Origin of the sequence: Streptomyces sp. NPDC057565 (assembly GCF_042801455.1) — a bacterium.
Taxonomy (GTDB): domain Bacteria; phylum Actinomycetota; class Actinomycetes; order Streptomycetales; family Streptomycetaceae; genus Streptomyces; species Streptomyces yanii.
In genome coordinates, this window is record NZ_JBHVFU010000061.1 from 1 (window position 1) to 46161 (window position 46161).

At 69.4% G+C, this 46161-nt stretch carries 45 protein-coding genes and 1 riboswitch; of the genes, 16 read left to right on the forward strand and 29 right to left on the reverse strand.

Annotation, left to right across the window (positions count from 1 at the left end):
* Positions 1-467: 467 nt before the first annotated feature.
* The 4 genes from ACFU8W_RS43645 to ACFU8W_RS43660 all read right to left on the reverse strand — a co-directional run bounded on the left by ACFU8W_RS43645 (position 468) and on the right by ACFU8W_RS43660 (position 5200).
* Positions 468-2009 (reverse strand): glycoside hydrolase family 3 protein, encoded by a 1542-nt coding sequence (locus tag ACFU8W_RS43645; protein WP_384050224.1) that lies wholly within the window; start codon positions 2007-2009, stop codon positions 468-470.
* 9 nt (positions 2010-2018) lie between these two features.
* Positions 2019-2849, reverse strand: a complete 831-nt coding sequence (locus tag ACFU8W_RS43650) for a carbohydrate ABC transporter permease (protein ID WP_384050227.1) — start codon at positions 2847-2849, stop codon at positions 2019-2021.
* Positions 2846-3832, reverse strand: coding sequence for a carbohydrate ABC transporter permease (locus tag ACFU8W_RS43655; protein ID WP_384050230.1), 987 nt, complete (start codon positions 3830-3832; stop codon positions 2846-2848). The genes ACFU8W_RS43650 and ACFU8W_RS43655 overlap by 4 nt, the downstream gene beginning before the upstream one ends.
* 84 nt (positions 3833-3916) lie before the next feature.
* Positions 3917-5200: an extracellular solute-binding protein gene (locus ACFU8W_RS43660; protein ID WP_384050233.1), complete on the reverse strand. Its 1284-nt coding sequence runs from the start codon at positions 5198-5200 to the stop codon at positions 3917-3919.
* 305 nt (positions 5201-5505) lie between these two features.
* On the opposite strand from ACFU8W_RS43660, the gene ACFU8W_RS43665 reads away from it, so the two are divergent.
* From ACFU8W_RS43665 to ACFU8W_RS43690, 6 genes are all read left to right on the forward strand, one after another.
* Positions 5506-6270 carry a GntR family transcriptional regulator gene (locus ACFU8W_RS43665; protein WP_327249409.1) on the forward strand — a complete coding sequence of 255 codons (765 nt, stop codon included), beginning with the start codon at positions 5506-5508 and terminating at the stop codon, positions 6268-6270.
* A gap of 201 nt (positions 6271-6471) precedes the next feature.
* Positions 6472-6726, forward strand: a complete 255-nt coding sequence (locus tag ACFU8W_RS43670) for a DUF3311 domain-containing protein (protein WP_384050236.1) — start codon at positions 6472-6474, stop codon at positions 6724-6726.
* On the forward strand, positions 6723-8378 hold the full coding sequence (mctP, locus tag ACFU8W_RS43675) for a monocarboxylate uptake permease MctP (protein WP_384050239.1): 1656 nt from the start codon (positions 6723-6725) through the stop codon (positions 8376-8378). The genes ACFU8W_RS43670 and mctP overlap by 4 nt, the downstream gene beginning before the upstream one ends.
* 122 nt (positions 8379-8500) lie before the next feature.
* The gene (locus ACFU8W_RS43680) at positions 8501-9001 is read left to right on the forward strand and encodes a GNAT family N-acetyltransferase (protein WP_384050242.1); all 501 of its coding nucleotides are present in this window, start codon (positions 8501-8503) and stop codon (positions 8999-9001) included.
* 39 nt (positions 9002-9040) lie between these two features.
* Positions 9041-9179, forward strand: a riboswitch (cobalamin riboswitch).
* Positions 9180-9322: 143 nt separating this feature from the next.
* Positions 9323-11719, forward strand: a complete 2397-nt coding sequence (locus tag ACFU8W_RS43685) for a ribonucleoside-diphosphate reductase subunit alpha (protein WP_384050245.1) — start codon at positions 9323-9325, stop codon at positions 11717-11719.
* Positions 11719-12732, forward strand: a complete 1014-nt coding sequence (locus tag ACFU8W_RS43690; RefSeq protein ID WP_327244430.1) for a ribonucleotide-diphosphate reductase subunit beta — start codon at positions 11719-11721, stop codon at positions 12730-12732. The genes ACFU8W_RS43685 and ACFU8W_RS43690 overlap by 1 nt, the downstream gene beginning before the upstream one ends.
* A gap of 230 nt (positions 12733-12962) precedes the next feature.
* Here the strand turns inward: ACFU8W_RS43690 and ACFU8W_RS43695 are convergent, their stop codons facing one another.
* Entirely contained in the window at positions 12963-13175 is a 213-nt protein-coding gene (locus ACFU8W_RS43695) for a hypothetical protein (protein ID WP_384050248.1), read from the reverse strand.
* Between the two features lie 81 nt (positions 13176-13256).
* Here ACFU8W_RS43695 and ACFU8W_RS43700 point away from each other — a divergent pair, with 81 nt between their 5' ends.
* Together ACFU8W_RS43700 and ACFU8W_RS43705 are read left to right on the forward strand one after the other, a co-directional pair.
* Complete coding sequence (locus ACFU8W_RS43700; RefSeq protein WP_384050251.1) at positions 13257-14231, forward strand: GlxA family transcriptional regulator; 975 nt, start codon at positions 13257-13259, stop codon at positions 14229-14231.
* Positions 14232-14329: 98 nt separating this feature from the next.
* On the forward strand, positions 14330-16243 hold the full coding sequence (locus ACFU8W_RS43705) for a family 20 glycosylhydrolase (RefSeq protein ID WP_384050329.1): 1914 nt from the start codon (positions 14330-14332) through the stop codon (positions 16241-16243).
* Between the two features lie 134 nt (positions 16244-16377).
* Here the strand turns inward: ACFU8W_RS43705 and ACFU8W_RS43710 are convergent, their stop codons facing one another.
* From ACFU8W_RS43710 to ACFU8W_RS43750, 9 genes are all read right to left on the reverse strand, one after another.
* Positions 16378-17115 (reverse strand): D-Ala-D-Ala carboxypeptidase family metallohydrolase, encoded by a 738-nt coding sequence (locus ACFU8W_RS43710; protein WP_384050254.1) that lies wholly within the window; start codon positions 17113-17115, stop codon positions 16378-16380.
* A gap of 161 nt (positions 17116-17276) precedes the next feature.
* A complete protein-coding gene (gene def / locus ACFU8W_RS43715) occupies positions 17277-17915 on the reverse strand; it encodes a peptide deformylase (protein WP_345510432.1) in 639 nt (212 codons plus the stop codon).
* Between the two features lie 123 nt (positions 17916-18038).
* A complete protein-coding gene (locus tag ACFU8W_RS43720; RefSeq protein ID WP_037689618.1) occupies positions 18039-19031 on the reverse strand; it encodes a tetratricopeptide repeat domain-containing protein in 993 nt (330 codons plus the stop codon).
* Between the two features lie 91 nt (positions 19032-19122).
* Positions 19123-20394, reverse strand: a complete 1272-nt coding sequence (locus ACFU8W_RS43725; RefSeq protein ID WP_384050258.1) for an HD-GYP domain-containing protein — start codon at positions 20392-20394, stop codon at positions 19123-19125.
* A complete protein-coding gene (locus tag ACFU8W_RS43730; RefSeq protein WP_384050261.1) occupies positions 20391-21869 on the reverse strand; it encodes an HD-GYP domain-containing protein in 1479 nt (492 codons plus the stop codon). The genes ACFU8W_RS43725 and ACFU8W_RS43730 overlap by 4 nt, the downstream gene beginning before the upstream one ends.
* Positions 21870-22068: 199 nt before the next feature.
* On the reverse strand, positions 22069-22380 hold the full coding sequence (rsrA, locus tag ACFU8W_RS43735; protein WP_327244436.1) for a mycothiol system anti-sigma-R factor: 312 nt from the start codon (positions 22378-22380) through the stop codon (positions 22069-22071).
* The gene (locus tag ACFU8W_RS43740) at positions 22377-23033 is read right to left on the reverse strand and encodes a sigma-70 family RNA polymerase sigma factor (protein WP_266990480.1); all 657 of its coding nucleotides are present in this window, start codon (positions 23031-23033) and stop codon (positions 22377-22379) included. Before ACFU8W_RS43740 ends, rsrA begins: the two co-directional genes overlap by 4 nt.
* A gap of 324 nt (positions 23034-23357) precedes the next feature.
* Positions 23358-24008: an alpha/beta family hydrolase gene (locus ACFU8W_RS43745; protein ID WP_384050265.1), complete on the reverse strand. Its 651-nt coding sequence runs from the start codon at positions 24006-24008 to the stop codon at positions 23358-23360.
* Positions 24009-24026: 18 nt separating this feature from the next.
* The gene (locus ACFU8W_RS43750; RefSeq protein WP_345510437.1) at positions 24027-24842 is read right to left on the reverse strand and encodes an SOS response-associated peptidase; all 816 of its coding nucleotides are present in this window, start codon (positions 24840-24842) and stop codon (positions 24027-24029) included.
* A gap of 52 nt (positions 24843-24894) precedes the next feature.
* Between ACFU8W_RS43750 and ACFU8W_RS43755 the strand changes: the two genes are divergently transcribed.
* The 4 genes from ACFU8W_RS43755 to ACFU8W_RS43770 all read left to right on the forward strand — a co-directional run bounded on the left by ACFU8W_RS43755 (position 24895) and on the right by ACFU8W_RS43770 (position 28462).
* Positions 24895-25608, forward strand: coding sequence for a M50 family metallopeptidase (locus ACFU8W_RS43755; RefSeq protein ID WP_384050268.1), 714 nt, complete (start codon positions 24895-24897; stop codon positions 25606-25608).
* A gap of 103 nt (positions 25609-25711) precedes the next feature.
* A complete protein-coding gene (gene aroA / locus ACFU8W_RS43760) occupies positions 25712-27028 on the forward strand; it encodes a 3-phosphoshikimate 1-carboxyvinyltransferase (RefSeq protein WP_384050271.1) in 1317 nt (438 codons plus the stop codon).
* A 3-nt stretch (positions 27029-27031) separates the two neighbouring features.
* Positions 27032-28048, forward strand: a complete 1017-nt coding sequence (gene rsgA, locus ACFU8W_RS43765; RefSeq protein ID WP_345510441.1) for a ribosome small subunit-dependent GTPase A — start codon at positions 27032-27034, stop codon at positions 28046-28048.
* 90 nt (positions 28049-28138) lie between these two features.
* Positions 28139-28462 carry a multidrug efflux SMR transporter gene (locus ACFU8W_RS43770; protein WP_345510443.1) on the forward strand — a complete coding sequence of 108 codons (324 nt, stop codon included), beginning with the start codon at positions 28139-28141 and terminating at the stop codon, positions 28460-28462.
* An 89-nt stretch (positions 28463-28551) separates the two neighbouring features.
* Here the strand turns inward: ACFU8W_RS43770 and ACFU8W_RS43775 are convergent, their stop codons facing one another.
* Entirely contained in the window at positions 28552-29160 is a 609-nt protein-coding gene (locus ACFU8W_RS43775; RefSeq protein ID WP_384050275.1) for a TetR/AcrR family transcriptional regulator, read from the reverse strand.
* Between the two features lie 122 nt (positions 29161-29282).
* Between ACFU8W_RS43775 and hisN the strand changes: the two genes are divergently transcribed.
* A complete protein-coding gene (hisN, locus tag ACFU8W_RS43780; protein WP_384050278.1) occupies positions 29283-30083 on the forward strand; it encodes a histidinol-phosphatase in 801 nt (266 codons plus the stop codon).
* 135 nt (positions 30084-30218) lie between these two features.
* Here hisN and ACFU8W_RS43785 read toward each other — a convergent pair whose 3' ends face one another.
* The 3 genes from ACFU8W_RS43785 to ACFU8W_RS43795 form a co-directional block, all read right to left on the reverse strand.
* A complete protein-coding gene (locus ACFU8W_RS43785; protein WP_384050281.1) occupies positions 30219-30878 on the reverse strand; it encodes a tyrosine-type recombinase/integrase in 660 nt (219 codons plus the stop codon).
* Positions 30879-30984: 106 nt separating this feature from the next.
* On the reverse strand, positions 30985-31548 hold the full coding sequence (locus ACFU8W_RS43790; RefSeq protein WP_384050284.1) for a TetR/AcrR family transcriptional regulator: 564 nt from the start codon (positions 31546-31548) through the stop codon (positions 30985-30987).
* A gap of 725 nt (positions 31549-32273) precedes the next feature.
* Complete coding sequence (locus ACFU8W_RS43795) at positions 32274-32420, reverse strand: hypothetical protein (protein WP_384050287.1); 147 nt, start codon at positions 32418-32420, stop codon at positions 32274-32276.
* Between the two features lie 149 nt (positions 32421-32569).
* Here ACFU8W_RS43795 and ACFU8W_RS43800 point away from each other — a divergent pair, with 149 nt between their 5' ends.
* Together ACFU8W_RS43800 and ACFU8W_RS43805 are read left to right on the forward strand one after the other, a co-directional pair.
* Complete coding sequence (locus ACFU8W_RS43800) at positions 32570-33796, forward strand: FAD-dependent monooxygenase (RefSeq protein ID WP_384050290.1); 1227 nt, start codon at positions 32570-32572, stop codon at positions 33794-33796.
* A gap of 76 nt (positions 33797-33872) precedes the next feature.
* A protein-coding gene (locus ACFU8W_RS43805) for an IS5 family transposase (RefSeq protein ID WP_384050293.1) occupies positions 33873-34680 on the forward strand; the annotation gives its coding sequence in 2 pieces (ribosomal slippage) (positions 33873-34225 and positions 34224-34680; 810 coding nt in all).
* 241 nt (positions 34681-34921) lie between these two features.
* Here ACFU8W_RS43805 and ACFU8W_RS43810 read toward each other — a convergent pair.
* From ACFU8W_RS43810 to ACFU8W_RS43835, 6 genes are all read right to left on the reverse strand, one after another.
* Positions 34922-36157 (reverse strand): tyrosine-type recombinase/integrase, encoded by a 1236-nt coding sequence (locus ACFU8W_RS43810; RefSeq protein WP_384050296.1) that lies wholly within the window; start codon positions 36155-36157, stop codon positions 34922-34924.
* A 74-nt stretch (positions 36158-36231) separates the two neighbouring features.
* Positions 36232-36471, reverse strand: coding sequence for a helix-turn-helix domain-containing protein (locus ACFU8W_RS43815; protein ID WP_384050299.1), 240 nt, complete (start codon positions 36469-36471; stop codon positions 36232-36234).
* 459 nt (positions 36472-36930) lie between these two features.
* Positions 36931-38406: an ATP-binding protein gene (locus ACFU8W_RS43820; RefSeq protein WP_384050332.1), complete on the reverse strand. Its 1476-nt coding sequence runs from the start codon at positions 38404-38406 to the stop codon at positions 36931-36933.
* Between the two features lie 2 nt (positions 38407-38408).
* Positions 38409-39248 carry a bifunctional DNA primase/polymerase gene (locus ACFU8W_RS43825; protein ID WP_384050303.1) on the reverse strand — a complete coding sequence of 280 codons (840 nt, stop codon included), beginning with the start codon at positions 39246-39248 and terminating at the stop codon, positions 38409-38411.
* Positions 39245-39985 (reverse strand): DNA methylase, encoded by a 741-nt coding sequence (locus ACFU8W_RS43830; protein ID WP_384050306.1) that lies wholly within the window; start codon positions 39983-39985, stop codon positions 39245-39247. Before ACFU8W_RS43830 ends, ACFU8W_RS43825 begins: the two co-directional genes overlap by 4 nt.
* A gap of 119 nt (positions 39986-40104) precedes the next feature.
* Positions 40105-40305, reverse strand: a complete 201-nt coding sequence (locus ACFU8W_RS43835) for a hypothetical protein (RefSeq protein ID WP_384050309.1) — start codon at positions 40303-40305, stop codon at positions 40105-40107.
* A 227-nt stretch (positions 40306-40532) separates the two neighbouring features.
* On the opposite strand from ACFU8W_RS43835, the gene ACFU8W_RS43840 reads away from it, so the two are divergent.
* Positions 40533-41249 (forward strand): Type 1 glutamine amidotransferase-like domain-containing protein, encoded by a 717-nt coding sequence (locus ACFU8W_RS43840; RefSeq protein ID WP_384050312.1) that lies wholly within the window; start codon positions 40533-40535, stop codon positions 41247-41249.
* A gap of 16 nt (positions 41250-41265) precedes the next feature.
* On the opposite strand, the gene ACFU8W_RS43845 is transcribed toward ACFU8W_RS43840, so the two are convergent.
* From ACFU8W_RS43845 to ACFU8W_RS43865, 5 genes are all read right to left on the reverse strand, one after another.
* Positions 41266-41736, reverse strand: coding sequence for a hypothetical protein (locus tag ACFU8W_RS43845; protein ID WP_384050315.1), 471 nt, complete (start codon positions 41734-41736; stop codon positions 41266-41268).
* Between the two features lie 205 nt (positions 41737-41941).
* Positions 41942-44035 carry a hypothetical protein gene (locus tag ACFU8W_RS43850; protein WP_384050317.1) on the reverse strand — a complete coding sequence of 698 codons (2094 nt, stop codon included), beginning with the start codon at positions 44033-44035 and terminating at the stop codon, positions 41942-41944.
* Positions 44023-45558, reverse strand: a complete 1536-nt coding sequence (locus ACFU8W_RS43855) for a hypothetical protein (RefSeq protein WP_384050320.1) — start codon at positions 45556-45558, stop codon at positions 44023-44025. The genes ACFU8W_RS43850 and ACFU8W_RS43855 overlap by 13 nt, the downstream gene beginning before the upstream one ends.
* The gene (locus ACFU8W_RS43860) at positions 45555-45893 is read right to left on the reverse strand and encodes an RRQRL motif-containing zinc-binding protein (RefSeq protein WP_384050323.1); all 339 of its coding nucleotides are present in this window, start codon (positions 45891-45893) and stop codon (positions 45555-45557) included. The genes ACFU8W_RS43855 and ACFU8W_RS43860 overlap by 4 nt, the downstream gene beginning before the upstream one ends.
* Complete coding sequence (locus ACFU8W_RS43865) at positions 45893-46066, reverse strand: hypothetical protein (protein WP_384050326.1); 174 nt, start codon at positions 46064-46066, stop codon at positions 45893-45895. The genes ACFU8W_RS43860 and ACFU8W_RS43865 overlap by 1 nt, the downstream gene beginning before the upstream one ends.
* Between the last annotated feature and the right edge of the window lie 95 nt (positions 46067-46161).

The window sequence follows — 46161 nt, forward strand, 5'->3', positions numbered from 1 at the left end:
TCCTCATCCGCCAGAACCACCTCGACCGTCGGCCGACCCATACGCGCCATGAACCCAGCCTACTTCTGCAATGAAATAAAGACTCAAGACACTAGGGCGTGTGTCGGAAGTCCCGCCGTCCGCCCGAAGGGCGGGCCCGGCGGCGTCCGGTGCGTGCGATCGCAAGGCGGAGGGTCGTCCTCGAACTGGACGTACTCGGGCGAGCCCGACAACGCAGCGAGCGTGCGTGCCGGGCGTCGCCGGGCAGGCGGGACTTCCGACACACGCCCTAGTGCCGTGACCGGCCATGTCCGCCCGCGGGCCCGCGGAGATCGGCCGGACAGGGTCTGAGAGGAGCTCGAAAGGGCCGGGACACCGCGTGGGGTGTCCCGGCCCTTTCGTGTGCCGGTTGCGCGACCGACGGGCGCGTCTTCCTCGATCGCCGGACCGGGGGCGGAACCCCTGACGGGGTACGGACCGTTCCCGTGTCAGGCTCCGAACGGGCCGGCTGATCCCGTGACGGCCTCTGCTGCTGCCTGGCCGCAGACTCGGGCTGCGCCGTGGGTGGCCACGTACAGCGCGCCTCTCGGGGACTCCTGGGGAACGCCCATTTCGACGACCACGGTGTCGGGGCGCTCCGCGATCAGGGCGTCCACGGCGTCCGTCATCCACGGGTGACGGTGGGCGTCGCGGACGACCGCGACGATGCGGCGGTCCCCCGCGGCGTCCAGGACCGCTGTCACCGGGGCCTCGGTCTCGCTGTTGTAGGTGTCGGTGTCGGTGCCGGGCAGGATCCGGGCCAGTTCGGCCGCGATGCCCCACGGGGTCTCGTCGCCGACCGCAATGTTCGCGACCGGGGTGAACGCGGCGACGTACGCCGGCTCGGTCAGTGGTTCGGCCGCGCCGGACACCTGCACCGCACGACGGGCGGCCACGAGGCCGATGTCGGAAGCGATACCGGTGCCGGGCGCGGTCCCCTCCTGCGTTGCCGCGCCCGACTCCGGGACAGCCCCCCTCGCCCGCCGCGTCCAGGACGCGAGGGCACGTACCCGTGCCGCCGCGTCGGCCAGCCGCTCCTCGGGCAGTTCGCCGGTCCGCACCGCCGCGACCAGCGCGTCACGCAGCCGCAGCACGGTGTCCTCGTCGTCCAGCCCGCCGCCGACACAGATCGCGTCGGCGCCCGCGGCGATCGCGAGGACGGAACCGCGCTCGATCCCGTACGTCGAGGAAATGGCCTGCATCTCCATGCCGTCGGTGACGATCAGCCCGTCGTAACCCAGTTCCTCGCGCAGCAGACCGGTGAGGATCCGTGGGCTCAACGTCGCCGGGCGGTCGGGGTCGAGCGCGGGAAGCAGAATATGCGCGCTCATCACCGATTTGGAACCCGCCGCGATCGCCGCCCGGAAAGGCACCAGCTCACGGGCGTGCAGGGTGTCGAGGTCCACATCGATGCGGGGCAGCGCGTGGTGCGAGTCGACCGCGGTGTCGCCGTGCCCCGGGAAGTGCTTGGTGCAGGCGGCGACCCCGGCGGCCTGGAGCCCCTCGACGTACGCGGCGGTGTGCCGGGCGACGAGGTGCGGGTCGGCTCCGAAGGACCGGACGCCGATGACCGGGTTGCCCGGGTTCGAGTTGACGTCGGCGGACGGTGCCCAGTTGAGGTTGACACCGCACTCGGCGAGCCGGCGGCCGAGCTCCTGGGCGACCGCACGGGTCAGCCCCGGGTCGTCGACGGCGCCGAGTGCGAGGTTGCCGGGGAAGGACGAGCCGTGACGCACCTCGAGCCGGGTGACGTCACCGCCCTCCTCGTCGATCGCGACGAGTACGTCGTCCCGCTCGGCCCGGAGCTGGGCGGTGAGCGCGGAGAGCTGCTCCGGCGTCTCGATGTTGCGGCCGAACAGACCGACGGAGGAGAGTCCCTCGCCGACTCGGCGCAGCAGCCAGTCCGGAGCGGTGGTGCCGGCGAACCCCGGCTGCAGGACGGCCAGGGCGTCGCGCGTGACGGTGTCCGTGGTGGAGGTGAGCGTGGTCATGACGCGGCGTTATCCCTTCACGGCGCCGTCGGTAAGACCGCTGACGGCCTTGCGCTGCAAGTAGATGAAGAGGATCAGGATCGGGATCGCGAAGAGCGAGGAGGCAGCCATGGTCGCCCCCCAGTCGTCACCGAACGCGGTCTGGAACTGCGAGAGCCAGAGCGGCAGGGTCTGGGACTCGATGTCCTTGTTGAGGATGAGGACGAGCGGGAACTCGTTCCAGGCGGTGATGAATCCGAAGAGGGAGGTCGCCATCAGACCGGGGCCGAGCAGCGGCAGGATCACCTTCCTGAACGCCTGCGGGCGGGTGCAGCCGTCGACCATGGCGGACTCCTCCAGTTCCTTGGGCACCGCGGCAACGTAGCCGCGCAGCGTCAGGACGGTGAAGGGCAGGACCATCATCATGTAGAAGACCGTCAGCGGGAGCAGGCTGTTCAACATGTCCGCATCGCGGACCAGCATGTAGATCGCGATGACCATGACTTCCCACGGCGCCATCTGCGCGATCATGAACGTCAGCAGGATGCCGCGGCGTCCCTTGAAGCGCATGCGCGCCATCGCGAAGGACGCCAGTAGCGCGATCACCAGCGAGGCGGCCACGGAGAGGATCGTCACCGTGAACGAGTTGCCGACCAGGGTCCAGAAGTGGTCGGCCGCGATGGCCTTCTTGAAGTGCCCGAGGGTGATGTCGGTGGGGAACCACACCGGGGTGTCGGTGATGATGTCGCCGGTCGGCTTGAACGCCGTGCTGAACATCCAGTAGACGGGGAAGGCGAAGCCTATGAAGAGGACGACAGCCGTCAGGTTGGGCCAGATCCGGCCGAACAGTGAGCGCCTCACAGCTCGTCCTCCTCTTGCTTGAGTACGGTGCGCAGGTAGTAACCGGTCATCGCCAGCAGAACGATGATCGTCAGGAACGAGATGGCCGCACCCATGCCGAAGTGCTGGTTGCCGACGCCTTCGACGAACGCGTAGACGGGCAGGGTCTCGGTGAGCCGGTCCGGGCCGCCGCCGTTGATCGCGAAGAGCTGGGCGAAGGACTTGAAAACCCAGATGACTTCGAGGAACGTCGTGGCCAGCAGGAACGGCTTGAGGAACGGCAGCGTCACCGAGGTGAAGCTCTTCCAGGAGCCGGCGCCGTCGAGCGAGGCGGCCTCGTACAGCTCCTTGGGGATCGTCGTCGACGCGGCGTACAGGTTGATCGCCACGAACGGGATGGACTGCCAGACGATCACCAGGGTGACCAGCGAGAAGGTGGAGAACTGACTGCTCGTCCAGTTGAAGTCGGCCATCGAGTGCCAGCCGAGGCTGTCGAGGACGTAGTTGACGACACCGAACCGCTGGGCGAACAGCCACTGGTAGACCGTGGTCGCCGCGATCATCGGCATGGCCCAGGCGAGCACCAGACCCAGCATGAGCAGCAGTCGCATCTTCTTGCCCAGCCGCGCGAGCAGCAGGCCGACCAGCATCCCGAGCAGCATGATCAGGACGACGTTGGCGGCGGTGAAGAGGACCGACCGCTCGACAACCCTCCAGAAGTCCGAGCTGCCGAGGATTTCCTTGTAGTTGTCGACGCCGTTCCACTCGGTCAGGTGGAGGATCAGCTGGCGCGGGTTGAGGTTCTGGAACGACAGCATGCCGTTCTTGACCAGCGGGTAGCCCAGGAGCACCGCTGTGACGAGCAGTGCGGGCAGGAGGAGGAGGTAGGGGGCGGATCCACCGGCCCGCTTCCTGCTCGAAGCGGCGGGGCCGCCTGGAGGGGCGTCATTCTTGCGGACGCCGGCTGCCGGGACCGAGTCCACTTTTTCGGTCTGCACTGACATGCTCGCCATCTCTTCTTGGGCCGTACGGTCGAGTCACGCGGGAGCGCCGGGGTGCGGCAGATGCCCGCCCCCCGGCGCGTGCGGTCAGCTCTTCTGCGAGAGACGCTTGTTGATCTCCGCCTCGACCGCCTTGGCGGCGTCGGCCGTGGACTTACCGTTCAGAACCGCGGTCATGTAGCTCTTGATCGGGTTCGGCGCGTTCTCGACAGCGGCCCACTCGGGGATGAGCGGGGTGGTGCCACCACCGGCGGCGGCCGGGGCCGCGGCCTCGGCGGCGCCGTTGCCGGTCAGGTTGGAGTTGAGCGACTCCTTGTTCGGGATGACGCCGTTCTCCTTGGCCAGCTGGCCCTCGAACTGGTCGGACAGGGCGAGCTTCAGGAACTCCTTGGCGAGGTCCTGCTTCTTGCTGCCCGCGGCGACCGCGAAGTTGGAGCCACCGAGGAAGACTCCCTCGGGCTTGTCGGCGGTCTCACCCGGGATGGTGAAGTAGCCGATGTCGCCCTCGATCTGCTTGTTGGCCGCGATGGCCGTGCCGGCCTCCCAGCCCATGCCGATGAAGGCACCGACCTTGCCCTTGGCGAAGACCTCGGCCTGCTGCGGGGTGGCCTCGTCCTTGTCCTTGGGGGCCTTGGAGTAGGACTGGTACTTCTTGTAGAGCTCCATGGCCGCGGCGACCTTGGGGTCGGAGAGGTTGGAGACGTACTTGTCGCCTTCCTTCTTCACGAGGTCCGCGCCCTGGCCGATGGTCAGGCCGTCGAAGAAGTACCAGTTCTGGCCGGGCATGTAGATCGGCTCGGCCTTGCCCTTCTTCTTGATGGCGTCGAGGTCCTTGAAGAACTCGTCGCGCGTCTTCGGGGTGTCCGTGATGCCGGCGTCGGCCCAGACCTTCTTGTTGTAGATGACGACGCGGTTGGCGAAGTACCACGGCGCGGCGTACTGCTTGCCGTCGAAGACCGAGGACTTGTTGAGCGCGTCGACCCAGTCGCCGCCGATCTCCTGCTTGAGGTCACTCAGGTCGGCGAGGCCCCCGGTGGCCGCGTAGGCCGGGGTCTGGGTGTTGCCGACCTCGATGACGTCCGGCGGGGTCGACTCGGAGAGAGCCGTCGTGATCTTCTGCTGAATGCCGTCCCACTTCTGGGTCTGGAACTTCAGCGTGGCGCCGGTCTTCTTCTTGAAGGCGGCGGTGAGGTCCTTGGTCCAGCCGGGAGGCGTGGAGCCGTCCATGGCCCAGACGGTCAGCGTCTGGCCCTTGTAGCTGTCGGGCCCGGTCTTCTTGCTGCTGCTGTCGGTCTTGTCGTCCGAGCCACAGGCAGTGGCACCGGCCAAGAGAGCCACCACACCAATGGCCGCGATGAGTCCGCGCTTCACGACACCCTCCTCAGGGATGCAAGAGAATTCCCCCCACCACCCGAGATCGCCGTCCGTCGCACAATTGCATGCGACGGGTACTGCCCGTGGGGCTGGGACCTGGTCTTTAATGGTTTAGACCAGTACCCGGAGCTTGGCCTAGACCTTTAGGGGTGTCAAGGGTGTATAAGAAGTGCACTCGCGTCCGTTATAGGACCGACACCTGAGGGAGGGCGACGAGCCGTGACCGGACCGTGCCACCATGTGAGCCGCGACAGACGGAGGAGCAGGTGACGGCAGCAACGCAGCAGTCGGGAAGGCGGGCCATGAGTGCCGAGGGCGGCAGTACGGAGAACGAGACGGGCGCGGGCACGCGCACCGCGCGGGTCCCGAAGTACTACCGGCTGAAGCGCCACCTCCTCGACATGACGGACACCATGCCGCCAGGCACCCCGGTGCCACCGGAGCGGACCCTGGCCGCCGAGTTCGACACCTCGCGCACGACCGTGCGCCAGGCGCTCCAGGAGCTGGTCGTCGAGGGTCGGCTGGAGCGCATCCAGGGCAAGGGCACGTTCGTGGCCAAGCCGAAGGTCTCCCAGGCCCTGCAGCTCACCTCGTACACCGAGGACATGCGCGCCCAGGGCCTGGAACCGACATCTCAACTACTGGACATCGGATATGTCACGGCCGACGACACCCTCGCCGGGCTGCTCGACATCACCACCGGCGGCCGGGTGCTGCGGATCGAGCGGCTCCGCCTGGCCAGCGGTGAACCGATGGCCATCGAGACCACGCACCTTTCGGCCAAACGTTTTCCCGCGTTGCGTCGTTCACTGGTGAAGTACACCTCGCTCTACACGGCACTGGCCGAGGTGTACGACGTACGGCTCGCCGAGGCCGAGGAGACGATCGAGACCTCGCTCGCCACCCCGCGCGAAGCCGGTCTGCTCGGTACGGACGTGGGCCTGCCGATGCTCATGCTGTCCCGTCACTCCCTGGACGGACAGGGTGAACCGGTCGAGTGGGTGCGGTCGGTGTACCGCGGCGACCGTTACAAGTTCGTGGCGCGTCTGAAGCGGCCGACCGACTGAGGCCGCGGACCGGCTCCTGACCGAACAAACTGTTCATCCACGAACAGGGCATCAGGAGTCGGTCCTCGGGCAGGCCCCCCTGGCGGCTTCGTGACACCGTTGCCGGACCGCAATGCGGACAGGGGGTGACTGTGGCCGGAACTCTCCCCTAGATTGCCTGCGCATTACAACAGGTGATCAGCGAGGGGACGGAGTCGCCGCATGACTGAAGAAACAGACGCGAAACCACCGACAGTCACACCTGCGAGAGTGGTCATCGCCCTCTGCCTCGTCGCCCCGTTCGTGGCGATGCTCTGGGTGGGTTCGTACGCGAAGGTGGACCCCACCTTCATCGGCATCCCGTTCTTTTACTGGTACCAGATGGTCTGGGTGCTGATCTCCACGGCGCTCACGATGGTCGCGTACAAGCTCTGGCAGCGTGACCAGCGCGCCCGCAAGGGGGGTGCGTCGGCATGAAGGACGGCGTGAACGGCGTCGCGCTCGGCGTCTTCATCTTCTTCTTCCTGGCCGTCACGGTCATGGGCTTCATGGCCGCGCGCTGGCGCAAGGCCGACAACGAGGCCACTCTCGACGAATGGGGCCTGGGCGGCAGGTCGTTCGGCACCTGGGTCACCTGGTTCCTGCTCGGCGGCGACCTGTACACCGCGTACACCTTCGTCGCCGTACCCGCCGCGATCTACGCAGCGGGAGCGGCCGGCTTCTTCGCGGTCCCGTACACCATCCTCGTGTACCCGCTGATCTTCACCTTCCTGCCGCGGCTGTGGTCGGTGTCGCACAAGCACGGGTACGTCACCACCTCGGACTTCGTCCGCGGGCGCTTCGGATCGAAGGGTCTGTCGCTGGCGGTCGCCGTCACCGGCATCCTCGCCACGATGCCGTACATCGCGCTCCAGCTCGTCGGCATCCAGGCGGTGCTGGACGTGATGGGCGTCGGCGGCGGCGAGAACACCAACTGGTTCGTCAAGGACCTGCCGTTGCTGATCGCGTTCGCGGTGCTCGCCGCGTACACGTACTCCTCCGGGCTGCGTGCCCCCGCGCTGATCGCCTTCGTCAAGGACGGGCTGATCTACCTGGTCATCGCGGTGGCAATCATCTACATCCCGATCAAGCTGGGCGGCTTCGACGACATCTTCGCCAAGGCGGGCGACGCGTTCTCGCAGACCAACCCCGCGACCGGCAAACCGCGCGGCGCCCTCGCACCGGCCGAACCGGGCCAATGGGGCTACGCGACCCTGGCACTGGGGTCGGCGCTCGCCCTCTTCATGTACCCGCACTCGATCACGGCGACGCTCTCCAGCCGCAGCCGTGAGGTGATCCGGCGGAACACCACGATCCTGCCGCTGTACTCGCTGATGCTGGGCCTGCTGGCGTTGCTCGGCTTCATGGCGATCGCGGCCGGAGTCAAGGTGGAGAACGGACAGTTGGCGATCCCGCAGCTGTTCGAGAACATGTTCCCCGACTGGTTCGCCGGTGTGGCGTTCGCCGCGATCGGCATCGGCGCGCTGGTGCCCGCCGCGATCATGTCGATCGCCGCGGCGAACCTCTTCACCCGGAACATCTACAAGGACTTCCTGAAGCCCGACGCGACCCCGGCCCAGGAGACGAAGGTCTCCAAGCTGGTGTCGCTGCTGGTGAAGGTGGGTGCGCTCGTCTTCGTCCTCACCATGGACAAGACGGTCGCGATCAACTTCCAGCTGCTCGGCGGGATCTGGATCCTGCAGACGTTCCCGGCGCTGGTCGGCGGCCTGTTCACCCGGTGGTTCCACCGCTGGGCGCTGCTCGCGGGCTGGGCGGTCGGCATGGTGTACGGCACGCTCGCCGCGTACGGAGTGGCGAGCCCGACCCAGGCGCACTTCGGCGGATCCTCGAAGGAGATCCCGGGGATCGGCGAGATCGGCTACATCGGTCTGACGGCGTTCGTGCTGAACGCCGTGGTGACCGTGGTGCTGACGTTCGTCCTGAACGCGGTGAAGGCCCCGGCGGGCGTCGACGAGACCTCCCCGGCGGACTACACGGCGGACGCGGGCGACCCGGGCGTCCGGGTGGAACTCCCGTCGGCCCGGCCCGAGTCGAGCCCGTCACCCGACGCGAGCCCGTCCGCCGGCTAGTGCCGGGACCGGCGATGCCTGCCCCATGAGGAGCGTCGTCCGGTGCGTGCGATCGCAAGGCGGCCGGACGGGCTGCACCCAGCCCGTCCGGCGCCGTCCCACCCGTACGGCACACTCCCGGCATGGACCTTTCGATCCGCCCGATCGCCCCGACGGAACACACCGCCCTCGGGGAGATCACCGCCCACGCCTACCTCGACGACGGCCTGCTCGACTTCGGCGCCGACGACCCGTATCTCGAAACGCTCCGGGACGTGCCCCGTCGCGTCGCCGAGGCCGACGTGCTCGTCGCCGTCGGTGCCGACGGCACGCTCCTCGGCGGAGTCACCTACGCACCGCCCGGCAATCCGTGGGCCGACATCGCCGGCCCCGACGAGGCCGAGTTCCGGATGCTCGCGGTCGCACGGAAGGCACGCGGCCACGGGGCGGGCGAGGCGCTCGTGCGCGCCTGTATCGACCGGGCACGGGCCACGGAGGGCGTCACGCGGCTCGTCCTGTCCACCCAGCCGACCATGCTCGGCGCCCACCGGATCTACCATCGACTCGGCTTCGTACGCACGCCGGAACGGGACTGGGATCCCGTCGAAGGCCTCTCTCTGCTCACCTACAGCCTGAGTCTCTGAACCGATGTGACACAACATGTGGGGGCTGCCTCAACGGGCGGCCCCCACATGTATGCTCGTGCTCGCTGTCGCCGCAGGGAAATCCGGTGCGAATCCGGAACTGTCCCGCAACGGTGTATTCGGTGCCCTTTTGCGCACCCTGAAAGTCCGAGGACCTGCCGACAGCGCGTCCGGCTCGACCGATCCGGACGCCCAGACGTCCGGGCCTCGCGGATGGGCCGGTGGACGCCGCACGCAGGGCTGCCCTCCTTCTCCGGGCATGCCTCCGCGCGGCTGCCCCGCTCCCCCGCCGGCCCCGAGCCGAGCGAGGGAGAGCACCACGTGACCATCGCGCCAGCCGATCCGGCTTCAGTCGCCGAGTCCGCGGGAACCACGAACGACGGACCCGGGACCGCACTGCTGCGGACCCTGACCGACCTCACTGCCGATCTGCCCGACACCGACCCCGGCCGCGTCGCCGGCGCCGCGCTGCGCGGCCGCAACGCCGCGTCGGACGAGGCGGAGTTGCGCGCGCTGGCCACCGAGGCCGCCGCGGGTCTGATCGCCGAGGACCCCGCGTACTCCCGGCTCGCCGCCCGCCTCCTGACCCGCACCATCGCGGACGAGGCGGCCGGTCAGGGCGCGCTGTCGTTCTCCGCCTCGGTCGCCGTCGGCCACCGCGAGGGTCTGATCGCGGACCGCACGGCCGCTTTCGTGGCACTCCACGCGGCCCGGCTCGACGCGCTGGTCGACCAGTCCCTCGCCGACGGCGCCGACGACCGGTTCGGCTACTTCGGGCTGCGGACGCTGCACAGCCGCTATCTGCTGCGCCACCCGCTCACCCGCCAGGTCATCGAGACGCCGCAGCACTTCATGCTGCGCGTCGCCGCCGGTCTCGCCGAGGACGAGTCGGTACGCGCACTGGACGAGGTCGCCTCGCTGTACGGCCTGATGAGCCGCCTCGACTACCTCCCCTCCTCCCCCACACTCTTCAACTCCGGCACCCGACACCCGCAGATGTCCTCCTGCTATCTGCTGGACTCGCCGCTGGACGAGCTCGACTCGATCTACGACCGCTACCACCAGGTGGCGCGGCTCTCCAAGCACGCGGGCGGCATCGGTCTGTCGTACTCCCGGATCCGCGCCCGCGGCTCGCTGATCCGCGGCACCAATGGGCACTCCAACGGCATCGTGCCGTTCCTGAAGACGCTCGACGCCTCGGTCGCCGCAGTGAACCAGGGTGGTCGCCGCAAGGGCGCCGCCGCCGTCTACCTGGAGACGTGGCACGCGGACATCGAGGAATTCCTGGAGCTGCGCGACAACACGGGCGAGGACCAGCGGCGTACGCACAACCTCAACCTGGCGCACTGGATCCCGGACGAGTTCATGCGCCGGGTCGACGCGGACGGCGACTGGTCGCTGTTCTCCCCCGCCGACGTGCCGGAACTGGTCGACCTGTGGGGCGACGAGTTCGACGCCGCGTACCGGGCCGCCGAGGCCAAGGGCCTGGCCCGCAAGTCGATGCCCGCGCGTGAGCTGTACGGCCGGATGATGCGGACGCTCGCGCAGACCGGTCAGGGCTGGATGACGTTCAAGGACGCCTCCAACCGGACGGCCAATCAGACGGCCGAGCCGGGTCGCGTCGTCCACTCGTCGAACCTGTGCACCGAGATCCTCGAAGTCACCGACGACGGCGAGACCGCCGTCTGCAACCTCGGTTCGGTCAACCTCGGTTCGTTCGTGACCGACGGCGACATCGACTGGGAGCGGCTGGACGCCACCGTCCGTACCGCCGTGACGTTCCTCGACCGGGTCGTCGACATCAACTTCTACCCGACCGAGCAGGCCGGCCGCTCCAACGCCCGCTGGCGTCCGGTGGGGCTGGGCGCGATGGGGCTCCAGGACGTCTTCTTCCGGCTGCGGCTGCCGTTCGACTCCCCCGAGGCCCGCGCGCTCTCCACGAAGATCTCCGAGCGGATCATGCTCGCCGCGTACGAGGCGTCCTGCGACCTCGCCGAGCGTTCCGGTCCGCTGCCCGCCTGGTCCGAGACGCGCGCCGCCCGCGGCGTGCTGCACCCCGACCACTACGACACCGAGCTGAGCTGGCCGAAGCGCTGGGAAGCGCTGCGCGCCCGGATCGCACGGACCGGCATGCGCAACTCGCTGCTGCTCGCCATCGCTCCGACCGCCACGATCGCCTCGATCGCCGGGGTGTACGAGTGCATCGAGCCGCAGGTCTCCAACCTCTTCAAGCGCGAAACCCTCAGCGGTGAGTTCCTCCAGGTCAACGCCTATCTGGTGAACGAGCTGAAGCAGTTGGGCGTGTGGGACGCGCGGACCCGCGAGGCGCTGCGCGAGGCGAGCGGCTCGGTGCAGGGCTTCGCCTGGATCCCGGAGGACGTACGGGCGCTGTACCGCACGGCGTGGGAGATCCCTCAGCGCGGTCTGATCGACATGGCGGCGGCGCGTACGCCGTTCCTGGACCAGAGCCAGTCGCTGAACCTGTTCCTGGAGACGCCGACGATCGGCAAGCTCTCCTCGATGTACGCCTACGCCTGGAAGCAGGGGTTGAAGACGACGTACTACCTGCGCTCACGTCCGGCCACCCGGATCGCGCGGGCGGCGTCGGGCCAGGCCACGGTCGCCGCTGCCCTTCCCGTCCAGCAGGCTTCGGCTCCCGACGCGGACGCGATCGCCTGTTCCCTCGAAAACCCCGAGTCCTGCGAGGCCTGCCAGTAATGAGCTCAACCGACAAGAATCTGCTCGACCCGGGCTTCGAACTGACCCTGCGGCCCATGCGCTACCCGGACTTCTACGAGCGCTACCGCGACGCGATCAAGAACACCTGGACGGTCGAGGAGGTCGACCTCCACTCCGACGTCGCCGATCTCGCCAAGCTGACACCCGCCGAGCAGCACATGATCGGCCGGCTCGTCGCGTTCTTCGCGACCGGCGACTCGATCGTGTCGAACAACCTCGTACTGACCCTGTACAAGCACATCAACTCCCCGGAAGCGCGGCTGTATCTGTCGCGGCAGCTCTTCGAGGAGGCCGTGCACGTCCAGTTCTATCTGACGCTGCTCGACACGTACCTGCCCGACCCGGACGACCGCGCGGCCGCGTTCGACGCGGTGGAGGAGATCCCCTCCATCCGCGAGAAGGCGCAGTTCTGCTTCAAGTGGATGGATTCGGTCGAAAAGATCGAACGGCTGGAGACGAAGGCCGACCGCCGACGCTTCCTGCTGAACCTGATCTGCTTCGCGGCGTGCATCGAGGGGCTGTTCTTCTACGGCGCCTTCGCGTACGTCTACTGGTTCCGCTCGCGCGGTCTGCTGCACGGTCTCGCCACGGGGACCAACTGGGTCTTCCGTGACGAGACGATGCACATGAACTTCGCGTTCGAGGTCGTCGACACCGTCCGCAAGGAGGAGCCCGATCTCTTCGACGACGAGCTCCAGCAGCAGGTCACCGACATGCTGAAGGAGGCGGTCGACGCGGAGCTGCAGTTCGGCCGCGACCTGTGCGGCGACGGACTGCCGGGCATGAACACCGAGTCGATGCGCGAGTACCTGCAGTGCGTCGCCGACCAGCGGCTCACCCGGCTCGGCTTCCCGGCCGTGTACGGCTCCGAGAACCCGTTCTCGTTCATGGAGCTGCAGGGCGTCCAGGAGCTGACGAACTTCTTCGAGCGCCGGCCGTCCGCGTACCAGGTGGCGGTGGAGGGCTCGGTCGCCTTCGACGACGACTTCTAGTGCCGTGACCGGCATTGTTTGCCCCATGAGGAGCGTCGTCCGGTGCGTGCGATCGCAAGGCGGCCGGAAGTCCTCGGATGGGGTCTCCCCTGCTCGAACGGAGTTGAGAGCTTGGGGAAGGAGCTACCAGGGCTTTTGGCCAACGCGGAAGGGGGTCCCCCCTGGCCCTTAAGGCCTTGGGGGAGCGCGTGCCGGGCGGCGCGACGGGGCAAAGCTTGCCGGGAGGGGCACTAGGCTCGCGCCCCGATCCGGAGGTTTGGACGCCGCACAGCCTTCACCGGCTGTGCGGCGTCCGCTGTTTCCGGTGGCTCGGCCCGCCGATCCCGTTCCGCCTCGCGCAGCTGGCGGTCGATGCGGCGGTCGCGCGCGATGCCGACCAGCGCCGGCGCCAGGAAGAGTACGAAAACGACCGCAATGCCCAGGTGGTTCAGGAATGTGTTCATGCCTCTACTCTCGCCCGCGCGGGACGAGTCCGGCAGTGGCAGGACTGTCACACAGCATCGAATTACTGCCACACTGACTGCATGCTGAACAATGTCGCGGTCCTGCTGCTCGGCGAGGTGCATCCCTTCGAACTCGGCGTACTGGCCGAGGTGTTCGGACTCGATCGCAGTGACGAAGGCCTGCCGGTGCACGACTTCGCGGTGGTCTCCGGCGAGGGTCCGGTGCTGCGGACCCATGCCGGGTTCACCGTGTCCACCCCGCACGGTCTCGACCGGCTGGACGAGGCGGATCTGATCGCCGTCCCCGCCGGTGCATCCTTCAAGAACCGGGACTTCCCGGACGAGGTGCTGGAGGCCCTGCGCAGAGCCGTGGACCGCGGCGCCCGGGTGCTCAGCGTGTGCACCGGCGCCTTCGTGCTCGGTGAGGCCGGGTTGCTGGACGGGCGGCGCTGCACCACCCACTGGCACCACACGGCCGAACTGGCGCGCCGCTTCCCGCGGGCCGTCGTCGAGCCGGACGTGCTGTATGTGGACGAGGGACAGATCATCACGTCGGCGGGCACCGCCGCCGGGATCGACGCCTGTCTGCACCTGGTCCGGCAGGCGCACGGACCTCATGTCGCCAATGCCATCGCCCGCCGCATGGTGGTGCCGCCGCACCGCGACGGCGGTCAGGCGCAGTACATCGAGCGCCCTCTGCCCCGCACCGCGTGCGACACGGTCGGCGGAACGCTCGCCTGGATGGAGCGCCACCTCGACCGGGAGATGACCGTCGAACAGCTCGCCGCCCAGGCGCACATGTCGCCGCGCACGTTCGCGCGCCGCTTCCAGCAGGAGACGGGCACCACCCCGTACCGCTGGTTGCTGCGCCAACGGGTCCTGCTGGCACAGCACCTTCTGGAGACCTCCGATGAAACGATGGACACGATCGCCGGACGCACCGGTTTCGGAAATGCGGCGGCGCTGCGCCATCAGTTCGTCAAGTCCCTGGGAACCACTCCGAATGCTTACCGCCACACCTTCCGCGGCCCGGCTGCCGTCTCCGAAGTTGCCTGATCCTCTTCGGACCTGACCTCCGATCATTCGTCCAACTATTTCACGCATCAGTCCATGGACCACAGGCCTCTCCCCCCACGAGGGTCGGGCGCATGGACATGCGGATGGCAAGACGAAGGACCATCGGAGCCGTGGTGACGGCGCTGGCCGCCGCGCTGCTGCCGTGGCAGAGCGCCTCGGCCGAGGACGGCTCCGCGGCTGCGACCCCGCCCGAGGTGCTGCCCACCCTCCGTCACTGGCAGGGCGAACAGGGCGAGTTCACGCTCACCGACCGGACCAGGATCGTGCTGGACGGGGTACTGGACAGCCGTACGACCGCGGACGCGGGACGTTTCGCGGGCGAACTGAACGGCGGGGCCCCGGTGTCGCGGAGCCGCACCTCCCGCCCCGGTGACATCGTGCTGCGTCAGGACCCCTCGCTGAAGGGCGAGTTGGGCGCGGAGGGTTACCGTCTCGATGTCGGCGAGCGGCTCACCGTCACCGCGGCGACCTCCACCGGTGTGTTCTACGGGAGCCGGACCGTCCTCCAGCTGCTGAACGACGACGGCCGCGCCGTGCGCGGTTCGGCGACCGATGTGCCCGCGTACCGCGAGCGCGGAGTCGGAGTCTGCGCCTGCTACATCAACGTCTCGACGCAGTGGTTCGAGCGGCTGATGAAGGACATGGCATCGCAGAAGCTCAACCAGCTGTGGATCGAGGCCAAGGTCAAGAGCGACACCGACCCGGCGTCCGCGTTCTGGGGCTACTACACCAAGGCGCAGGTCCGCACGCTGGTCACCGTGGCCAAGAAGTATCACATCGAGCTCGTGCCGGAGATCAACTCCCCCGGCCACATGGACACCTATCTGGAGAAGCACCCGGAGCTCCAGCTCAAGGACCGCAACGGCGTCGCCTCCCCGCCCCGGCTCGACATCTCCCGGCCCGAGGCACTGGCGTACTACACCTCGATGGTCGACGAGGCGCTGAAGGTCTGGGACAGCCGCTACTGGCACATGGGCGCCGACGAGTACATGATCGGCTCCTCCTATCCGAACTACCCGCAACTGCAGGCCGCGGCGACCGCGAAGTTCGGTGCGTCGGCCACTCCCGACGATCTCTTCACCGATTTCATCAACCAGGTCAACGCGCATGTGAAGGCGGACGGCAGGTCGCTCCGGATCTGGAACGACGGGCTCGTCGGCAGGAACACCGTCGTCCCCCTGGACCGTGACATCACCGTCGAGCACTGGCTGGGCGGCGGTTCCATCCAGCAGCCGTCCTCGCTGCTGGCCGAGGGCCGGCCGGTCATGAACTCCGCCTACTCGCTCTACCTGGTGCGCGGCGGCTTCACGATGCAGACGCAGAAGCTGTACGAGAGCGACTGGACGCCGTTGCGTTTCGAGGGTCAGACGCTGTCCCAGGGGGCGGCCAACCTCACCGGCGCGAAGATCAGCCTGTGGCCGGACAGCGCGGCGGCCGAGACGGAGAACGAGGTCGAGGCGAAGACCTTCATGCCGCTGCGATTCGTGGCGCAGGCGACCTGGGGCGGCCCGAAGCCGAGCCCGACGTACGCCGGTTTCGAGGCGCTCGCCCGGAGGATCGGTCACGCACCGGGCTGGGAGAACACCGACCGCACGCCGCTCGCCGACGGTACGTACCGGCTGACCACGGGCGCGAAGGCACTCACCCCCGGGGCGGACGCGGGTGTGTCCCTGGTGAAGGACAGCGCGGCTTCCTGGGCGCTGACGGCGACCGCCGACGGGTACTACACGGTGCGGTCCACGGAGACCGGTCAGTGCCTGGACGCGGTGCGCGGCAAGAAGTATCTGGGCGCGCCGCTGGAGGTGGGGGCGGAGCTGTCGCTCGGGAACTGCTCGGCGACGGCGCGTACCCAACGCTGGCAGCTGGACACCGGGGCGGGTGCGCTGACGCTGCGCAACGCGATCTCGCAGCTGCACCTGACCGAGCGGGCTTCGGACGGCGTCGCGGTCCAGACGACGGGCGCGACCCGGCTGATGGCGGGCGCCGCCTGACCGGACCCTGTCGAGGGCGCAACCCGCCCGAGGCGCCCCGGCCGACGGTGCAATCCGCCTGACGCCGCGCAGAACGGGGCCCCGCCCGCCGGATCACCTGACTGCCGGCGCGCGGGGCCCTTCCATGTGCGGGGTCAGATACCGCAGTTGGGCGCCGACCAGTAGTGGCTGGGGCCCTGGTTCACGTGGACGTGGTCGCCGTGGTCCGGGTACCCCGGGCCGAGGATCCCGTTGAAGCCGTGGTTACGGGCTTCCTTGGCCAGGGTGCACAGGGCGTGCGGCCCGGCTCCGAGGTCGGCCGCGTCCCCGTACAGATGGCGGCTGTTCGAGGCGCCGCCGACCGCGCTGTTGCAGGCCGTGGAGCGGAAGCCGCTGGTGACCCGGATGGACTGGTCACCGAGGGCGTGCCGCAGCGCCTCCAGCTTCCACATCGTGCTGAGGGCGTTGGCCTTGGCCGTGCCCGCCGCGACGGCACCACCTGCCCAGGTGCTGTTGCAGGTGTTGTGTTCGGCGTACGTGAAGTGGATGGGCGTGCAGTCGTCGTCCTGGAGTGCGTAGAGCTTGGCCTGGGTGGCCGGGCCGGCGACGCCGTCCGCGGCCAGGCCGTAGGCGGCCTGGAAGCGTTTGACGGCTGCGGTGGTGGCGGGGCCGTAGGAGCCGTCGATGGCGAGTACGGAGTTGTAGCCGGGGTATCCGGCAACCCGGATCTGGAGCTGGACGACGTCGTTGCCGGTGGCGCCCGGGGACAGGGTGCGGGTCCAGGTGTAGCAGCCGTCGGCCTGTGCGGTGCCGGAGGTGATCACCGCCCCGCCCCAGGTGAAAGCCATGGTCATGACAAGGCCGAGCAGGAGTCTTGCGGTACGTCTGAGCATGGGGGCTCCCTACCACGACGAAGGTATGGAGGCAGAGCCTGTCGGAACGGTCGACGCGCGTCAACCAGGCCTGGACTAAGGTCAGTTGAGGATCATCGGGAGTACGGAGGAAAGCAAACGGGCCCGGCCCCGCACGCGGGGGGACCGGGCCCGCCGGAGTTCTACTCGTTCGGCACGATCTCGTAGCGCGGCGTGTTCTCCGCCATCTGCCGCAGCGCGTCCTTGCGGTCCCGCTTCGAGAGCCGGTCGATGTACAGGTAGCCGTACAGGTGGTCCGTCTCGTGCTGCAGGCAGCGCGCGAAGTAGCCGTTGCCGCGGATCCTGACCGGGTTGCCCTTGGCGTCCTGGCCGCGCACCACCGCGTAGTCCGGGCGGGCCAGCGAGGCGTACGCGGTCGGGACGGAGAGGCAGCCCTCGTTGGAGTCGTCGAGGATGCGCTCCTCCGGCGGCAGCTCTTCGAGCACCGGGTTGCAGACGGCGCCCACGTGCCGGACACCGTCGTCGTCCTGGCAGTCGTAGACGAAGACCTTGAGGTCCACGCCGATCTGGTTGGCGGCCAGGCCCACGCCCTCCGCCGTCCGCTGGCTGGCGAACATGTCGTCGATCAGCCGGCCCAGCTCGTCACCGAACTCGGTGACGTCCTTGCACTCCTTGTGCAGCACCGGGTTGCCCACGACCGTGATCGGACGGGAGGTCCCGCGCTCGCGGTACGCCGCCTCACGCGCCTCACAGTCCTCGGTGTCCACGACGAAGCCTTCGTCGTCGACGCTGATCTGCTCGTCCGTCTCCTGCTGCGCCATGTCCGCCGTACGCCTTCCTCAAAACCCGAATCGATGCCCGTACAGCGTAACGGCCTCCCCCATGGCAGGGAGCGGGCTGCCGATCGCGGGGAGTCGCCTGCGGTCGGGCCGCAGACGCACGGCTCAGCAGACTTCTTCGAGATCCCGCCACTCACGGCTGTCCGGGCTGTCCGCCACCCAGCCGTCCAGCAGCCCGCGCACCAGCCCGGCCGGGGCCGCTATCCCGCACTCGCGCTCCGGCACCCACAGGTCTCCGGCGGTGCGATGGCCGAGCGGACCCGGATGGCCGGGCTCGCTGTGGTCGTGCGGGTCGAGATGCTCGCCGTCACCCTCGTCGCTCTCCATCCGGCTCTCGGAACAGGCCCGGCAGAGCAGCCGTACGGATGACGACCAGTCCTCGGCGGCGAACCCGGCATCGGACGCCAGCTGCTCCAGAGCGTCCCGGTCCGCCTCCGTGGCGGCTTCGAGGAGCACCACCCAGGTGGGCACGGGGGACGGCGCCCAGAGCTCGATCTCGTCGAACACGGGGTACGAGGGGCCGGCCGCGGTGACCCGCTCGCCGTGCGGCACCCCGTCGTGCAGGACGACCTCGCCCCAGCGCCGCCCGGAGGAGGGCAGCGGGATCGACAGCACTTCCATCCGGGCCGGATCCAGCCTGCGACCCCAGACGACCTCGGCCTCGCCCTCGGGCGACAGCCGCACGGCCGCGCTGCCCAGCTCCATACCGACCGGCTCGCTGTTGGCCGCCGCGGTGTGCTGGCCGGCGCCGGGCACCTTCAGGCCGTACGCCTGCCAGGCGCGGCGGGCCAGGGGCCAGTCCTGCAGGGCGGTGGCGGCGATCCCGACGTTCCACCAGTCGGGGGCGCCGGACTCCTTGTCGAGGAGCGCGACGGCGCGCAGCCCGGCCGCTCTCGCCTGCTCCCAGTCATGCCGGAATTTGTGCAGCAGCGCCAGGTTGAACCATGACTCGGAGAGCCAGGGTTCCAGGTCCGCCGCCCGTGTCAGCAGTGCGCCCGCGTCCTCGTACCGGCCGTCGCCGATCAGCGTGAACGCGCGGTCCGTGGCCTGCCGCCAAGAGGCGGAGGGCCGATGCCGTACCTTCCCGAAGATCCTCACGATTCCCGCCTGTCCCGACTGGACACCCTCGTCTTGCGCTCTCCTTCGCATCCAACCATGCCTGGCAGGACGCCCGCTCATTACCCATGGGTTACCCAGGTGGGACGGGGGTCAGACCGCCCCGGGCCAGGACCTTGGCAAGCGATTCGACCACCTCCGACTGGTAGTCGTGGGCGGTGCCGAGCCGGAGCCGTTCCAGAGCGCCGAGCGGGCCGCTGAGACCTTCCCCGCAGAGGTCGTCGTATGCGTTGACGGCGCGGACGATCCGGGCGGGCAGCGGCTGCTCGCGGTACGGGTCGGCCTGCCGCTCCACCACGACGGCGATCTCGGAGTCCACGCCGGTCTGCCGGACCACGGCCCCGCCCAGCAGCGCGATCCGGCGCTGCTCCGCGGCGGGCAGCGGGGCGGTCGCCCCGTCGGGCACCGGGTCGACGAGGGAGAGCTGACCGATGTCGTGCATCAGGGCGGCGTACTCCAGCACGGTGAGCTCGGCCCCGGAGAGCCCCAGCTCCCGGCCGACGGCCGTACAGAGGACCGCCACCCTGCGGGCATGCCCGTGGGGGGTGTAGCCGGCGATCTCGGTGGACCGGGCGAGCGAGGCGATGGTCTGCCGGTAGGTGGTGCGTACGGCGACGAACCTGCGGAACGACACCTGGGTCAGCAGCAGGGGCACACAGAGCACGGGCAGCGCCCACAGCCCGGCGACCGCGACCCCGAGCGCCATCACCGCACCGGTCGCACAGACCGCCGAACCGATGCCGAGAAGGGCGCGCAGCTCGTCGCGGAGCAGCGGTCCGTACGGGATGGAGGTGCCTCCCCTGCTCCGGACGCCATGAGGGAGTGCGCCGGAGCGCAGCAGCAGGGCGCCGAGCACGGCGTCGCACAGGGCGGTGAGCCCGAGCAGGACGAGAAGGAAGAGCGCGAAGAACGGTCCGTCGCCGAACCAGTCGGCGGTCCGGCCGGAGTTGTAGAGCGGCTGGAAGCACACGGCGGCGAACGAGACGGTGACGATCCGCCGGGCGAGCTGGTCGGCGGTGGGCCCGCTGCCGCGCGCCACATGGGGCACGGCGGCGACCAGCTGCGCGGCGACGAGAACGGCGATGACCTGGAGGACCCCGTGGGTGGTGGGTTGCCCGCCACTGCGGCCGAGCAGGGCGTACGCGAGCGCGCCGGCGGCCCCGAGCGGCGCGGGCTCCCGCTCCCCGGGCAGCGCACCCCAGCGGGCAAGTTCGCCGACGGTGATGAGCACCCCGAAGGCAAGGGCATGTCCGGGTTCATGAACTCCGTGCCAGAGAGTGTGGGCCAGCCCTCCGAGGGCGAGCACAACGGCACCGCCACGGACGGCAGGGACGGCGCCGGTCACCGGGGACGTTCCGCGGCACCGTCGAGCCCGTCCGCACCGTCGAGCCCGTCGGCATCACCGAGCCCGTCCGGCGGCCGGGGACCAGACGCCTGCCGGACGAACCCGGAGCCCGCACCCGCACCCGCACCCGCACCCGCACCCGCACCCGCACCCGGCAACGGAACTGCCTCGTCCGCCGTCACCGCCACCGACTCCGCGGCCCACCCGCACCGCTCCACCGCCCGCGCCAGCGCCCGCACCATCTGCGGATCGAACTGCGTCCCCGCACAGCGCTTCAGCTCCTCCACCGCCACCGGCACCGACCGTCCCCTGCGGTACGACCGCGTCGACGTCATCGCGTCGAACGCGTCGGCCACCGCGACGACCCGGGCGAACTCGGGAATCTCCCGCCCGCTCAGCCCGTAGGGATATCCGCTGCCGTCGAGCCGCTCGTGATGGTGCAGGATCGCCGCCCGCGCCTCGCCCAGGAAGCCGATGCCCCGGACGATCTCGTGGCCGTACTCCGGGTGCAGCTCGATCACGCGCCGTTCCTCCGGGGTGAGCGGCCCGTCCTTGCGCAGCACCCGCGTCGGCACGCCGAGCTTGCCGACGTCGTGCAGGATCCCGGCGAACCGGAGCACTTCGAGCCGGTCCTCCGCCATGCCCAGCTCCCTGGCGATCAACACGGAGGCCCGCCCGACGCGCTCGCTGTGCCCCCGGGTGTATGTGTCCTTGATGTCGACGGCCTGCACCAGCGCCCGGATGGTGGCGCGGTGCGCGGCCTGCTGGCGGTGGTACTGGGAGAAGACCCAGCAGGAGATGTACATCGGCAGCAGGACGAAGAGCGCCGACAGCGGCCCGTACGAGCTGCGCCACAGCAGGGCCATCATCAGTCCGGCGAGCCCGTGCACCAGGTGTGGTCCGAGCGAGCTCGGCAGAAGCCCGCTCCAGGCCCGCCTGACGGGCAGCCGTTCGGCCGCGGCCAGGATCGAGCCGTCCAGGGCGGTCAGGATGAGGCTGAAGGCCAGCGCGGCGACGCAGGCGGGCAGGACGGCGTACGGGAAGTCGGGCAGCAGCCCGGGGCCGGGCCCGCCGAGCGTGGCGCCGCCGCCGAGCAGGCCGTGGACGGTCGACGCCACCCAGACAGTGATCACCAGCTGGGCCGTGCGCCAGACGCGGCGGGCCGCGACGGGCGCGTTCTCCACCCGGCCGGCGAGTGAGCCGGGGATCGCGACCAGCGCCGCGGCGGCGGGCGGCAGCAGGAACGCCGCCGCGAGCAGCAGCGGAAAGAACGATCCGGCACCGATCGGCACGGAGCTGCCGAAGAACGGGCAGCGCCCGGGAAGTTCACAGGCCAGATAGAGCCCGGTGAGCAGACCGACGGTGCCCCAGGGCACCTCCGTACCGTCGGGCGGCAGCGCGGGCCGCACACAGAGGACAGCGCAGACCACGGCGGCCAGAATGACCGCGCGCGCCGCACCCCCGGTGCCTCTCACCCGCCCTGCCCGCCCCCCAACTAGGTCAATGGAGGCGCCACGCTAGCGAGTTGGGCACTCGATCGAGCACGGTTGAGCCCGATTAGCACGTTCGGGTGAAGGGCACGCGTCGGCGGTGGTGAGAGTGAGGGCGTGCCACGACAGTCGTGGCACGCCCTCGACGTGCGGAAAAGGCCCCCTCCTCAGGGGTGACCGCCGGTCAGTCCGTGGCGGCGGTCGGCAGCTCGGCCACCACGTCCTGGTCCGGCACGGCCTGCCCGGAGCGGATCAGATCGATCCGGCCCATCACCTTGGAGCGCAGGTCGGCCGGCACGTCGTCGTGACCGCAGCAGCGCTTGACCAGCTTCTTCACCGCCTGCTCCAGCCCGTACTTCTCCAGGCAGGGGGAGCACTCCTCGAAGTGCACCTCGAACTTGGTGCAGTCGCTGTCGGGCATCTCATGGTCGAGAAACTCGTAGAGATGATCGAGGACTTCTGAGCAGTCCGTCTCGTGCGGCTCTCCGCAGCTCATGAGCCCGAGCCTTTCCGATCGTCCGACTCTCCGGCGCCGGCCGGGACGAGCCCGCGTTCACGGGCGTAGTCCTCCAGCATGCCGCGCAGTTGGCGGCGGCCCCGGTGCAGTCGGGACATCACCGTACCGATGGGAGTCCCCATGATGTCCGCGATCTCCTTGTAGGCAAAGCCCTCTACATCGGCGAGATAAACCGCGATGCGGAACTCTTCGGGAATCGCCTGCAGCGCGGACTTCACGTCCGAGTCCGGCAGGTGATCGAGCGCCTGCGACTCGGCGGAGCGCAGACCTGTGGACATGTGCGACTCGGCGCGCGCCAGCTGCCAGTCCTCGATCTCCTCGGCGGCACTGCGCTGGGGTTCGCGCTGCTTCTTGCGGTACGAGTTGATGAACGTGTTGGTGAGGATGCGGTACATCCACGCCTTGAGGTTCGTCCCCTCGCGGAACTGGTGGAAGGAGCCGTACGCCTTCGCATACGTCTCCTGAACCAGGTCTTCGGCGTCCGCGGGATTGCGCGTCATGCGCAGCGCGGCCGAGTACATCTGGTCGAGGAAACCGAGGGCGTCCCGCTCGAAGCGCGCATTGCGCTCGGCAGTCGTCTCCTCCGCGCGGCCGTCGTCGGTCCCTGTGTCGGTACCGGTGACCGGACCCACCTCCTCCAACGCTGTGGCGGTTCCGAGACCGGACCCGCTCGAATCGGAGAATAGTCGACCTTGCTTCGACGCGGGCTGTCGTTCCGATCCGCTCCGTGCCCGCCCGGGGGTGGTCTTCGCCGCGTGCAGCACCGTCCACTCCAGGTCAGCGGCGTTCGAGCGGCGCGGGCAGATGGTCGAACCCATGCGACGGACTCCCTCTCCACGTAGGACGTTGATGTACCGATGTCCCCATCAACAGTGGCCCCCGACGCAACATTCCCGAGGTGTGTCGGGTCGCCCGCGGGTGTGATCAGATCCACTCGAAAAATGTACGGGCCTGCGTCACGGGAGTCGGTCCAGCCAGTCCGTCACGGCAGTGGTGAGGAGTTCCATCGCCCGGTCCTCGGTCAGTCCGGACTTCTTCGGTACGGCGAAGCCGTGGTCCCCGTACGGCACCTCGGCGATCTCGTACTCCCCCGGAGGGAATTCGGCCGGCCGACCGAACGGGTCGTGGCCGCCCTGAACGACGAGCGTGGGCACGCCCGCGCCGAGCAGTTCGTCCTTGCGGGACTTCTCCGGTCTGCCCGGCGGGTGCAGCGGGAAACTCAGCGCGAGGACGGCGTGCGCGCCGAGCTCGGCCGCCGTGCGGCAGGCCACCCGCGCGCCTGCGCTGCGTCCGCCGGCGACGACGGGCAGCCCGGGTGCGGTGAGAGCGGGCCACAGGTCGCGCCAGCCGGTGTCCAGGGTCTTCGGGGCGGGCGCGAGCTTCTTCCCGGCGACCCGCCACGGTTGCTCCACCAGGGCGACGGTCACACCGCGTGCGGGCAGTGCGGCGGCCAGTGCCTGGAGGTCGCGGGCCTCGATGCCGCCACCCGCCCCGTGGCTGACGGCGAGCACCAGACGAGGTCTGCGCGCGCGCAGCCAGGTGATCCGGGCAGGCCCGGTGGCGGTGTCGACCGTCTCGGCCGTCGGGGCTGTCTCTCTACGACTCACAGCGCCCATCCTGCCCGGTCAGAAGAGCGTGCCGACCTCCGGCGCGGTCAGTTCCTCCAGGAGCTCGGGCCCGTTGTTGCGGACGTTGCTGACGGTCGTGGCCACCGGGTACGCCCGCATCAGTCCGCCGGGCGGCGGTGCCAGCAGCGCCCGCAGCTCCTCGACGTCGGTGTGCGAGGGGTCAAGCCAGGCGTCCCAGCGGTCCGGGGTCAGCATCAGCGGCATCCGGGGGTGGATGTCGGAGAGCGCGCCCGGGCCCTCGGCGGGGGCGACGGCGAGCGGGGTTGTCTCCGCCTCGGTAGTGATCACGGAGCAGGTCACCCACCAGGCCTGCGGGTGGTCGTCCGGCAGCGTCCGGTCACGCCAGAACTCGTACAGTCCGGCCATCGCGAAGACCGATCCGTCGGCGGGCGTCACGAAGTACGGCTGCTTTCGCGGCCGCTTCTTCTTCCCCTTCTCCTCCAGCTGCCGCTCGTCGGCGCCGGTGACCCACTCGTAGTAGCCGTCGGCGGGCAGGATGCAGCGGCGCGAGACGAAGGGGCGGCGGAAGGACGGCTTCTCGTGGACGGTCTCCGCACGGGCGTTGATCATCCGGGCTCCGCCCTCGGGGGACTTGGCCCATGAGGGGACGAGTCCCCACTTCAGGGCGCGCAGCTGGCGAACCGGGCGTTGATCATCCGCGTCTTTCACGGGACGTTCCAGTACGGCGTAGACCTCTTTGGTCGGCGCCACGTTGTAGTCGGGCTCCAGCGCCTCCGCCGGTTCCCATTTCTCGACGCCGAAGAGTCCGGTGAGATCCTCGGGCCGCCGACTCGCTGCATACCGTCCGCACATAAGTGCCAGACTGCCACGACCCACCGCCACGACCGCAAGGAGCCGCCCCCACATGGACAGCACCGAACTGGGCGATCTGTGGGATCGCGTCTTCGGTACCCAGCCCGCCCCCGAACAGTGGCTGGTGGTCGTGACGGCCACGGTCGCGCTCATCGCCGTCGTACCGAACGTCCTGTGGCGGCTCTCGCGCAACGCGATCACCATCGCCCACGAGGGCGGGCACGGGCTGATCGCCCTGGTCAGCGGGCGCAGGCTGGAAGGCATCCGGCTGCACTCGGACACCAGCGGGCTGACCGTGAGCCGCGGCAGGCCCACCGGCGCCGGCATGATCCTCACCGCGGCGGCGGGGTACACCGCGCCGCCGCTGCTGGGACTCGGCGGCGCCTGGCTGCTCACCGACGGCCGGATCACGCTGCTGCTGTGGGTGTCGACCGCGCTGCTCGCGGTGATGCTGGTGATGATCCGCAATCTGTACGGGGCGCTCACGGTGATCTTCACCGGTGCGGCGTTCCTGCTGGTCTCCTGGCTGGCTTCACCCGCGGTGCAGTCGCTGTTCGGCTACACCGTGGTCTGGTTCCTGCTGCTCGGGGGTGTACGTCCGGCGTTCGAGCTGCAGTCGAAGCGACGGCGCGGCGGGGCGCCGGACTCGGACGCGGACCAGTTGTCCCGGCTCACGGATGTGCCGGCCGTGCTGTGGCTGGGCTTTTTCCATGCGGTGTCGATCTGCTCGCTGATCGGCGGCGGCCGCTGGATGCTCGGCCGCTGAGGGACGACAGCCCGTGGCGGCGCCTACCATGCTTCTATTACGCCCCGGTTTCGGCCGATTTGATCAAGATCCGGGATTGCGGCGAGCCACTAAAGTGAGGTCCATGACCGAAAGTTCCGTGCACCCCGCCCTCTGGCCCGCCCCCCATGCGAGCGGAGCCGTCGACGCGACCGTCGTCGTGCCCGGATCGAAATCGGTCACCAACCGGGCGCTGGTCCTGGCAGCTCTCGCCGCCGAGCCGGGCTGGCTGCGCCGCCCGCTGCGCTCCCGCGACACCTTGCTGATGGCGCAGGCGCTGCGCGCGATGGGCGTCGGCATCGAGGAGGGCGTCGGCCCGGACGGCTCCGGCGAGGCCTGGCGGGTCATTCCGGCCGGGCTGCACGGCCCCACCACGGTCGACGTCGGCAACGCCGGAACGGTGATGCGTTTCCTGCCGCCGGTCGCCGCCCTCGCCGACGGTCCGATCCGCTTCGACGGCGACCCGCGTGCGTACGAGCGGCCGCTGACCGGCGTGATCGACGCGCTGCGGGTGCTCGGCGCCCGGATCGACGACGACGGGCGCGGTGCGCTGCCGATGACCGTGCACGGTGGCGGGGCGCTGGACGGCGGCCCGGTGGCGATCGACGCCTCCTCGTCGTCCCAGTTCGTCTCGGCGCTGCTGCTGTCGGCGCCGCGTTTCAACCAGGGCGTGGAGGTACGCCACACCGGTTCCCGGCTTCCTTCGATGCCGCACATCCGGATGACGGTCGACATGCTGCGGGCCGTCGGCGCCCAGGTCGACGAGCCGGAGACGGGCGGCGAGCCGAATGTCTGGCGGGTGTCCCCGTCCGCCCTGCTCGGCCGCGACCTGACGGTCGAGCCTGACCTTTCCAACGCCCAGCCCTTCCTCGCGGCGGCGCTGGTCACCGGTGGCCGGGTGACGATCCCGGACTGGCCGGAGTACACCACCCAGCCGGGTGACATGCTGCGCGAGATCTTCACCACCATGGGCGGCAGCTGTGAACTGACCGAGCGCGGTCTGACGTTCACCGGATCGGGCCGTATCCACGGCATCGACGTGGATCTCGGCGAGGTCGGCGAACTGACCCCCGGCATCGCTGCGGTCGCGGCCCTCGCCGACTCCCCCTCCACACTGAGCGGTGTCGCACATCTGCGGCTGCACGAGACGGACCGGCTGGCCGCGCTCACCAAGGAGATCAACGAGCTCGGCGGCAACGTCACCGAGACCGCCGACGGGCTGCACATCGAGCCGCGCCCGCTGCACGGCGGTACCTTCCATACGTACGACGACCACCGGATGGCAACCGCCGGGTCGATCATCGGCCTTGCCGTCCCCGGAGTGGAGATCGAGAACGTGGCGACAACCGCCAAGACCCTGCCGGATTTCCCGCAGATGTGGACCCGAATGCTCGGGGCCTGAATCATGCGTCGCTACGGCAAGAACCCCGACGAGGACGACATCCGGTTCCGCCCCAACCCGAAGGGCAACCGGCCTCGTACACATACCCGCCCGAAGCACGAGGACGCCGAGGAAGGCATGGTCCTCACCGTGGACCGCGGCCGCCTGACGTGTCTCGTCGACGGCCGTACGGTCATGGCGATGAAGGCCCGGGAGCTGGGCCGGAAGGCCGCGGTGGTCGGCGACACCGTCTCGATCGTCGGCGATCTGTCCGGCGACAAGGACACCCTCGCGCGCATCGTCCGGATCGGTGAGCGCCGCTCGGTGCTGCGGCGGACGGCGGACGACGACGATCCGTACGAGCGGGTGGTCGTCGCCAATGCCGACCAGCTGGCGATCGTCACCGCGCTGGCGGATCCGGAACCCCGCCCGCGGATGATCGACCGCTGCCTGGTGGCGGCGTACGACGGCGGACTCTCCCCGCTCCTGGTCCTGACCAAGTCCGACCTCGCATCGCCGGACAAGCTCCTGGAGGCGTACACCCCGCTGGGGGTGCCGTACATCGTCACCAGCCGCGAGGAGCTGGAGAACGGCGATGCGGCGGACCGGGTGCGCGAGCAGCTGAACGACCGGGTGACCGCCTTTGTCGGGCATTCCGGTGTCGGGAAGACGACCCTGGTCAACGCCCTCGTGCCGAAGGACCGGCGGCGTACGACGGGTGTGGTCAACGCGGTCACGGGCCGCGGCCGGCACACCACCACCTCGGCGCTCGCGCTGCCGCTGCCCGACGGGCGCGGCTGGGTGGTCGACACCCCCGGAGTGCGCTCCTTCGGGCTGAACCACATCGACCCCTCGCGGGTCATCCACGCGTTCCCCGACCTGGAGCCGGGCACCGAGGACTGTCCCCGCGGTTGCACCCATGACGCCACCCAACCGGAATGCGCGCTGGATGCCTGGGTCGCCGCTGGGCACGCCGATCCGGCACGGCTGGACTCCCTGCACCGGCTGCTGGCCACCCGGGAACGACGCGAAGGCGACTGACCCGGGTACGTTTGCGACCTGCTGCTGACGGTAAGTGCATAATCGCGCTCAGCGGGACGGCGCAGTCACCGACGTGGGAGGGCACTGACGATGGCGTGGCTGCTGGTCGTGGTCGCTGGACTTCTGGAGACCGGCTTCGCCGTCTGTCTGAAGCTGTCCCACGGCTTCACCCGGCTCTGGCCGACCATCGCGTTCTGCGTCTTCGCACTCGGCAGCTTCGGGCTGCTGACGCTCTCCTTGAAGAAGCTCGACGTGGGGCCCGCCTACGCCGTCTGGACGGGCATCGGCGCGGCAGGCACGGCGATCTACGGCATGGTCTTCCTGAACGATGTGGTCTCCACCCTCAAGCTGGTGTCGATCTCGCTGGTGATCCTGGGTGTGATCGGACTGCAGCTGTCGGGCTCGTCCCACTGACAGTGACAGGCGGCGCCGTGCCCCGCCGCTTCCACGGCCGGCACCTCGCCCCGCAGCGCTCGCGCTCCGGGGCGCCGCCGGCCCGCCCGTCACGCCGCGGGCCACCGCTCCACCGCCTCGCGGACCAGCGGAGCCGCGTCCGAGGGGAGGGCGGACGCGGCGACCGCGTACGAGAGCGCGAGCCGCATCGCGATCTCGCAGGTCGTGGCCAGTGCCGCCGGGTCGTGCGGCGAGCGCCCCTCGTCCAGCGCGGCCACCGCGCGAGCGCACACCAGACCGAGCAGTTCGACGGGGGTCGGCGGTCCGGCATCGGCCCGCCGCTGCGCCGGTACGGACGAACCGGTCGGCGCCGCCAGGCGTACGGGACGGGGTAATCGCTCGCTCCAGCAACCCGTGAGCAACGCCCTGACCAGTGCGTTCGTCCGGGCCGCCCGCACTGTCCAGGCAGCGGTCGCTGCGAGTCTGTCCCCCGTGCCGCCGGGCGATCCCAGCGCCCGTTCGACACCGGCGAGATAGCCGTCGGCAGCGCGCCGGACCAGAGCACGGGCCAGGCCGTCCTTGCTGCCGAACTCGTTGTAGAGGGTCTGCCGGGAGACTCCGGCGGCGGACGCGACATCGACCATCCGCACGGTCGGCCAGGGCCGGGTGGTGAGCGCCGAGAGGGCGGCGTCCAGCAATGCTTCGCGCGCTGTCGGCATCGTCGCCTCCCACGCCAGGGACTCTGCGGTTCAGAGTTGACGCGTCACCGGGCACTGTCAAGACTCCGAGCAGCCGCCGGGGCCGTGTAGCCCTGTTCACCTGCGGTCGATACTGTGACGACATGCCCGATTACCACGATGATCTGCGCCTCGCCCACGTGCTGGCGGACGCCGCCGACGCGGCGACGATGGACCGGTTCAAGGCTCTGGACCTCAAGGTCGAGACCAAGCCGGACATGACGCCGGTGAGCGAGGCCGACAAGGCCGCCGAGGAACTGATCCGCGGCCACCTCCATCGGGCACGTCCACGCGATGCGATCCTCGGCGAGGAGTACGGGATCGAGGGCACCGGTCCGCGCCGCTGGGTCGTCGACCCGATCGACGGCACCAAGAACTACGTCCGCGGTGTCCCGGTCTGGGCGACCCTGATCTCACTGATGGAGGCGGGCGAGAACGGGTTCCAGCCGGTGGTCGGTGTCGTGTCGGCGCCCGCGCTGGGCCGCCGCTGGTGGGCGGCGAAGGGCGCGGGGGCGTACTCCGGCCGCAGCCTCACCTCCGCGACCCGGCTGCAGGTCTCGAAGGTCGAGCGGATCGCGGACGCCTCGTTCGCGTACGCCTCGATGACCGGCTGGGAGGAGCAGGGCCGGCTCAACGGCTTCATGGACCTGACCCGGGCCTGCTGGCGCACGCGTGGGTACGGCGACTTCTGGCCGTACATGATGGTCGCCGAGGGCTCCGTCGACATCTGCGCGGAGCCGGAGCTCTCACTCTGGGACATGGCGGCGAACGCGATCATCGTCCAGGAGGCGGGTGGCCGGTTCACCAGCCTGGACGGAGTCTCCGGTCCGGGCGGCGGGAACGCGGCAGCCTCGAACGGCCTGCTCCACCACGAGCTGCTGGGGTACCTCAACCAGCGGTACTGACGCAGCTTGCGGCTTGACCTGCACACTTTCCCCTCCCTCACGCTCCCTGGGCCGTCGTGGGGCCGCCATCGCTCTTCGAGCCGTCCTCGAACGCGCGGTTGACGGCCTCCCGCGTGCGCTTCTCGCTGCCCGGCATCAAGTGCGTGTACGTCCGCAGCGTGAGTGGTGTCCCAGGTACTCCGAAAGGGCCTTGATGCTCTCCCCCGCGTCCAGCAACACGGACGCGTAGAAGTGCCTCAGCGCGTGCATGCCGTTCTCCCGCCCGCGCGGCACCCCGGCCGTGTCGAGAGCGGGACGCCAGGCAACCTTGTTGAAGACCACGCGGTTCACCGCGCGTCCCTCGATGTTGCGGAAGAGCACGGATGCGGTGACCGGAGAGCCCTCGACCGACCGCCATGGCAGAGACACACCCGTCGGAGGCTGCTGCACGCTGTGACGCTCAAGCGACCGCACAACGCTCTCAGGCAACGGGACGGTGCGCGTCTTGCCGCCCGTGGGCAGCGCAAACACCTGCCGTCCGGCAATGAGCTTGACCTGTCGGACAACGTGAACCACGCCCGCGACGAAATCGACGTCGTCAACCGCGAGGCCCAACACTTCGCCCTGTCGCATGCCGCACCCGCCGGCCAGGTCCACCATGGCCCGGTAGCGCTCCGGCAGTTCTGAGCGCACCGCGAGTACGCGTTCAGGCCGCCACGGCACGATCCGGCGAGGTTCCGACTTGGGCGCCTTCACGGACGACGAACGGCACGGGTTGTGCGGGATCAGACGGTCGTCAACAGCCGCCGCCATCATCGCGTTGAGGTTCGCAAAGATGACGCGCTGATAGGCGGGAGCCAGTCCCCCGTCCTGGAGCTTCCGCCGTTCAGGCCCCGCCGCGAGGGCGATTCCCGCAAATTGATCACGACTCGATGCGCGCCCTAAGCGCGAGCCCCTTCGAGACTGGGAGGTGGCCGTGCAGGAGCAGGCTGACGATCTGGTCTACCACCGCCTCGCCCGGCGGTTCCCGGTTCACCGCGGCCAGGTAGACGACGGTTCCGGAGTAGATGTCGACCATCAGCGACGTATCGGTGTCCGGCGGCAACCGACCTTCGAGGCGGGCCCGCTCCAGCAGTTTCACGACCGACGCGCGGCGGGGTTCGATGAGCTCGGCGAAGGCTCCGGTACCGGTGGGATCCTGGATCACATCGGCGAGCAGCGCCGGGAGGATCAGGCACGTGGGCATGGCGGAGACGAGCTCGATGGTGAGCCGGACGGCGGTGCGCAGGTCGGCTTCCAGGTCGCCGGTCTCGTGGATGGGAGGTAGGGGGACTTCCCCGCTGAGGGCCTCGATCACCAGCGCGGCCTTATTCGGCCACCACCGATAGATGGTGGCCTTGCTGACTCCGGCCCGCCGTGCGATGCCTTCGAAGGAAAGCCGCTGATATCCGACCTCGCCGAGTAGGTCCTTAGTGGCTCGGAGCACCGCTTCGTGAGATTCCCGGCGGCGCCGCCGGGAGTCAGGCGCGATGGGGTCGGGCTGGGCGCACTCAGGAGCCAAAGGATTCTGACGGCCGTTCTGCGGCCTGGGAGTAATCACCGCATGCCTCCCTTGTGAGCCACTGGTGCACCCGTTGACTTTGCCCAATAAGTGAGCCTATCTTGACGAAACGGGACGTTCCGTACCGTATCTCCCATTCGTACCCAATAGTAAGATCCCACAAGCCCGCCAGGAAACCGCTACGACGTTGTTCAGCACTTCCGGCGGGTGGATCACCGTACGCCAGACCCGCGCGCAGGATCTGGCGGCACGGGCGTTTCCTGTGCGAGCGCCCGAGATCCCTGTTTCGACCCCCGGAAGGGGCACACGTCATGCGCGCGACTACGACCAAGATGCGGCGCATAGCCGCTGCGGTCTGCACGGCACCCATCCTTGCCATCTCGGCCGGAGCAGGCGCTGCCAGCGCGGCCGCTTTCCCCTCGTCGTCCCACGTCGCCTCTGTTTCCTCTGTTTCCTCTCACGACAGCAGCCGCCATGGGGAAGTCTGCTGCTTCTCGGGTAACGGCTGGGGCTGGGGAGACCGCTGCTTCTCGGGTGACGGCTGGGGCTGGGGTTGGGGACACCGCTGCTTCTCGGGTGACGGCTGGGGCTGGGGTTGGGGAGACCGCGGCCACTCCAATGACGGCTGGGGCTGGGGAGACCGCGGCCACTCAAATGACGGCTGGGGCGGGGGCTTCGACCACGGCTTCCGTGGCGACCACGGCGGCGGCGGCGGTGGCGGCGACAACGGCGGCGGCGGCGACAACGGCCGCGGCGGCGGTGGCGGTGGCGGCGACAACGGCCGCGGCGGTGGGCATGGCTACTGACGCTCCAGCGCAGTGAGTTCTCGATCAACATGCAGCAGTTCCGTGAGTGCTGCATCCGGATGCCCGAACATCTCGGGCATCCGGACCCGTCTGGAGCGGTAGGTCTCCCATCCGACCCGTAGTCGGGGCGGTGTGTAGCGGTGAGGATCGTGTGCGTCGGTGCGGGGCCCGCGGGGTTGTATTTCGCGATCTCGGCCAAGTTGCGCGATGCCGGACACGAGATCACCGTGTTCGACCGTGACCCGCCCGCGGCCACCTACGGCTGGGGTGTCGTGTACTGGGACGACCTGCTGGACGTCCTCTATCGCAACGATCCGGAAAGCGCCCGGGAGGTCAGCGCCAGGTCTGTGCTGTGGCAGGACCAGGAGGTGCGTGTGCACGGCTCGTGCGGCGAGCAGACGGCGTACTTCGGGGGTTACGGATACAGCATGAGCCGATCGGCACTGCTCGACGTCCTGGCTCGGCGTGCATCGCAGCTCGGCGTCGACATCCAGTACGGCCACCACGTTGCGGCTCTCTCGACACTTCCCGAGGCGGACCTTCTCGTTGCCGCCGACGGTGCGCACAGCCGGATTCGGGGACACCACGAAGCATTCGGAACTCGCATTGATGTCGGTCTCAATCCCTACATCTGGCTCGGCACGGACCAGGCGTTCCGCAGTTTCGTGTTCAGCTTCGAGCGGACGTCGGCCGGATGGATCTGGTTTCACGCCTATCCCTCGGTCGCGGGAATCAGCACCTGCATCGTCGAATGCTCACCGCAAACCTGGCACGGTCTGGGACTCGACGTGCTCGCCCCCGACCAGGGAGTGCGACTGCTGGAGGACATCTTCAAACGCGCACTCGACGGCCACCGCCTGCTCAGCCGATCACGGGGTGCACCGGCGCATTGGCAGCGCTTCGCGCACGTGACCAACAAGACCTGGTACCACGGTACGACGGTGCTCGTCGGCGACGCTGCACACACCACCCACTTCACGTTGGGGTCGGGCACCAGACTGGCGATCATCGACGGGATCGTCCTGGCACACAGCCTGAGCGAATACCTTCACGTGGAGGACGCGCTACGGGAGTACGACCGCCATCGCCGCGCGGAACTCCACCCGGTGCAGGCGGCCGCGCGTACGAGCATGGCGTGGTTCGAGCACCTGGACCAGTACATCGACCGCGATGCTGTCGCGTTCGCGCACGCCATGTCGGTACGCCACGGTGGCCAGAACCCCTGGCACTACCAGCTCCACCTTGCCACCCAAATCGCTACCGTACGCACGGCACGGCGCGCCTTCGCTACTGGCCGACGCTGGTACCTAGCCCGCCGGCGAGGCGAAGGGAAATACAACCAGTCACGTCAGACCACTGGCCCTTGATGCATAACTGATCGTTTCAGAATGAGATCGGTGTGCTGGCTTGGCAGTTGAGTGTTGCGTCGGCAGGATCTGCCGGGTGTCTGCTGATCTCGTGCCTGATGACCTGTGGGAACGCATAGCCCCGCTGCTGCCTCCTCGTCCGCCTCGCCGGCATCGGTATCCCGGGCGGTTGCCGGTGGATGACCGTGCTGCCCTGCGGGGCATTGTTTACGTGCTGTGCAAGAGCGTGAGCTGGCGGGACGTACCCACGGAACGGGTCGGGTGCAGTGGAGTGACGGCCTGGCGGCGTCTGCGGGACTGGACCGAGGCCGGAGTCTGGCCCCGCCTGCACGAGGTGCTGCTGGCCGAACTGCGTGCGGCCAGCCTGCTGGAGATGGACGACGCTGCGATCGACGGCTCACATGTCCGGGCGCTCAAAGGGGGCTCACACCGGACCTTCGCCGGTCGACCGGGCCCGGCCCGGCAGCAAGCACCACCTGATCGTCGACCGGCACGGAACCCCGCTCGCCGTCTCTCTGACCAGCGGAAACCGTCACGACGTCACCCAACTCATGCCGCTGCTGGACGCCATACCCCGCATCCGCGGACTGCGCGGCCGGCCCCGGCACCGGCCCCGGCGACTGTTCGCCGACCGCGGCTACGACTTCGACAAATACCGGCGCCTCGTCCGGGCTCGCGGGATCACACCCAAGATCGCCCGCCGCGGTACCCCGCACGGCTCCGGCCTGGGCAAGACCCAGTGGGTCGTCGAGCGCACCTTCGCCTGGCTCCACCAGTTCAAACGACTCCGCACCTGCTACGAGATACGCGCAGACCTCCACCTCGGACTGCTCCAACTCGCCTGCAGCATCATCTGTTTGAGACGACTCCGGACCTCATTCTGAAATGATCAGTAAGACGTCGTTACCTTTGGTAGCTGTCCCGGGGTGAGCGTGATGGTGGGGTGCCGTTGCGGCAGTCTGCTCGTGTGGACGATCTCGTTGGTACGCAGGCCCCGGGCCCGGCGCCGGGTGCCGAGGCGGGCTGGGTCCAAGACACCCACGAAGAAAGTTGGGCTTGGCGGTTCAATACCAGCGCAGCGCTACTGACGTAGCTTGCGGCTTGACCTGCACACTTTCCCCTCTCTCACGCTCCCTGGGCCGTCGTGGGGCCGTCATCGCTCTTCGAGCCGTCCTCGAACGCGCGGTTGACGGCCTCCCGCGTGCGCTTCTCGCTGCTCGGCATCAAGTGCGTGTACGTCCGCAGTGTGAAGCCGGGATCGTGGTGTCCCAGGTACTCCGACAGGGCCTTGATGCTCTCCCCCGCGTCCAGCAGCACCGACGCGTAGAAGTGCCTCAGCGCGTGCATGCCGTTCTCCCGCCCGCGCGGCACCCCGGCCGTGTCGAGAGCCGGACGCCAGGCAACCTTGTTGAAGACCACGCGGTTCACCGCGCGTCCCTCGATGTTGCGGAAGAGCACGGATGCGGTGACCGGAGAGCCCTCGACCGACCGCCATGGCAGAGACACACCCGTCGGAGGCTGCTGCGCGACGTGACGCTCAAGCGACCGCGCGACACTCTCAGGCAACGGGACGGTGCGAGTCTTGCCGCCCTTGGGCAGCGCGAACACCTGCCGTCCGGCAATGAGCTTGACCTGTCGGACAACGTGAACCACGCCTGCGGCGAAGTCGACGTCGTCAACCGCGAGGCCCAGCACTTCGCCCTGTCGCATGCCGCACCCGCCGGCCAGGTCCACCATGGCGCGGTAGCGCTCTGGCAGTGCTGAGCGCACCGCGAGTACGCGTTCAGGCTGCCACGGCACGATCCGGCGAGGTTCCGACTTGGGCGCCTTCACGGACGACGAACGGCACGGGTTGTGCGGGATCAGGCGGTCGTCGACAGCAGCCGCCATCATCGCGTTGAGGTTCGCGAAGATGACGCGCTGATAGGAGGGAGCCAGTCCCCCGTCCTGGAGTTCCCGCAGCCACTCACGGACGTGGATCGGCCGCAGCGAGTCGAGCGAGCGGGTACCCAGATGCGGTAGGACGTGCAGTCGAATGCGCTGCTCGGTGCTCACGAAGGTGCCAGGGTCCATGGTGAGTGAGGCCAGCCACCGTTCGGCGTGCTGCCGCACGGTGAGACGGCCGGCGCGTGGATCGATGTACTGCCCACGCGCCATGTCGGCCTCGATCCCGGACAGCCACTTCTCGGCGAGGCGCTTCTGTCCGTCGGGGAAGCTCTTGGATTTCTCGGTTCCGTCGGGGCCGACGTAACGGGCCCGGTAGCGCAGGCCGGATCCGTGGCGGTCGGACTTGGCCTTGGTGGTCTTGCCGTCGAGGACGATGCTGCTCTTGTACCAGCGGTCTTGGATGTGGCCTGCCATGGGGCGGCAATCCCTTCTCGGAAATGAGCAAGGAGGGCCACTGGGTGGCCCTCCCTGGGTGGTGAGATGTCGTGTCAGGCAGCGTCGGCGGTCATGCGTTCGGCGACGTAGCGGTGCACGACGGCGGGGTCGTAGCGGACGTGCTTGCCGATGCGGAAGCCAGGCGGTCCGGTGCGCTTCTTGCGCCACTGGTAGACGGTCTCTTTGGGGACGTCGAAGATCTCGGCGATGTCGTCGGGGGTGAGGTAGCGGTCGGGGAGACCGCCCCGGAGGGTGGCCCGGGGGTCGGGTTGAGCGGAACGGGTTCGGCTCATGGGGTCCTCGGCGTCGAGTCGTGTTGCGTTCGGGGGCTTCTCGGGAATTCGCGCCTGTCCGAGGTGCGGATTTCTGCGTCATTGCGTCATCAGCGTCACTTAGGCCTCTGACCTGCGGTTTTGCTTGACGCATCAGCTAGGACGTGCGTCATCGCAGCGTCATGAGCTGCGTCATCGGATGACGCAGATGACGCAGGATGACGCAGAAACCGCCGTCTGCGTCATGCCTGTTGCCGCAGGTCAGGTGCCGTTTTCCGGCCTGCATGACGCACATGACGCAGCGTCTTCCCTCTTAGGACAAAAGAGGGGGTGTCTGTTGTAGTTCGGCGCGCCTCACAGCGTGAAGAAGGAGCCGCTTCGCGGCGCGACCTTGGGGCGGCGTTCCGCCGAACAGCAAGAGGAGCACGCCTGGCCGATGGTGCTCTTCTTGCTTGTCCGGGCGAGCGTGCGGATCGCGGGTCAGAACACCCGTGCTTGCTCGTGTGGGGGCGGGGTGGCCAGGCGGGTCATTTCGAGGTAGCGGCCCACGCTGGTGCGGCCCGTGTCGATGAGGACGCCCCGAGCGGCCAGCGTCGGCTGTAGACGCTTGAGCCGGTCGGAGAGGACTTTGCCTGTGGTCGGCCACCCCTTGGGCAGGGGACGGCAATCCTCGCCGCTGTAGAGGCGACTGAGGCAGTGCAGCCACTCGGTGGACGTCATCCGCTGCGCCGCGCCCGGCTCGATGGTGTCGGCATGCCTGAGGACGGTCTGCGCGAGGAGGTCACCCTCGATCACGTCGTCGTTCAGGTCGTCCAGACTGGCCCGGTAAGCGGGGAGCGCCCCGAGGCCGGTCGCCGCGTCGAACTGCGCGCACAGGTGCGCGAAGTCCGCCATCCGTAGATCGGTGGGGGTCTCCGCCTCGGCTGCGCGGACCTTGACCGTGAGGTCCAGGAGCGAGCCGAGAACGACGGGCAGAACCTCCGCGTACTCCGCCCACAGTTCCGCCTCGGTGCGCCGGACGCTGGGCCGCTCCAAACGCAGCGGCAGGAGCCGTTCCGCCAGGTCGGGCCGGATGACTCCCACATCGATACCGGTCAGCAGCAACGGCCGGCGGTAGCCGACGCGGAACACGTCCCCGTCGGTGAACAGGGCACGCTTGACGCTCTCGGCGCCGGTCACGATGCAGCACATCGCGTCGGACAGGTCCGGCGTCATGTGGGAGAGGTTGTCCAGGGCCGTGACCCATCCGGCCGCCACCGCCGCGATCAGGTTTTCCTCGTCCTTCGGAGCCCGCCGCAGGTCGCCGCTCATCCCCTCGACGATCCGCACGAGCATCCGCCCACCTGTGGACTTGCCCGCGCCCTGCGGACCGGTGAGGAACGGCGCGGGGACGGGCACGGAGGGCCCCAGGCAGCCGATGAGCCAGGCGATGGCCAGGCATTCGGTCTCGGCGCCTGCGAAGTTGCAGAGCCTGAGCAGGAGGTCGATGCCCTTGCCGTCGGTGTCCTTGGCCGGCATGGGCAGTTCCCCGGTGAGCTGTGTGCGCCGCCAACAGACTTCCTGCGGGTCGGGGGTGAGGATGTCCCAGCCGGTGGGGTGGATGCGGACGGACTGCCCGTCATCGCGGCCCAGGTCCAGCCACGTCGCCCCGTCGAATCCGGGGGCGACGCGGATGTGGACGGGCTGCACGTCCTCAGACAGCGCGAGCGCTTCGATCAAGTCCAACGCCTCCTTGAGCGCGGCCCCGTTGAACACGCCACGCCCGTCCTTGAACAGGCCGACCATGAGTTCCTGGCGGTGGCTGCCCGTCGTGCCCTGTGAGCGGATCGGACGGGCCACGGGGTGGCCGCTCTTCTGCGCGTACACGGTCCCTTCGGCGGTGCGGAAGTACCGGAACTGCTCTTGGGCGTAGTCGGCGATGATCTCGCGGGCGGGAGTCTTCTCGTCGTCGGACATGGTCACAGTCCCAACCTGGTCAGGGCGTTGGTCCACGCGTCGGTGCAGTGCCGGGCCGATTCGCCCTTGGCCTGCGCGGCCGTGAACAGCCGCGCGGTGTGCGCCTCGGTGAGGCAGCCGCACCGACCGTGCGTGGACAGCACGGCGAGGAAGGTTCGGTAGACGGTGGCGTGCACCGCACTGGAAGCTGCGGTGATGCGCTGCTCGGCCATGGCGATGCCACGGTCCAGATAGGCGGGCGTGCGGTGGCGGCACTCCCTTTCCCCTTCCCCGGCCAGTGCGGGCACGGTGATGCCCGCCGGTCGGACCGTGGAGGGTTCCTTCACGGTCAGCGCGCGCACGACGTCCGGGAGTGCCGTGATGGTGCCGGTGCCGGGACCGCGCCACCGCGCGTAGGCCATGGTCGACTTGATGTCGACGCCGGGCCGTACGGCGTTGGCGGACTGCATAGCGCCCCGGTAGATCCAGTGCTCACCCCGGGTCGTCGGCACGGTCCGTGTGGCGGGCAGGCTCGCACGGGCCCACGCGATGGCTTCCACGTTGTCGAGGTCGACGACGGTGAGGCCGGCACCTCCGGGGTGGTAGGCCACCGCCGCCGCTTCCCGCCACACCCGAGCCCACGTCGACGAGTTGATGACGCCGGGGTCGGTGGTGGCGGCGGCCCAGCCGTGGCACGGGTGCGGGCAGGCGCAGGGGCCGGGGGTCTTCATGTTCGGCCGGCCACCACAGGCGTTCTTGGCGCAGGCCGGGCAGTTCCCGAACGGCACCTTCCCCGCCCGTAACGGCAGCACGGGCACGCCGTGGGCCGCGAGGCCGAGGGCGGTGTGCAGCTGCTCGCTCATGCGGCCACCGCCAGCCGGGGGGTGAGGGTGGTGAGGTAGGCGGCCCCGATCCACTCGGTGTAGGCGGGCGGCAGGGCTTCCCGGAGGCGGAGGTGGTCGGTGGACCAGTCGATTTCCTTGGCCGCGCGGATCTCCTCCGCGGTGGCCTTGCCGCCTCCCTTGCCGTACGCGGCGACGTACGGGCCGTCGCGCCAGATGCCGTGGCGGTAGCCCCGGACGTAGCCGCGGTGGCGGGGGTGGACGGGTTGGGGGAAGGTCCAGCCGCCGAGTTCGAAGTAGCGGTGCATGAGTACCGCGAGGCCGAACTGTTCCCCGCACAGGCGGATGTCCTTGCGGACGTCGGAGCCGGCCACGTTCTCCATCACGTACGGCCGGCCCGTCGCCTCCAGGGCGGCGCGGGTCGGTGTGATGAGCCGGGGGTAGGTCCGTCCGATGGCCGCGTTGCGGGCGGCGTTGGTGCCCTTGGTCGGGGCGCCTTCTCCCTGGCAGGGGGGTGAGGCGTGGATGAAGTCGAATTCGTGGCCGTGGTCGCGGATGTACTCGATGGCGTCGCCCTGGTGGAAGGCGTCACCGCCGTAGTCCGGCTGTGCCTGGATGTCGACGCCGGTGACGTGGCAGTTGGCGCCGAACGCGCGCCGGTAGCCGGTGGTGGCGCCGCCGATGCACGAGAACGCGTCGAGCACGCGGAAGGGTTCGAGCCGGGCGAGCAGTCGCCGGATGTCGGTGGGTTGAGTCATGCTGGATGTCTCCAGTTCTCTGATGAGGTTGGCTGGACGAGGGCGGCCCCAGATCATTGGCGTGAGATGGGGGTCGCCCTCATCAGTTGTGGAAGCGGTGGGATGCGGGGCGCTGTCGGTCACCGCCCGGTCTTCTGCAGCTCGTGCGTGTGGCACAGCACGGGGCCGATGAGGATGCCGATCCGGTGGACCGTCCACCGGCCTTGGGTGCGCGGGCCCGGCGGGACCTCGTCCACGATCCGACCTGTCCGACCCGCCGCGCGGGGGTCGTCCTCGCAGCTCACGATGCGTACCTCGTCGCCTGCCTTGAAGGCGCTCATGCGGGTTTCCTTCCAGGGTCAGTTGTGGAAGCGGTTGGAACGGGGGTTCTGGTCGCACCCCTCGGCGCATACCTTGTGGACCGCTTCGCGGTCGTTGGAGCGCATCGGGGTGGGGTGGCGGTACTGCCGGGAGTGTGGTGATCCACTTCCGCTGACGATGGCGGCGGAAGCAGTGTTCTGCGGCATCCGTGATCTGCAGTGCTCGACGGCGATGGCAGACTCAACGCGTGATCAACTCTCCGCAGATCTACCTTGCGGGCGGCGGCGACGGCCGCGGGCCGATCCAGCGGGCCTTCGCCAGCGCGGTCCGTAACGCCGGGGCGAAAAAAACCGTGCTGTTCCTGCCGTTCGCCATGGCGCCGGAGCGCTGGCCGGACTGCCGCGCCTGGTTCACCTCGGTCCACGAGGGGTTGTTCGAGGACGTGGTCATGCCCCATGACCCCGCGCGCATCGCCGCCGAGAACAACCGTTTCGACGCGATCTACCTGGGCGGCGGCGACACCGGCCGGCTGTTGGACACCTTGCGGGGCAGCGGCCTGGACCGCTTCGTCGCGCGCCATGCCTCCCGTGGCGGGCCGCTCTTCGGCGTCAGTGCTGGCGCAATTGTCTGCGGCCGCTCCATCTTGACCGCGCCGCCGGAGGAGCACTCGTTCATCGGCAACGACGGCCTGGACCTGCTTGGCGGAGCGAGCGTGGTGCCCCACTTCGACGGCACCACCGAAGCGCACGCCCGCGCCCGGCGGACCGCCGCCGAACTGGGCGGGCCGGTGTGGGCGATCCCCGAGGACTGCGGGGTACGGCTGCTCAACAACGACGCCAGCTACAACGGCGACGTCAGCACGCTCCGCGAGGTGGCCCTCGGCGCGGCCCCCTGCCTCCGTTTCACTGCAGACGGCGGGGTGGCGGCCATCGCAGGTGACGGCCCGCCGCAAGCCCACAGCTGATTCCGCGGCCTCTTGCCTAGCGGTGGTTGATGGTGCCGTTGGCACGGCCGAACATGCCGGACGCGGTGATGTTCTGGGTGATGTGCGTCGTGCCCAGGCCCGCACTGGTCGCACTGCGGCCGAGCCGGAGGAGGGCGGGGACACCGATGGCTGCGGCGGCGATGAGGGCGACGGCGGCCCAGAGGGCTTGGCTCATGGCGATCAGTCCCGGGGCGGCGTAGGAGATTCCGATACCCGCGGCAGCGACGCCCCCACCGACCGTCGGCGTCAGAAGCGCGGTGGTCTTGGCCCATGCGGGGATCGGCTGCGCGACCGGAACCGGTGGCGCCGGCGGGGCCTGCTGCGGGGTATAGGCCAGGGTTCGGATGCCACCGGGGAGGGTGACCATCTGGACTCCCGGGGGGATCTCGTGGGGCAGCATCGGGCCGTGTCCGGTGGGCTGCTGGGGGGTGAGGGTGGTGATCTCGTACGCGGTCTCGGGGTACACAAGGGGCTCCCTTCAACGCGTCGGGCGGCACCCGTGGTGGTGGGTGCCGCCCGATGGCGTTGTGACGGTGCGTGGTCGTAGTGGCTACTGGCTAGTGGCTACTGGAAAGCGGAAAAGGGCCTGTCGGGGCCCCTGGTTGCCAGTAGGAGGGCGTTCTACTGGCTAGTGGCAAGTTGCCAGTAGCCAGTAGCGCTCTGTGAGGCGTTCAGGCGTGGTCGGGGTGGACGTAGACGGAGTGCGGTCCGTTGTCCCGGTAGACCAGTTCGCCCCGCTCGGCCGCCGCCTTGAGTGCGGCCCGCACGGCCTGTCGGCTGCGGCGGACGAGATCGGCGACGGCGGACGGCTTCATGCCGACCGGGCCCGCTGCCTTGATCGCGGCGACCGCGTCGGCCAGCCACGCGGGGCCGCCCTCGTCGTCGCCGTCGCGGAGCGCGGACAGGTTCAACCCGGGTGCCGCGGCCGGGGGCTGCGGCGCGTCCCCGGGCTCGGGGGCGGTCGCGAACTGAGCGTCGATCTGCTTCATGAACGCGCGCACGGCCGCGTCCTCGTCCACCCCTGGCGCCGCCTGCTCGCTGCGGAGCGCGGACAGGTTCAGCCCCTCCCTTGCCGCGGGGTGGCCGGATTGCCCGGTGTCGGCGGCCGGGGTGTTGGCGGTGTCCCGCATCCATGCGGTGCGCTGCGGGTCCCACCGGTTCGCGTAGGCATCCCCGGCAGCCTTGCGGGACACGTCGTCCAGGGTCGGGTGCATGTCGGAGGTGGCGAGAACGATGTCGCGGATCTGGTTGGGCAGGATCCGCCAGTTCTTGAACAGCGCCGCCGCGGACTCCGGCGTCCCCATGAACCCCGCCCCCTTGTAGGGCGCCTGGTCCGGGCGCAGCCCCCGGGAGCCGGGGAAGACCTTGCTCAGGTCCATCCCTTCGACTTCCCCACCGGTGAGGCAGACCCGGGCCTTGGCCTCGCGGCGGATCATCAGATTGCCAAGCACGGACCCGGTGGCACCCAGCGCGGTGAGCACGGTGCGGATGCCCATGGCGCGCAGCATCCGGATCACTTCGAGGATCTTCTTCGCGAGGTCCTTCATGCGCCGGTCGGTGCTGGTCAGGATCTCCGCACCCTCGTCGATCACGAGCATGATCTGAGGAATCTTCGCGCTGATCGGCAACTGGTCGGTGTTCCGCTCGGCCATCAGGTCCTGATAGGCGACCTTGCGGCGCAGCCCGATCGCCAGAGCCGCATCGAGCATCAGCACGGCTTCCTCGTAGGTGGAGGCGAGCCAGTCGATGCCGGGCGTGACCCCGTCTACGGGGGCCCCGTTCGAGTCCAGCGCGGGGCGGACCCAGGGCAGTCCGGCCGATCCGGCGTTGAGGTCGATCACCCAGGTGAGCACGTCGGTGGTGCGGGCGAATCCGGCCAGGATGACGTGCACCATGTTGGTCTTGCCGGAACCGGTGGGGCCGACGACCAGGGCGCACTGTTCGCGCAGGTAGACGCAGATCTCTTCGGCGTTGGTGCGGTAGCCCCACGGGATGCCGGTGTAGATCGACAGCGGCGTGTAGTCGGACGGGTAAGTGCGCTCCTCGGAAAGCACGTTGACCGTGGTCACATCGATCAGCACCCGGCCCTGATGGATGCCCTGGGAGGCAACGGCGGTGCAGCCGTGGGGAAGGCGGGCATCGGCCGACAGCGCGGCGGAGTGCTGCGCGATGCGGTCGTAGGTGGTGCCACCGGCGGGGAGTTCGGCGTCGATCGTGAACCCGGTACCGGTGGGCCAGATTTCCACCGCGAGGACCCGCAGCGTGATGTTGCAGACCCGCTGCACCCGGTCCACCCACTCCGCAGCAATCGCCCGGCGTCCGGCGGACAGTTCGTGGGCGACCTGGCGCTCATCGGCGGCGATGGCCTCCAGCTCCCTGGCCTCTTCGTAGAGCAGGGTGGAGCGGGCGGCGGCGCCGATGCCGACGCCGATCGTGGCGAGGGATCCGAGGGCGGCCCAGGTGAGCGGGCCGGTGGTCATGGCCCAGGTCGTCCACCCGGCGCCGACCAGCCACGACGCGGAGCGCATGGCGATCGTGCGGGCAGAGAGGCGTTCGCGCAGGCTGCTGATGGTGTGGCCGATGGCGCCGGCGGCGCCGACGGTGAGGGCCCAGCCGGGGGGCATGCCGGTGGCTGCTCCGGTGGTGGCGACGGCGAGGCATCCGGTGGTGGCGGACAGAGCGCCGGTCACGGGTCCGTGACCGGCAGCCCAGTCCCACACCGGCCCTGTGGAGGCGGTGTTGGTGGCCATGATCAGACGTTCCATCCCTTCTCGGCCTCGGGACCGTTGCGCGGGTCCTCATGGCGGGCGATGTCCTGCTCGTGGGACTGCCGGAACAGCGGGCCCATGTCCTCGGCGACCGCGACCGCGCTCATCACGGCGCCGAAGATGTCGTTGAAGCCATCCGCGACGTCCTTCTCCAGCGGGAACTCCGAATCGGCCCGCTCGGCCAGGACCCGCATCACGTTCGCCACGCTCGTGAGCGCGGCCGGGAGCCCCTCGACCATGGCCAGGATCTCCATGGCGTTCTCGGGGTCGTACTGTCCCGCCGCGGATTCCATCTCCGCGGCGTACTCCTCGAACCGGAAACCAGACACGTTCTCTCCCTCACTCGCACTGGTGGTGGTGGGTGCCGGCGTCAGCCCCGCAGGGCGTTCCGCCGTGTCGCTGATCCGCTCGGTGTTGTCGGCGGCTTCGGTGTCGGCGGCGGCTTCGTCGTTCTGCCGGGCGGCGCGTATGGCGTCGTCCCGCTGGTGGCGCTGCTCCTCGGCGGTGCGGGTCATCCGGGCGTAGAGGCGACGGCCCGGGTACTGGAGCCAGGCCCAGCCGAGCTTCCGGCCGAGTGGGGTGGTGACCATGCCGACCAAGCCAAGAGCTCCGGCGAGCAGTGCGGCGAGCAGGCGGCGGCCCTGGAACCGGGCGGCGGACCGCCACAGGGCCTTACGGGCCTTCTTCCGGGCGGGTGCCTTACGGACCGCGTCCCGCTGCCCGGCCACTCGGTCGGCCGCTCGCCGGTCCCGCGCGGCTCGGTTGCGGTCGATCACCGCACCCCGTGCCGCACCGACCCGACCCGCGGCCTTGCCCACGGACCGGCCGATCGGCCCTTTCCTAGCGAGCGATGCAGACCGAGCTGCCGTCTTGGCGCCACGGCGGGCATCCGCGACGGCACGCCGTGACCCGGCCGTCTCGGCCCGGCGTGCCGACCGGGACGGGGCCGACTGCCGGGCCGACGCCCGCAGCGCCTTGACCTGTCCCGCACGCCCCGGGCCGTGCTGCCGAGTGGGCTTCCCGGAGGTGTGACCGGCGGCCTTCCCTGCCCGATTGCCGGTGGTCTTGCGCTGGTGCGGCACGCTTCCGGTGGAACCGGTACGCGAGGTGCCGCGACCTGCGTGCTTCGCGGATCGCCCGCCAGTTCCGCGGGAGGCCGCGCCGTGCCCACCGCCCGTTCCGCGGCCTGTCCGGCCGCCGCGGTGGGTCGCGGCACGGTTGGTGCGGCCGGTGGCGTGCTTGCGGTGGGCCCGGTGGTTGCGGGTTGCTGCGGCGACACCGAGGACGCATGCGCCGGTCGCGGCGACCGCGGCGGCGATGGGTCCACCGGCCAGAGCAGCCGCGGCCAGCCCCGTCACGGCGGAGTTGGCGCCGGTCATCGCGATCGGGACCACGGGCCAACCGCCCGCCGTGTGCTCCACGGTCACCTCGGCCGGCGCCGGTACGGGGTCGGCCTGGGGCGGTGTGGTCGGTGCGGGCTGGTTGTCGATCACCAGCGGTTCGGTGCTGAGTTCCGTCATGCTGAACGCTCCCTTCGGATGTCATCGCAGGTGACGCACATGCCGAGCGAGCGCGGGATGCAGTACCCGGCATCGGTGCGGCAGCTGGGGCAGGTCCGGCGAGCACGCATCGCCTTGGCGAGCGCAGCGGCGCGGCCCGGGGTCATCGGGCGAACGGGCTTGGCCCGGTCGATGCGGTAGAGGTACGCGACCAACGGGCCACGGCGCCGACGGGGCCGCTGGAGCTCCGCGACGACGTCCTGTCCGCCGGGCCGCAGCCCCAACTTGCGAAGCTGCCGGCGAGTGGCCAGACCCTCCGGAGCCATGCGCCACCGGTAGTCGGGGACGGTGGCCATCAGAGCGCCACCCCCGCCGCGTCCGGCACCGGAACGAGGTGCTGTCCGTCGCTGCTCGCGCTCTCCGCGAGACGCTTGTAGACCTTGTGGACGTAGGAGGTGGAACGGGTGGACTTCACCGCGGCCTCGGTGATCGTGTCGCCCATCACCCAGCAGGTACGGATCACGTTCATCGCCTAATGGGAGCTACGGAACCGGGGAATGCTCGGTTCCGTAGCCGCCAGCAGGTGAGCACTTTCGTTGCCGGAACTTCGAGTTCTGGGATCAG

Bases quoted from the DNA above. Each gene is read 5' to 3' on its own strand.
- ACFU8W_RS43645 (WP_384050224.1), bottom strand. From the start codon at position 2,009: ATGACCACGCTCACCTCCACCACGGACACCGTCACGCGCGACGCCCTG.
- ACFU8W_RS43655 (WP_384050230.1), bottom strand. From the start codon at position 3,832: ATGTCAGTGCAGACCGAAAAAGTGGACTCGGTCCCGGCAGCCGGCGTC.
- ACFU8W_RS43665 (WP_327249409.1), top strand. From the start codon at position 5,506: ATGAGTGCCGAGGGCGGCAGTACGGAGAACGAGACGGGCGCGGGCACG.
- ACFU8W_RS43670 (WP_384050236.1), top strand. From the start codon at position 6,472: ATGACTGAAGAAACAGACGCGAAACCACCGACAGTCACACCTGCGAGA.
- mctP (WP_384050239.1), top strand. From the start codon at position 6,723: ATGAAGGACGGCGTGAACGGCGTCGCGCTCGGCGTCTTCATCTTCTTC.
- ACFU8W_RS43680 (WP_384050242.1), top strand. From the start codon at position 8,501: ATGGACCTTTCGATCCGCCCGATCGCCCCGACGGAACACACCGCCCTC.
- ACFU8W_RS43690 (WP_327244430.1), top strand. From the start codon at position 11,719: ATGAGCTCAACCGACAAGAATCTGCTCGACCCGGGCTTCGAACTGACC.
- ACFU8W_RS43695 (WP_384050248.1), bottom strand. From the start codon at position 13,175: ATGAACACATTCCTGAACCACCTGGGCATTGCGGTCGTTTTCGTACTC.
- ACFU8W_RS43700 (WP_384050251.1), top strand. From the start codon at position 13,257: ATGCTGAACAATGTCGCGGTCCTGCTGCTCGGCGAGGTGCATCCCTTC.
- ACFU8W_RS43705 (WP_384050329.1), top strand. From the start codon at position 14,330: ATGCGGATGGCAAGACGAAGGACCATCGGAGCCGTGGTGACGGCGCTG.
- ACFU8W_RS43710 (WP_384050254.1), bottom strand. From the start codon at position 17,115: ATGCTCAGACGTACCGCAAGACTCCTGCTCGGCCTTGTCATGACCATG.
- def (WP_345510432.1), bottom strand. From the start codon at position 17,915: ATGGCGCAGCAGGAGACGGACGAGCAGATCAGCGTCGACGACGAAGGC.
- rsrA (WP_327244436.1), bottom strand. From the start codon at position 22,380: ATGAGCTGCGGAGAGCCGCACGAGACGGACTGCTCAGAAGTCCTCGAT.
- ACFU8W_RS43750 (WP_345510437.1), bottom strand. From the start codon at position 24,842: ATGTGCGGACGGTATGCAGCGAGTCGGCGGCCCGAGGATCTCACCGGA.
- ACFU8W_RS43755 (WP_384050268.1), top strand. From the start codon at position 24,895: ATGGACAGCACCGAACTGGGCGATCTGTGGGATCGCGTCTTCGGTACC.
- aroA (WP_384050271.1), top strand. From the start codon at position 25,712: ATGACCGAAAGTTCCGTGCACCCCGCCCTCTGGCCCGCCCCCCATGCG.
- rsgA (WP_345510441.1), top strand. From the start codon at position 27,032: ATGCGTCGCTACGGCAAGAACCCCGACGAGGACGACATCCGGTTCCGC.
- ACFU8W_RS43770 (WP_345510443.1), top strand. From the start codon at position 28,139: ATGGCGTGGCTGCTGGTCGTGGTCGCTGGACTTCTGGAGACCGGCTTC.
- ACFU8W_RS43775 (WP_384050275.1), bottom strand. From the start codon at position 29,160: ATGCCGACAGCGCGCGAAGCATTGCTGGACGCCGCCCTCTCGGCGCTC.
- hisN (WP_384050278.1), top strand. From the start codon at position 29,283: ATGCCCGATTACCACGATGATCTGCGCCTCGCCCACGTGCTGGCGGAC.
- ACFU8W_RS43785 (WP_384050281.1), bottom strand. From the start codon at position 30,878: ATGATGGCGGCGGCTGTTGACGACCGTCTGATCCCGCACAACCCGTGC.
- ACFU8W_RS43795 (WP_384050287.1), bottom strand. From the start codon at position 32,420: ATGCCCACCGCCGCGGCCGTTGTCGCCGCCACCGCCACCGCCGCCGCG.
- ACFU8W_RS43810 (WP_384050296.1), bottom strand. From the start codon at position 36,157: ATGGCAGGCCACATCCAAGACCGCTGGTACAAGAGCAGCATCGTCCTC.
- ACFU8W_RS43815 (WP_384050299.1), bottom strand. From the start codon at position 36,471: ATGAGCCGAACCCGTTCCGCTCAACCCGACCCCCGGGCCACCCTCCGG.
- ACFU8W_RS43820 (WP_384050332.1), bottom strand. From the start codon at position 38,406: ATGTCCGACGACGAGAAGACTCCCGCCCGCGAGATCATCGCCGACTAC.
- ACFU8W_RS43825 (WP_384050303.1), bottom strand. From the start codon at position 39,248: ATGAGCGAGCAGCTGCACACCGCCCTCGGCCTCGCGGCCCACGGCGTG.
- ACFU8W_RS43830 (WP_384050306.1), bottom strand. From the start codon at position 39,985: ATGACTCAACCCACCGACATCCGGCGACTGCTCGCCCGGCTCGAACCC.
- ACFU8W_RS43835 (WP_384050309.1), bottom strand. From the start codon at position 40,305: ATGAGCGCCTTCAAGGCAGGCGACGAGGTACGCATCGTGAGCTGCGAG.
- ACFU8W_RS43850 (WP_384050317.1), bottom strand. From the start codon at position 44,035: ATGGAACGTCTGATCATGGCCACCAACACCGCCTCCACAGGGCCGGTG.
- ACFU8W_RS43855 (WP_384050320.1), bottom strand. From the start codon at position 45,558: ATGACGGAACTCAGCACCGAACCGCTGGTGATCGACAACCAGCCCGCA.
- ACFU8W_RS43860 (WP_384050323.1), bottom strand. From the start codon at position 45,893: ATGGCCACCGTCCCCGACTACCGGTGGCGCATGGCTCCGGAGGGTCTG.
- ACFU8W_RS43865 (WP_384050326.1), bottom strand. From the start codon at position 46,066: ATGAACGTGATCCGTACCTGCTGGGTGATGGGCGACACGATCACCGAG.